60 protein-coding genes (2 of these 60 running past the window's edge) are annotated in these 54,715 nt (G+C 62.8%); 34 read left to right on the top strand and 26 right to left on the bottom strand.

All coding sequences use genetic code 11. The features are described 5' to 3' along the window. From clpB to pyrE, 5 genes are all read left to right on the top strand, one after another. A protein-coding gene (gene clpB, locus AC3WQS_RS26330; protein WP_020906630.1) for an ATP-dependent chaperone ClpB crosses the window boundary here: on the top strand, nt 1-168 show its final stretch. It extends 2,385 nt beyond the left edge of the window; the window shows 168 of its 2,553 coding nt (coding positions 2,386-2,553); its start codon lies off the left edge, out of view; its stop codon occupies nt 166-168. A gap of 158 nt (nt 169-326) precedes the next feature. Next, entirely contained in the window at nt 327-1,298 is a 972-nt protein-coding gene (locus AC3WQS_RS26335; RefSeq protein ID WP_029254744.1) for a hypothetical protein, read from the top strand. Between the two features lie 86 nt (nt 1,299-1,384). Continuing rightward, complete coding sequence (locus AC3WQS_RS26340) at nt 1,385-2,272, top strand: TtfA family protein (RefSeq protein WP_477994152.1); 888 nt, start codon at nt 1,385-1,387, stop codon at nt 2,270-2,272. A gap of 46 nt (nt 2,273-2,318) precedes the next feature. Beyond that, nucleotides 2,319-3,119 carry an SDR family NAD(P)-dependent oxidoreductase gene (locus AC3WQS_RS26345; protein ID WP_029254745.1) on the top strand — a complete coding sequence of 267 codons (801 nt, stop codon included), beginning with the start codon at nt 2,319-2,321 and terminating at the stop codon, nt 3,117-3,119. A 74-nt stretch (nt 3,120-3,193) separates the two neighbouring features. After that, nucleotides 3,194-3,727 (top strand): orotate phosphoribosyltransferase, encoded by a 534-nt coding sequence (pyrE, locus tag AC3WQS_RS26350; RefSeq protein ID WP_019749433.1) that lies wholly within the window; start codon nt 3,194-3,196, stop codon nt 3,725-3,727. Nucleotides 3,728-3,778: 51 nt separating this feature from the next. Here pyrE and AC3WQS_RS26355 read toward each other — a convergent pair whose 3' ends face one another. The 3 genes from AC3WQS_RS26355 to AC3WQS_RS26365 are packed head-to-tail and all read right to left on the bottom strand — an operon-like array spanning nt 3,779 to nt 6,099. Then, nucleotides 3,779-5,035 (bottom strand): MFS transporter, encoded by a 1,257-nt coding sequence (locus AC3WQS_RS26355; protein WP_020906634.1) that lies wholly within the window; start codon nt 5,033-5,035, stop codon nt 3,779-3,781. Between the two features lie 23 nt (nt 5,036-5,058). Beyond that, nucleotides 5,059-5,502 (bottom strand): MarR family winged helix-turn-helix transcriptional regulator, encoded by a 444-nt coding sequence (locus AC3WQS_RS26360; RefSeq protein ID WP_019749435.1) that lies wholly within the window; start codon nt 5,500-5,502, stop codon nt 5,059-5,061. A 33-nt stretch (nt 5,503-5,535) separates the two neighbouring features. Then, entirely contained in the window at nt 5,536-6,099 is a 564-nt protein-coding gene (locus tag AC3WQS_RS26365) for a TetR/AcrR family transcriptional regulator (protein WP_097387719.1), read from the bottom strand. A 63-nt stretch (nt 6,100-6,162) separates the two neighbouring features. Here AC3WQS_RS26365 and AC3WQS_RS26370 point away from each other — a divergent pair, with 63 nt between their 5' ends. Beyond that, a complete protein-coding gene (locus AC3WQS_RS26370; protein WP_492712895.1) occupies nt 6,163-6,843 on the top strand; it encodes a lysophospholipid acyltransferase family protein in 681 nt (226 codons plus the stop codon). A gap of 49 nt (nt 6,844-6,892) precedes the next feature. After that, nucleotides 6,893-7,606, top strand: a complete 714-nt coding sequence (locus AC3WQS_RS26375; protein ID WP_021343244.1) for a lysoplasmalogenase — start codon at nt 6,893-6,895, stop codon at nt 7,604-7,606. Nucleotides 7,607-7,610: 4 nt separating this feature from the next. Here AC3WQS_RS26375 and AC3WQS_RS26380 read toward each other — a convergent pair whose 3' ends face one another. Continuing rightward, complete coding sequence (locus AC3WQS_RS26380; protein ID WP_492712894.1) at nt 7,611-8,054, bottom strand: hypothetical protein; 444 nt, start codon at nt 8,052-8,054, stop codon at nt 7,611-7,613. Between the two features lie 34 nt (nt 8,055-8,088). On the opposite strand from AC3WQS_RS26380, the gene AC3WQS_RS26385 reads away from it, so the two are divergent. The 5 genes from AC3WQS_RS26385 (at nt 8,089) to AC3WQS_RS26405 (ending at nt 12,128) form a co-directional block, all read left to right on the top strand. Beyond that, on the top strand, nt 8,089-8,871 hold the full coding sequence (locus AC3WQS_RS26385) for an SDR family oxidoreductase (RefSeq protein WP_492712893.1): 783 nt from the start codon (nt 8,089-8,091) through the stop codon (nt 8,869-8,871). 67 nt (nt 8,872-8,938) lie between these two features. Continuing rightward, nucleotides 8,939-9,538, top strand: a complete 600-nt coding sequence (locus AC3WQS_RS26390; RefSeq protein ID WP_020968805.1) for a DUF6636 domain-containing protein — start codon at nt 8,939-8,941, stop codon at nt 9,536-9,538. Beyond that, nucleotides 9,538-10,230, top strand: a complete 693-nt coding sequence (locus AC3WQS_RS26395) for a TrmH family RNA methyltransferase (protein WP_019749442.1) — start codon at nt 9,538-9,540, stop codon at nt 10,228-10,230. Before AC3WQS_RS26390 ends, AC3WQS_RS26395 begins: the two co-directional genes overlap by 1 nt. Nucleotides 10,231-10,287: 57 nt before the next feature. Beyond that, nucleotides 10,288-11,409, top strand: a complete 1,122-nt coding sequence (locus AC3WQS_RS26400; protein WP_019749443.1) for a glycoside hydrolase family 76 protein — start codon at nt 10,288-10,290, stop codon at nt 11,407-11,409. An 11-nt stretch (nt 11,410-11,420) separates the two neighbouring features. Then, complete coding sequence (locus AC3WQS_RS26405) at nt 11,421-12,128, top strand: alpha/beta fold hydrolase (RefSeq protein WP_020968806.1); 708 nt, start codon at nt 11,421-11,423, stop codon at nt 12,126-12,128. Here the strand turns inward: AC3WQS_RS26405 and AC3WQS_RS26410 are convergent. Next, nucleotides 12,091-13,089: a GNAT family N-acetyltransferase gene (locus tag AC3WQS_RS26410; protein ID WP_492712892.1), complete on the bottom strand. Its 999-nt coding sequence runs from the start codon at nt 13,087-13,089 to the stop codon at nt 12,091-12,093. The genes AC3WQS_RS26405 and AC3WQS_RS26410 overlap by 38 nt on opposite strands. A 91-nt stretch (nt 13,090-13,180) precedes the next feature. On the opposite strand from AC3WQS_RS26410, the gene AC3WQS_RS26415 reads away from it, so the two are divergent. Then, on the top strand, nt 13,181-14,533 hold the full coding sequence (locus AC3WQS_RS26415) for an LLM class flavin-dependent oxidoreductase (RefSeq protein ID WP_007726771.1): 1,353 nt from the start codon (nt 13,181-13,183) through the stop codon (nt 14,531-14,533). A 44-nt stretch (nt 14,534-14,577) separates the two neighbouring features. Beyond that, nucleotides 14,578-15,705 carry a GTP-binding protein gene (locus tag AC3WQS_RS26420; RefSeq protein ID WP_029254750.1) on the top strand — a complete coding sequence of 376 codons (1,128 nt, stop codon included), beginning with the start codon at nt 14,578-14,580 and terminating at the stop codon, nt 15,703-15,705. A gap of 11 nt (nt 15,706-15,716) precedes the next feature. Here AC3WQS_RS26420 and AC3WQS_RS26425 read toward each other — a convergent pair whose 3' ends face one another. Next, a complete protein-coding gene (locus AC3WQS_RS26425; protein ID WP_019749448.1) occupies nt 15,717-16,379 on the bottom strand; it encodes a DedA family protein in 663 nt (220 codons plus the stop codon). 29 nt (nt 16,380-16,408) lie between these two features. After that, a complete protein-coding gene (locus tag AC3WQS_RS26430) occupies nt 16,409-17,146 on the bottom strand; it encodes a VTT domain-containing protein (RefSeq protein WP_029254751.1) in 738 nt (245 codons plus the stop codon). 180 nt (nt 17,147-17,326) lie between these two features. Here AC3WQS_RS26430 and fbaA point away from each other — a divergent pair, with 180 nt between their 5' ends. Beyond that, entirely contained in the window at nt 17,327-18,364 is a 1,038-nt protein-coding gene (fbaA, locus tag AC3WQS_RS26435; RefSeq protein ID WP_019749450.1) for a class II fructose-bisphosphate aldolase, read from the top strand. Nucleotides 18,365-18,443: 79 nt separating this feature from the next. On the opposite strand, the gene AC3WQS_RS26440 is transcribed toward fbaA, so the two are convergent. Further along, nucleotides 18,444-19,367: an Rv0361 family membrane protein gene (locus tag AC3WQS_RS26440; protein ID WP_492712891.1), complete on the bottom strand. Its 924-nt coding sequence runs from the start codon at nt 19,365-19,367 to the stop codon at nt 18,444-18,446. Between the two features lie 125 nt (nt 19,368-19,492). Between AC3WQS_RS26440 and AC3WQS_RS26445 the strand changes: the two genes are divergently transcribed. From AC3WQS_RS26445 to AC3WQS_RS26455, 3 genes are all read left to right on the top strand, one after another. Beyond that, nucleotides 19,493-19,909, top strand: a complete 417-nt coding sequence (locus AC3WQS_RS26445) for a DUF3151 domain-containing protein (protein WP_003944361.1) — start codon at nt 19,493-19,495, stop codon at nt 19,907-19,909. Further along, on the top strand, nt 19,896-21,041 hold the full coding sequence (locus AC3WQS_RS26450; RefSeq protein ID WP_019749453.1) for an FUSC family protein: 1,146 nt from the start codon (nt 19,896-19,898) through the stop codon (nt 21,039-21,041). Before AC3WQS_RS26445 ends, AC3WQS_RS26450 begins: the two co-directional genes overlap by 14 nt. A 91-nt stretch (nt 21,042-21,132) precedes the next feature. Continuing rightward, nucleotides 21,133-22,062: a cation diffusion facilitator family transporter gene (locus tag AC3WQS_RS26455; protein ID WP_019749454.1), complete on the top strand. Its 930-nt coding sequence runs from the start codon at nt 21,133-21,135 to the stop codon at nt 22,060-22,062. On the opposite strand, the gene AC3WQS_RS26460 is transcribed toward AC3WQS_RS26455, so the two are convergent. Then, nucleotides 22,052-22,516, bottom strand: a complete 465-nt coding sequence (locus AC3WQS_RS26460) for a pyridoxamine 5'-phosphate oxidase family protein (RefSeq protein ID WP_492712890.1) — start codon at nt 22,514-22,516, stop codon at nt 22,052-22,054. The two genes, AC3WQS_RS26455 and AC3WQS_RS26460, sit on opposite strands and share 11 nt — an antisense overlap. A gap of 64 nt (nt 22,517-22,580) precedes the next feature. Here AC3WQS_RS26460 and AC3WQS_RS26465 point away from each other — a divergent pair, with 64 nt between their 5' ends. After that, nucleotides 22,581-23,531 (top strand): helix-turn-helix transcriptional regulator, encoded by a 951-nt coding sequence (locus AC3WQS_RS26465; RefSeq protein ID WP_197940711.1) that lies wholly within the window; start codon nt 22,581-22,583, stop codon nt 23,529-23,531. Here the strand turns inward: AC3WQS_RS26465 and AC3WQS_RS26470 are convergent, their stop codons facing one another. Further along, entirely contained in the window at nt 23,532-24,473 is a 942-nt protein-coding gene (locus AC3WQS_RS26470; RefSeq protein WP_020968812.1) for a DUF808 domain-containing protein, read from the bottom strand. It abuts the gene before it with no gap. Nucleotides 24,474-24,713: 240 nt separating this feature from the next. Here AC3WQS_RS26470 and AC3WQS_RS26475 point away from each other — a divergent pair, with 240 nt between their 5' ends. Then, nucleotides 24,714-25,370, top strand: coding sequence for a class I SAM-dependent methyltransferase (locus tag AC3WQS_RS26475; protein ID WP_003944335.1), 657 nt, complete (start codon nt 24,714-24,716; stop codon nt 25,368-25,370). Between the two features lie 28 nt (nt 25,371-25,398). Here AC3WQS_RS26475 and AC3WQS_RS26480 read toward each other — a convergent pair whose 3' ends face one another. Both AC3WQS_RS26480 and AC3WQS_RS26485 read right to left on the bottom strand, forming a co-directional pair. Beyond that, entirely contained in the window at nt 25,399-26,568 is a 1,170-nt protein-coding gene (locus AC3WQS_RS26480) for a thiolase family protein (protein WP_492712889.1), read from the bottom strand. Then, nucleotides 26,565-27,980 carry an MFS transporter gene (locus AC3WQS_RS26485; RefSeq protein WP_113682307.1) on the bottom strand — a complete coding sequence of 472 codons (1,416 nt, stop codon included), beginning with the start codon at nt 27,978-27,980 and terminating at the stop codon, nt 26,565-26,567. Before AC3WQS_RS26485 ends, AC3WQS_RS26480 begins: the two co-directional genes overlap by 4 nt. A gap of 58 nt (nt 27,981-28,038) precedes the next feature. On the opposite strand from AC3WQS_RS26485, the gene AC3WQS_RS26490 reads away from it, so the two are divergent. Beyond that, nucleotides 28,039-28,536, top strand: coding sequence for a winged helix-turn-helix transcriptional regulator (locus tag AC3WQS_RS26490; protein ID WP_003944415.1), 498 nt, complete (start codon nt 28,039-28,041; stop codon nt 28,534-28,536). A 92-nt stretch (nt 28,537-28,628) separates the two neighbouring features. After that, the gene (locus tag AC3WQS_RS26495; protein WP_492712888.1) at nt 28,629-29,867 is read left to right on the top strand and encodes an HNH endonuclease signature motif containing protein; all 1,239 of its coding nucleotides are present in this window, start codon (nt 28,629-28,631) and stop codon (nt 29,865-29,867) included. 97 nt (nt 29,868-29,964) lie between these two features. Here AC3WQS_RS26495 and AC3WQS_RS26500 read toward each other — a convergent pair whose 3' ends face one another. The 3 genes from AC3WQS_RS26500 to AC3WQS_RS26510 form a co-directional block, all read right to left on the bottom strand. Next, nucleotides 29,965-30,453 carry a GNAT family N-acetyltransferase gene (locus AC3WQS_RS26500; RefSeq protein WP_007726792.1) on the bottom strand — a complete coding sequence of 163 codons (489 nt, stop codon included), beginning with the start codon at nt 30,451-30,453 and terminating at the stop codon, nt 29,965-29,967. Nucleotides 30,454-30,523: 70 nt separating this feature from the next. Next, nucleotides 30,524-31,294 carry a site-2 protease family protein gene (locus AC3WQS_RS26505; protein ID WP_019749468.1) on the bottom strand — a complete coding sequence of 257 codons (771 nt, stop codon included), beginning with the start codon at nt 31,292-31,294 and terminating at the stop codon, nt 30,524-30,526. Then, a complete protein-coding gene (locus AC3WQS_RS26510) occupies nt 31,291-31,965 on the bottom strand; it encodes a hypothetical protein (protein ID WP_020968818.1) in 675 nt (224 codons plus the stop codon). The genes AC3WQS_RS26505 and AC3WQS_RS26510 overlap by 4 nt, the downstream gene beginning before the upstream one ends. Nucleotides 31,966-32,248: 283 nt before the next feature. On the opposite strand from AC3WQS_RS26510, the gene AC3WQS_RS26515 reads away from it, so the two are divergent. Next, nucleotides 32,249-33,538: an adenylosuccinate synthase gene (locus AC3WQS_RS26515; protein WP_003944351.1), complete on the top strand. Its 1,290-nt coding sequence runs from the start codon at nt 32,249-32,251 to the stop codon at nt 33,536-33,538. Nucleotides 33,539-33,589: 51 nt separating this feature from the next. Here AC3WQS_RS26515 and AC3WQS_RS26520 read toward each other — a convergent pair whose 3' ends face one another. After that, on the bottom strand, nt 33,590-34,060 hold the full coding sequence (locus AC3WQS_RS26520; RefSeq protein ID WP_019749470.1) for a 5' nucleotidase, NT5C type: 471 nt from the start codon (nt 34,058-34,060) through the stop codon (nt 33,590-33,592). Between the two features lie 45 nt (nt 34,061-34,105). Next, on the bottom strand, nt 34,106-34,336 hold the full coding sequence (locus AC3WQS_RS26525) for a hypothetical protein (RefSeq protein ID WP_046378147.1): 231 nt from the start codon (nt 34,334-34,336) through the stop codon (nt 34,106-34,108). Nucleotides 34,337-34,397: 61 nt separating this feature from the next. Here AC3WQS_RS26525 and yczR point away from each other — a divergent pair, with 61 nt between their 5' ends. Together yczR and AC3WQS_RS26535 are read left to right on the top strand one after the other, a co-directional pair. Further along, a complete protein-coding gene (gene yczR, locus AC3WQS_RS26530; protein ID WP_019749471.1) occupies nt 34,398-35,873 on the top strand; it encodes a MocR-like transcription factor YczR in 1,476 nt (491 codons plus the stop codon). 47 nt (nt 35,874-35,920) lie between these two features. Continuing rightward, nucleotides 35,921-37,024, top strand: coding sequence for a class I SAM-dependent methyltransferase (locus tag AC3WQS_RS26535; RefSeq protein ID WP_020906655.1), 1,104 nt, complete (start codon nt 35,921-35,923; stop codon nt 37,022-37,024). Between the two features lie 59 nt (nt 37,025-37,083). On the opposite strand, the gene AC3WQS_RS26540 is transcribed toward AC3WQS_RS26535, so the two are convergent. The 3 genes from AC3WQS_RS26540 to AC3WQS_RS26550 all read right to left on the bottom strand — a co-directional run bounded on the left by AC3WQS_RS26540 (nt 37,084) and on the right by AC3WQS_RS26550 (nt 42,088). Beyond that, complete coding sequence (locus AC3WQS_RS26540) at nt 37,084-38,184, bottom strand: CaiB/BaiF CoA transferase family protein (RefSeq protein WP_211917962.1); 1,101 nt, start codon at nt 38,182-38,184, stop codon at nt 37,084-37,086. Nucleotides 38,185-38,291: 107 nt separating this feature from the next. Beyond that, nucleotides 38,292-40,358, bottom strand: coding sequence for an ABC transporter ATP-binding protein (locus AC3WQS_RS26545; protein ID WP_019749474.1), 2,067 nt, complete (start codon nt 40,356-40,358; stop codon nt 38,292-38,294). Continuing rightward, entirely contained in the window at nt 40,355-42,088 is a 1,734-nt protein-coding gene (locus AC3WQS_RS26550) for an ABC transporter ATP-binding protein (protein ID WP_019749475.1), read from the bottom strand. Before AC3WQS_RS26550 ends, AC3WQS_RS26545 begins: the two co-directional genes overlap by 4 nt. Nucleotides 42,089-42,408: 320 nt before the next feature. On the opposite strand from AC3WQS_RS26550, the gene AC3WQS_RS26555 reads away from it, so the two are divergent. The 6 genes from AC3WQS_RS26555 to AC3WQS_RS26580 all read left to right on the top strand — a co-directional run bounded on the left by AC3WQS_RS26555 (nt 42,409) and on the right by AC3WQS_RS26580 (nt 46,874). Next, nucleotides 42,409-42,531 (top strand): hypothetical protein, encoded by a 123-nt coding sequence (locus AC3WQS_RS26555; protein ID WP_003944443.1) that lies wholly within the window; start codon nt 42,409-42,411, stop codon nt 42,529-42,531. 210 nt (nt 42,532-42,741) lie between these two features. Beyond that, nucleotides 42,742-42,864 carry a hypothetical protein gene (locus tag AC3WQS_RS26560; protein WP_019749478.1) on the top strand — a complete coding sequence of 41 codons (123 nt, stop codon included), beginning with the start codon at nt 42,742-42,744 and terminating at the stop codon, nt 42,862-42,864. Between the two features lie 362 nt (nt 42,865-43,226). Further along, complete coding sequence (locus AC3WQS_RS26565) at nt 43,227-43,373, top strand: hypothetical protein (protein ID WP_003944356.1); 147 nt, start codon at nt 43,227-43,229, stop codon at nt 43,371-43,373. Between the two features lie 240 nt (nt 43,374-43,613). Further along, on the top strand, nt 43,614-45,119 hold the full coding sequence (locus AC3WQS_RS26570; protein WP_020906657.1) for a GGDEF domain-containing protein: 1,506 nt from the start codon (nt 43,614-43,616) through the stop codon (nt 45,117-45,119). Between the two features lie 40 nt (nt 45,120-45,159). Beyond that, a complete protein-coding gene (purT, locus tag AC3WQS_RS26575) occupies nt 45,160-46,395 on the top strand; it encodes a formate-dependent phosphoribosylglycinamide formyltransferase (RefSeq protein ID WP_492712887.1) in 1,236 nt (411 codons plus the stop codon). Beyond that, entirely contained in the window at nt 46,392-46,874 is a 483-nt protein-coding gene (locus tag AC3WQS_RS26580) for a DUF456 domain-containing protein (protein WP_019749482.1), read from the top strand. Before purT ends, AC3WQS_RS26580 begins: the two co-directional genes overlap by 4 nt. Here the strand turns inward: AC3WQS_RS26580 and AC3WQS_RS26585 are convergent. Together AC3WQS_RS26585 and AC3WQS_RS26590 are read right to left on the bottom strand one after the other, a co-directional pair. Next, nucleotides 46,778-47,617 (bottom strand): amidohydrolase family protein, encoded by an 840-nt coding sequence (locus AC3WQS_RS26585; RefSeq protein WP_024487914.1) that lies wholly within the window; start codon nt 47,615-47,617, stop codon nt 46,778-46,780. The genes AC3WQS_RS26580 and AC3WQS_RS26585 overlap by 97 nt on opposite strands. A 109-nt stretch (nt 47,618-47,726) precedes the next feature. After that, on the bottom strand, nt 47,727-49,124 hold the full coding sequence (locus AC3WQS_RS26590) for an FAD-dependent oxidoreductase (protein ID WP_019749484.1): 1,398 nt from the start codon (nt 49,122-49,124) through the stop codon (nt 47,727-47,729). Nucleotides 49,125-49,354: 230 nt separating this feature from the next. Here AC3WQS_RS26590 and AC3WQS_RS26595 point away from each other — a divergent pair, with 230 nt between their 5' ends. The 3 genes from AC3WQS_RS26595 to AC3WQS_RS26605 are packed head-to-tail and all read left to right on the top strand — an operon-like array spanning nt 49,355 to nt 51,475. After that, nucleotides 49,355-49,780: an Rv0361 family membrane protein gene (locus AC3WQS_RS26595; protein ID WP_019749485.1), complete on the top strand. Its 426-nt coding sequence runs from the start codon at nt 49,355-49,357 to the stop codon at nt 49,778-49,780. 46 nt (nt 49,781-49,826) lie between these two features. Further along, entirely contained in the window at nt 49,827-50,255 is a 429-nt protein-coding gene (locus AC3WQS_RS26600) for a rhodanese-like domain-containing protein (protein WP_007726822.1), read from the top strand. After that, nucleotides 50,252-51,475 carry an O-succinylhomoserine sulfhydrylase gene (locus AC3WQS_RS26605; protein WP_020968824.1) on the top strand — a complete coding sequence of 408 codons (1,224 nt, stop codon included), beginning with the start codon at nt 50,252-50,254 and terminating at the stop codon, nt 51,473-51,475. The genes AC3WQS_RS26600 and AC3WQS_RS26605 overlap by 4 nt, the downstream gene beginning before the upstream one ends. Nucleotides 51,476-51,519: 44 nt before the next feature. Here AC3WQS_RS26605 and AC3WQS_RS26610 read toward each other — a convergent pair whose 3' ends face one another. The 4 genes in view from AC3WQS_RS26610 to AC3WQS_RS26625 are tightly spaced (at most 5 nt apart) and all read right to left on the bottom strand, a layout consistent with a single transcriptional unit that may run on beyond the window. Continuing rightward, on the bottom strand, nt 51,520-52,116 hold the full coding sequence (locus tag AC3WQS_RS26610) for an alternate-type signal peptide domain-containing protein (protein ID WP_046378152.1): 597 nt from the start codon (nt 52,114-52,116) through the stop codon (nt 51,520-51,522). Next, nucleotides 52,116-53,702, bottom strand: a complete 1,587-nt coding sequence (locus AC3WQS_RS26615; protein WP_492712886.1) for a signal peptidase I — start codon at nt 53,700-53,702, stop codon at nt 52,116-52,118. The genes AC3WQS_RS26610 and AC3WQS_RS26615 overlap by 1 nt, the downstream gene beginning before the upstream one ends. Nucleotides 53,703-53,707: 5 nt before the next feature. Beyond that, a complete protein-coding gene (locus AC3WQS_RS26620; RefSeq protein ID WP_133728344.1) occupies nt 53,708-54,310 on the bottom strand; it encodes a SipW-dependent-type signal peptide-containing protein in 603 nt (200 codons plus the stop codon). After that, nucleotides 54,294-54,715, bottom strand: the 3' portion of a protein-coding gene (locus AC3WQS_RS26625) for a signal peptidase I (RefSeq protein WP_492712885.1). Its footprint extends 223 nt past the window's final position; 422 of the gene's 645 nt are visible here — the last part of the coding sequence; its start codon lies beyond the right edge, outside the window — the gene reads right to left on this strand; the stop codon is at nt 54,294-54,296. The genes AC3WQS_RS26620 and AC3WQS_RS26625 overlap by 17 nt, the downstream gene beginning before the upstream one ends.

Here is a 54,715-nt window from a genome sequence, read left to right on the forward strand (position 1 = left end):
GCGGTGCGCGGCTACGACCCGCTGTACGGCGCTCGGCCATTGCGTCGACTCGTTCAGCAGTCGATCGGCGACCAGCTCGCCAAGCTGCTCCTGGCCGGCAAGGTCCAGGACGGCGACACCGTGCACGTCGGTGTCAGTGAGGACGCGGATCAGTTGGTTCTGTCCTGATTCGGTAAGTGGAATGCCCCGTCGATCCAAGTGGATCGGCGGGGCATTCGCATTTTGTTCTACCCTGGATGGCTGGATGCTCGAACTGGGGATGTCTGCACCCGCGCCTCTCCGAACGACTTCGACGCTCTTTCGTCCCAACCGAAGGTGAGCCAGGCATGACCGATCAGAACGATCCGCGTAACTCGGGTGGGCCGCGCCGTGAGGATCCCGAGGCCACCGAGGTGTGGGGGCGTACGCCCGACCAGCCGACAGAGCAGTACGGGACGGTGTCCGGCCAGAATCCGAACCAGCCGACGGAGTACTTCGGTCAGCAGCCGGGGGCGGGGCAGTTTCCGGGAGCGCAGCAGTATCCCTACGGTGGCCCGGATCAGAACACGGAGTACTTGGGGCAGCAGGGGCAGCAGCCGAATCCCACGCAGGCCTTCCCCGCCTACAACCCGCAGTTCGATCCGCAGGCCCCGCCGCCGGGTGCGACGCAGGCATATCCGCCGTACACGGCCCAGCAGTACGGGAACCCGGATCAGTACGGGAATACACAGCAGTACGGAAACACACAGCAGTATCCGGTTGCAGGTGGTGGCGGGGGAGTTCCGCCGGAACAGCCGTTCATCGAAGACGGGTCGTCGGGCGGCGGCAAGAAGCGCAAGCTCGCGACGTGGGTGGCTGCCGGCGTGGTCGGGATCCTGGTCGCCGTGATCGCGATCGTCGCGTTCTCGGCGTTCGGTTCGAACGACAAGGGAACCCAGACCGCTTTCGTTCCGCCGACCACTACGACGCAGGCGCCGACCACCACACCGCCGAAGGCGAGCACCACGGCGCCGACTCCGACGACGGATTCCCCGCTCAGCCAGCTCCCGGGCGGGCTCGGCGAAGTCATCGGCGACGCCGGGGGAGCCGTCGGCACCGTCAAGTCGAACGACGGCGGCACGTTGGTCATCGATTCGATCGGTGGATCGCAGGTGACGGTTCTGACCACAGCCGACACCACCCTCATCGCGCTCAACCGCGCCACGATTGCCGATCTGCAACCGGGAGACAACATCGTCGTCGACGGAACTCCGGTGGAGAACGGCACGATGACCGCCAACACGATTCTGAGTACGTCGTTGCCGAAGTTCGGCAACTGAGTCGTTCACGACACATCAGGCGAGTCCACCAGGGTGTCGCGGGAGGTTGAGGCCGCGAGTCGCTACCCTGGAGGGTGATGACTGGAATGTGGTTCGGACTGGCAGCAATTGCACTCGCAGGCGCGGGTGCGCTCCTGTACGTCGACAGGACGAGGCGAGATCAATCCGGGCGAGTGCGTCAGATCTGGGCCAAGGCGCAGGGATACACGTACACGGCCACTGACGATCAGCTCGCAGGCGAATGGCATCGCGCGGTCATGGCGAAGCAGGACTACCTCACTGCCACCGACGTCGTCCGAGGCCGTCGTCGCGGAGAGCAGTTCGTGCTGTTCGACCTGGAAGAGACCGCAACCATCGTCGCCGTTCGCCGCGAGATCGGGTCGGACGTCGACATCGATCTTCGGTTGAAATCGACGGCTCCGCCCAAAGACGGCGACCTGAACCTGCTGGGTGCGATCGGTTCACGAGTCGTCTTCGCGACCGATCTCGAGATCGCACGTCGTGTCTGTGATCAGCGCATGGTGGCGTTCACCGAATCGGTTCCGCCGTCGATCAGCATGCTGTGGAGCGAAGGGCAGTGGACGCTCGGTTCGCTTCCGGTGACCAGTAACGGCCGGGATTGGGACGCTGCAATCGAGTCGGTTGCGCGCCTGTCCGGCATTCTGCATGTCCTGCCTCCCGTCACCGATCCCAACGAACTCGAGGTCGATCACGATCCGAGCCGCCCGCGGCCGGGCGCCGAGAAGTCTCGCCCAACTCCGGATCCGGTAGAACAGCCCCGTTCGCGTCAAGAGCAGCCGCCCCGTGAAGCTCCGCCGCGTGAATTTGCCCCGCGTGAGCCTGCACCGCGTGAGCCTGCACCGCGGGAATCTGCGCCACGTCAGGACCAATCGCTGCGCAAGCCCGAGGCGGCTGACAAGCCGGCTCAGCGTCCGGCGTCGCAGCGCTCGGGCACAATTCGCCCGGTCGACTGACCTTTAAGGTTCCCGTCCAGCCGCGATAACCACTAGCGTGGCCGGTATGTCGACTTCCCACTCGGATCGCCCTGTGCGTCCCGTTGCCCTGGTGACCGGACCTACCTCTGGTCTCGGCGCCGGTTTCGCCAAGAAATACGCCTCCCTCGGATACGACCTGGTTCTCGTCGCACGTGACGAGGTCAGATTGCACGACCTCGCGTCCGAGTTGAAGACGATGTTCGGCACCGAGTCGGAGATTCTGGTTGCCGATCTCGCATCGGAGGCTGGACGCGACACCGTCGCGCTTCGTCTGGAGAAGGGCGTCGAGGTGTTGGTGAACAACGCCGGATTCGGTACCTCCGGCGAGTTCTGGACTGCAGATCCGGCGCTTCTTCAGTCTCAACTCGACGTCAACGTCACCGCCGTGATGCGGCTGACCCGTGCGGCGCTGCCCAGCATGATCGCGTCGGCGCACGGAACGATTGTCAATGTGGCGAGCGTCGCGGGCCTGCTGTCCGGCCGGGGTTCGACGTATTCGGCAAGCAAGGCCTATGTCATCTCGTTCACCGAAGGGCTTTCCGGCGGGTTGGCCGGGACGGGAGTGCGCGTTCAGGCGCTGTGCCCGGGCTTCATCCGCACCGAGTTCCACGAGCGTGCGGGCATCGAGATGTCCACGATCCCCAAGCCGATGTGGTTGAGCGTCGACCAGGTGGTTGCGGCGTCGATGAAGGATCTCGGTGACGACAAGGTCATCAGCATTCCGGGAATTCAGTACAAGGTCCTCACGACGGCTGGGCGTCTGGTTCCCAAGGGGCTGGTTCGCCGGTTGACCAACATCGTCGGACGAGGCCGCGGGCGCACGTAGCCCAGAGGCAGCAGGCGCACGTAGCCCAGAGGCAGAAGCCGAACACAAGGCGGTGGTCGGTAGGCTGAGCACTCATGAGCGATCGTGAGGATTTGGCTGCGCTGGTGCGCGAATTGGCTGTTGTACACGGAAAGGTGACGCTGTCTTCGGGCAAGGAAGCCGACTACTACGTCGACCTTCGCCGCGCGACACTTCACCACAAGGCGGCGCCACTGATCGGCTCGCTGCTGCGTGAACTGGTCGCGGACTGGGATTTCGACGCCGTCGGAGGTTTGACGATGGGCGCCGATCCGGTTGCGATGGCGGTGATGCACGCTCCCGGACGCCCGATCGACGCGTTTGTCGTTCGCAAGGCTGCGAAGGCTCATGGGATGCAGCGTCAGATCGAGGGCCCGGACATCGTGGGCAAGCGTGTCCTGGTTGTCGAGGACACGACCACGACGGGCAATTCTCCGTTGACAGCAGTGAAGGCTCTGCGCGAGGCCGGGGCCACAGTGGTCGGAGTCGCTACCGTCGTCGATCGCGCGACGGGTGCGGACGCGATTATCGGTGCCGAGGGCGTCGAGTACCGATCGCTGCTGGGCCTGGAAGATCTGAACCTGAGCTGACGCCCCGTGAGTGGTTAAGGGGTCCCTGCACTCCTCAACCACTCACAGGGGTCAGTCGCCTACGGTGACGGCGAGTGCTTCGTCGACGCTGTGCGGCGCGGGATCGTGGTCGTCGACGTGTGCGAGGACCTTGCGTCCGCTCGACAGGACGAACACGGCGGCGAGGGTGAGCACCGCGCCGACCCAGAACGGCATGTGGACGTTGGACTCGCCGAGCTTGCCGGCTACCCACGGAGCTGCGGCGCCGCCGACGAATCGAACGAAGCTGTAAGCAGCCGAGGCGGTCGACCGTTCCACGGGAGCCGAGATCATGACGGTTTCGGTGATGAGTGTGTTGTTCACACCGAGGAACAACCCGGCGAGGACGACACCCACGATCAAGACGATCTTGTTCTCGGTGAAGAGCGCCATCATGCCGAGGTCGAGTGCGAACAGTGTCAGCGCCAGCATCATCATCGGTAGTGTGCCGAAGCGTCGTTGCAGGCGAGGAGCGAGGAAAACCGACGAGATCGCCAGCATCAGGCCCCAGCCGAAGAAGATGAATCCGATCGGGTACGCCCCCATGTCGAGGGGGAACGGTGTGTACGCGAGCAGCGTGAAGAATCCGTAGTTGTAGAGCAGCGCGGTGATGGCAACGGTGAGTAGCCCGCGGTGCCGCAGCGCCTGGAACGGTGCAGCGATGGATGTGTGGTGTTCGGGCTTGGGTGCGCTCGGAAGCATCACGACGATGAGAATGAAAGCAACCGCCATCAGGGCTGCGACGCCGAAGAACGGTGCGCGCCAGCTGATGTCACCGAGAACGCCGCCGACCAGCGGTCCAACCGCGATACCGATGCCCAGTGCAGCCTCGTACAGGATGATCGCCCGTGCGACGCCGCCGCTGGCCGCGCCGACGATGGCCGCCAGTGCCGTTGCGATGAAGAGTGCATTGCCCAGTCCCCAGCCGGCACGGAATCCGACGATCTGGCCGATGGTGCTGGAAGCGCCTGCCAGAGAGGCGAACACGATGATGATGGCAAGGCCTACAAGAAGCGTTTTCTTGGCGCCGATGCGGCTGGACACCACACCGGTGATGAGCATGGCCACGCCGGTGACGAGCATGTAGCTGGTGAACAGGAGCGAAACCTGCGACGGTGTGGCGTCGAGTTGTTCGCCGATCGGCTTGAGGATCGGATCGACCAATCCGATGCCCATGAAGGCGATGACGCTGGCAAAGGCTACCGCCCACACCGCTTTCGGTTGTTTCAGGAGGCTCGGCGGAGCCTCGTTCTGGTGCGTTGATGTCGCGGTCGTGTTGCTCACGGCCACCTCCTTTTTCAGTGGTGGGTATTTCAGCTGGGGTCGGAAGTCTTGATGATGGACCGCAATTCGGCCAATCCGTCGGCCAGTTTCTTGATCTGCTCGGGCCCGAGTTCGACGAAGTGGGGGACTAGAGCGTCGGCGATCTCGTTTCGGCCGTCGTTCAGGATCTTTCGACCCTTCTCGGTCATGGCGACGCGCACTGCGCGGGCGTCCTCCGGGTCGGCGCGGCGTTCGACGTAACCGTTCTCGCCGAGTTTGCGCAGTAGGGCAGTGGCAGAGGGCTGCGAGCTTCTGTCGAGTCGAGCGAAATCGCTGATCCGCATTTCGCCGTATTCCTCGAGGAGTGAGAGCGCGCGCAGCCAGGCGCGTGGGTACTGATCGGACGCGAAAGAACCTGCCAGCTTCGCGAAGCGGTGCGTGTTGCTCACGAGGTTGACGAGTAGTTCGTGCAGTTGCTGCTCTTCATCTGTCACGAAAAATATTATTGCATAGGGTAACTATGTAAATCAACGAGTCCGTAGAAGGTGGTCCGTCACACTCGTGGTGACCAGTGCCGCGATGTCGAGGCCGGGTGCAACGAGCGCGAGGCTTCGATTTGCCGCCAGCACTGCGATGCCGTGGGTTCCGGACCAGATGGTCACTGCAGAAGTGGTGGGATCGGACGCGTCGGCCTCTTCGGTCAAGGCTTGCAGGGCGGCGAAGAGCGGGAGTGAAGACTCTCGGAGGTTGCTGCCGGCGGCTTCGAGGAGGTCGTGGCGAAACATCAACTCGAACATCGCCGGCCGCTCCTGGGCGAATGACACGTATTCGATTGCTGCCGAGATCAATCGGCTACGAGCGGGTTGTTTGCCGACAAGTGTCGGTTGGAGTCTTTCGGTGAGATCGCGCAGGCCGTGTGAGGCAATTGCGGCAAGCAGGCTGTTGTGGGTCGGAAAGTATCTCCGCGGGGCGCCGTGCGACACGCCCGCGCGCCGCGCGATCTCCCGTAGCGTCAGTTCTGTGGCGCCGTCGGCATCGAGAATCTCGACGCCGGTGGCGACGAGTGTTTCGCGAAGGCTGCTGACAGTCATGGAAGACAGTGTCTATTATTCTGGGCGTAGACACTGTCTACTAGACGGAAAAGGTGATGCCCTGTGCTCTATTGGCTGTTCAAATACGTTCTGATCGGCCCGGTCCTCTGGCTGTTCGGGCGGCCGACGATCGAGGGGCAGCACCACATCCCCAAGAAAGGGCCGGTGATTCTCGCCGGAAACCATCGGGCAGTCGTCGACTCGTTCTTCCTGGTCCTCATGGTGCGCCGACGCATCACCTTCGTCGCGAAGAGTGAATATTTCACCGGGACCGGTGTGAAGGGCGCGATGCAGCGCTGGTTCTTCGGTGGGGCGGGTCAGGTGCCGATCGACCGTAGCGGCGCCGATGCCTCCCGTGCGGCATTGGACACGGCCATCGGAATTCTCGACACAGGCGGCGTCTGGGGGATCTATCCCGAGGGAACGCGATCGCCCGACGGATGCCTGTACAAGGGAAAGACCGGAGCGATTCGTGTCGCCTTGGAAACCGGGGCGCCGGTCATTCCCGTCGTCGTGCACGGCGGCGACGCAGTCAACCCGCCGGGTACGCGGATGTGGCGCTTCAGCAAGGTCCGGATCACGGTAGGGGAGCCGATCGACTTCTCTCGGTACCGCGAACTTCGTGGCTACCAGGCCGTCGTGCGCGCGGCGACGGACGAATTGATGGCGGTGCTCTGTGACCAGTCGGGGCAGGAATACGTCGATGTCTACGGCGCGGACGTCAAATCCGGCGACGCTGCCTGAGTGACCCAGTACGGTCGCTGTTGGACGTGTAACCAACAGGAGGATTGTGATGGCGGGCAAGTGGGGCATCGAGCACGCAGTTTTTGCGGCGGCGACGGCAGCGACGGTGGTCGGGGCAGTGGTCGGTAACGAGCGGGTTCAGCAGATCGCGAAGCCGTTGATCGCACCCGCCCTGGCCGCCCGAGTGCTGCGCAAGCGCTCGGAGACGGAAACAGCCGATACCGCACTGCTTCTCGCCGGCCTCGCCGCTGCGACCGTCGGTGACGTGTTCATGATCGACCCGGACAACGATGCTCGTCTGATCAAGGGCGCGTCGTCGTTCGCGGTGATGCAGGCCAGTTACTCGGCTCTTCTCCTGCGCCGCGGGGCACGGCCGACCCGTGCTGCCCTCAAACCCCGCATCAGCGGTTGGTCGACGGCGTCCGGTCTGCTCCGTGCCAAGGCACCGAGCGTGTCGACGCCGCTCACCGGATACGGATTGATGTTGGGAACCACCTCGACGTTGTCGGCGGACCCCGCTCTGGCACCGCAGTCCAAGGCCGTGCTCGACGTTGTCGTCCCGAACAAGGATCGACGCTCCTGGCTCGGATTGGGCGGAGTGCTCTTCACCGCGTCCGACGGGCTGATCGTGGTGCGTCGACTGTTCATCCGTGGGACCGCCGGCCGCGCCGCTGCCGAGGGTGTGATCCTGGCGTCGTACGCGGGAGCGCAACTGATGCTGGTGGAGGGCATGTTGGCGCTGGGACGCAAGAAGAGCGTCTAGTTTTTCACGGGCACAGCATGATTCGGTCTCGGTTCTTCGGGTCCACCATGACGGTGACCGTGGATCCGGGAGTGATCTTGTCTTTGAACTCGGGTCGGATCTCGTACTCGATCCGGCCCGAGTACGAATCGGAACCTGGAACCGTGAGGAGGAGTGCGAGCTTGGCCAACTCGCCGTCGACGGTTCGGCGCAGGGGTGTGACCTTGTCGATTCGTGCCCACCCTTCGAGGCCGTGCTTTTCGAGCTTGCGCTCGGCGCGGGTCGGTCGATTGGCCCAGGCCATTCCGAATCCGAGTACCGAGCCGAAAGCGGCGAGTAGCCCGCCGATCTGATAGGGCAGAGTGCCAGGTGGGGTGTGCTCGACCAGCCATCCGAGCCACACCGCGAGCACGATCAGATATCCCACCGCGATGAAACATACGGTGTGTGCGACGCGACGGTGATTCATCAGATTTCCTCCAAATCCAGGATAGCCTGACCGGATGAGCGAACCGAACGTCTTCATCACCGGTGCTGCGGCTGGAATCGGGCGGGAGACGTCGCTGTTGTTCGCGCGCAACGGATACCGCGTCGGCGCGTTCGACATCGACGACGCCGGCCTTGCCTCCTTGAAGGCCGCGATCGACGGTTTCGGTGGGAGCGTCGTGACGGGTGTCCTGGATGTCACCGATCCTGCCGGATGGGCGCAGTGTCTGGCCGATTTTGCCGGGGAGTCCGGGCGTCTGGACATCCTGATCAACAATGCGGGCGTGCTCTCCTCGGGACGGTTCGAGGATATTTCTCTTGCGGCGCATCGCCGAATGGTCGACATCAACATCACCGGCACCCTCAACGGCGCGCACACGGCTTTCCCGTACCTCCGCGATACCGTCGGCGCTCAGGTGGTCAATCTGTGCTCCGCTTCGGCGATCTACGGCCAGCCCGAACTGGCGACGTACGGTGCAACCAAGTTCGCGATCCGCGGCCTGACCGAGGCGCTCGATCTGGAATGGGCACAGCACGACATCCGTGTTCTCGCGCTCTGGCCGTTGTTCGTCCAGACCGCGATGGTCACCGGAATGGACACCGGAGCCACCAGATCGTTGGGTATCAAGCTGACTGCCACCGACGTCGCGAAGGAGCTGTGGGCGGCCACACGCGGCGCCGGACGCGTACACAAGGTTCACTACCCGGTCGGAACGCAGGCGAAGCTCTTTCTCAGTGCGTCGCGGTTCTCGCCCGCGTGGCTCTCACGGCTGATGAACAAGCGCGTCACCAGCACTTAGTCGACCACACGATAGAGTGCACTGTCGGCTGTTGCTGGGCCAAGATGACGTGTGTGGAGGTAGTCGGGTGGTTCGTGTTCGGGTGGGGTTCGTCTTGTTGGGCGTCGGGTCGGCGCTCGTGCTCGCAGGGTGCGGCGGGGAGGCGGATTCAGCGCCGACCGTAGCGGCGCAGCCAAGTTCGACCACCACTACCGCAGTGCCGACGACAACCACCACCGTCGCGCCCGTCGTCCCCACGACCACCGAACCACCGACCACGACGCTGCCACCGACGACGACGCTCACGGACGTGCAGTTCGAGCGCAACGAGTCGTACTACTTCACCACTCCCGACGGGAACTTCCAGTGCGGCATCATCAAGTTGCCCACCAGAATCGAAGCCGGGTGCGAGGGAACGACCACTCCGGTTCCGCCGCGGCCGGAGAGCTGCATGGTCAACTGGGGCAACGGTATTCGCGTCACCGACGAGGGCGAGGGTGCTTTCATGTGTTCGGGCGGAGAGGTGTACACCTCGGGCGGTCCCGACGCCGATCCGGTGTTGGCGGCCGGTCAACCGCTGAGCAAACTGGGTTTCACCTGTACGACCACCGCGACAGACGTCTCGTGTGTCAACGATCAGACCACGCACGGCTTCACGGTGGCTGCAGATTCCAACGAGGTGTACTGATGACCGAAGTCGCAGCCGACGACGTCTCCGGTGGGGCCGGTGAACCGGGACCCACCGAGTGGGGCGAGAACCCCAACGGCGTCGGGCCGTGGGCCGAGGAGCACGACACGGAACCGCCGACAGACGAGCGCTACGACCCCGTACTTCTGGCCGAGGGTGATCGTCGAAACGTCTTGGACGAGTACCGGTACTGGACGCGGGAAGCGATAGTCGAGGACATCGACTCGCGCCGTCACACGATGCATGTCGCCATCGAGAACTTCGCGCACGACGCCAATATCGGCACGGTGGTTCGCACGGCAAACGCGTTTGCTGCGGCCGCGGTCCACATCGTGGGGCGTCGGCGCTGGAATCGGCGGGGCGCCATGGTGACCGATCGATACCAACACATCGTTCACCACGCCGACATCAGCGAGCTCGTCGAGTACGCCCGTGAGAATTCACTCACGATCGTTGCCGTCGACAACACCCCGGGGTCGGTGCCGCTGGAAACGGCAAGCCTGCCGCGAGAGTGCATCCTGCTGTTCGGTCAAGAAGGGCCCGGAGTGACCGATCATGCGAAAGAGGTTGCGTCCATGACGGTCTCGATCGCGCAATTCGGGTCGACTCGCAGCATCAACGCCGGTGTCGCGGCCGGGATTGCGATGCACGCGTGGGTACGTGAGCATGCCGATCTCGCCGATTCCCGCTGATCTCGCTCGCGAATTCCGGCTAGCGCGTAGCGCCTCGACCAGACAGGATAGGTAGTTATGCAGGAAGTGTGGGCAGAGCGAGCCGATGCGGCTGAGGGCGCGATAGTCAGTCGTCACCTTCGGCGCCTGTGGGGACTGCCCCGGACAGCACTCGGCGTGGTTGCCTGGCCTGCTGTTCGGCGCGAGCGGATGTTCAAGCCGTGGCACTACTGGTGGCAAGCACACCTGCTTGACACTGCAATCGACGCGCTCGAACGTGACCCGACGCCCAAGCGTCGTCGCCGGGTGGCGAAGGTTGCCCGCAGTGTGCGGGTCCGCAACGTCTCGGCGTGGACCAACAACTATTACGACGACATGGCGTGGCTGGGCCTCTCGCTCGAACGTGCTCAACGTATGTTCTCGGTCGATCACCGGACCGCGGTCCAGGCGCTCGAATCGCAACTCTTCGATTCGTGGTCCCCGGCCGACGGCGGCGGTATTCCGTGGTGCAAAGGTTCCGATTTCTACAACACCCCGGCAAACGGACCCGCCGGAATCATGCTGGCGCGCACCGGAAAACTCTGGCGCGCGCAGGCAACGGCCGACTGGATCGACGAGACGCTGCGGGATCCGGACTCCGGACTGATCTTCGACGGCATCCGCCGCGATGGCACCCTCGAGCGCGCGATCTATTCGTACTGTCAGGGCGTCACGCTGGGGTTGGAAACCGAGTTGTCGACGCGATTGGGCGAGCCGCGTCACCGCGAGCGAGTCCACAAACTCGTCGACGCGGTGTACGACGGAATGACCGAGTACGGAGTCATCACGGGCGGTGGCGGAGGCGACGGCGGGCTGTTCAACGCAATCCTGGCTCGCTACCTGGCGTTCGTGGTGGTGAACCTGTCCTGGGAGACTCACGAGGACCTGCGAGCGCGCGAACTCGCAGCGCAGATCGTTCTGTCCTCCGCGGAAGCGGCCTGGAACAACAGACTGCAGATCGAAGGTCTGCCGCTGTTCGGGCACGACTGGACCAAGGATGCTCAGTTGCCGAGTCTGTCCGGCGACATCGCCACCTTCGCCGCCGGAACGGTGCGCTCGTCGAGCGTGCCCGAGCGAGACCTCTCGGTGCAGGTGGGTGGGTGGATGCTCATGGAGGCGGCCTTTGTCGTCTCGGCGGCTGGATACCCGCGTAAGCGTTAGGCTTTTCCCTCATGGAATCCCGGCACGTGGTCGACACGGACGGCGTACGTCTTCACATCGATGTCGGTGGGGCAGGCGCGGACGTTCTGGTTCTCTCCGGCGGCCCGGGATGCGTTCACTATCTTGCTCACGACGAGCTGGTTCCGGAAGGAATGCGCGCGTGGTGCCCTGAGCCACGCGGAGTCGGCCGGTCCGGTGGCGGCGCTCATACGATGGCGCAGGCGGTTGCGGACCTCGAACTCGTCCGACGCACGTTCGAGATCGACAGCTGGGTCGTGTTGGGGCACTCGTGGGGATCCGACTTGGCGGTGCGGTACGCACTCGACTGTCCGGAATCGGTGTCCGGCGTCGTCGGCATCGCGGGGCACGGCCTCCACAAGGACCGGACCTGGTCGAAGCAGTACGAAGCGGGAATCGAGCCGGACCCGCAGATACCTTGGGAACCTGTTGTCTGGCAATCGCTTCAAGAATCGTTCATCGAATGGATCCATGAACCACAGCTGTTTCGGCAGTTGGCCGACTCACCCGTGCCCATGACATTTCTCGCGGCGGCCGACGATATTCGCCCGTCGTGGCCGTTGCAGCAACTGGCCGAGCTCGTGCCTAACGGTAGTTTCGAGGTCGTCGACGGTGTCGCGCACAACTTCTGGCAGTCTCACCCGCTCCTGTGGAGGAAGATCGTCACCGAGGCTTGTGCAACGCACTCTCGACTCTCCTGATCTCCACCAGGATCCGCTCCGCAACGGTCTGGTATCCCAGGCTCCGATTGACGGTCAGCATCGGGTGGTTTTCCGCGTTCACCGTTGTGTAAATCTTTTGCAGCGAGGGAAATTCAGCTGCCAACACAGACGCTTGTTGCTCCTTGACCCACCGAGCGAGACTGTGTCCGCGGTGCTGGGGAAGTACCACGGTGTCGTGCTGTGATGCGTGGGTGCTGTCATGTTTGTCCACCGTCACCACTGTCGCTGCGGCTACTTCGCCGACGCTGTCGTCGACCGCGCAGCACACCAGGAGTACTTGAGAGCCACCCGTCATCTTCTGTTCCCACGATCTGACCTCGTCGGCTCCCCAATTACGTTCGGGCATCTGCAGTTCGGCGCCCGGCGCGTCGAGGAGTCGGTTCAATGCCTCCGAGAAGGAGTGGACCAGCTCGTCCGGGGTTCGGTTGCGCCAACTGACGATTCGATAGCCGGGGCGGGCACTGTGTGCGGTGGGAGGGCTGAGGTGCTGAACCTGGTTGGCCAACCGAAGCAACACACGGTGGCCGTCGAACGATCCCAGGAAATGCTCGGCTGAGCTTCCGACGAGCGCCGTCACTCTGATTCTTCGCACGCCGAACCCGGCGATGTCGACTTCGGCGAGTTCGGCAAGCGCTCGTCCTACCCCTCGTCGCTGCGCGTGGGGTGTCACGTACATCCGAAACTCTGCGAGATCAGGTTCCGCCGAGTTGCGTCGCGCCTGGGCGATGCCGAGGACTTCGTCCGTTCCGCCGTCGCGTGCGATCCAACGCCACACATCGACTGAACCGTCCTCGGCCTCGATCATTTCCATCAGGGCCGTCGCTGTCGGCGCAGTTCCGGACAGGTGACGCTGGCCTTCGGCGAAGACCTCACACCACTGGTGAAGAACCGATGCTGTCGATCCGGACGGTACGAACTCGGCTACGACTACGCGGCTCACCCATGTGACGATACCGAGCTGCCAACCCCGAGTTGGAATCACGCGAACCCTAACCCTGTCGGACTGCGGCGGCAGTTGCCAGCATTCAGGCATGTCTGATTCTCCGCGCCAACTGAGCCTCAACGCGTTCATCCACCCCGCCGGCCATCACGAAGCGGCATGGCGTCATCCGTGGACAACCCCGGAACGACTGTTCGACGTCACGTATTTCCAGGAGATCGCTCGCACCGCTGAGGCGGCGAAGTTCGACGGAATCTTCTTCGCCGACGGTCCCGCGTTGCGCAGCGACGTCGAGCACGGTCCCGCAGGAACGTTGGAGCCGATCACCTTGTTGACGGCCATTGCAGTGGCAACCGAGCGGATCGGATTGATCGCGACGGCGTCGACCACGTACTACGAGCCGTACAACCTGGCTCGGCTGTTCGCCTCGCTCGACCACATCTCGAACGGACGCGCTGGGTGGAACATCGTCACCACGGGTACGGATCTGGCTGCCGCCAACTTCGGGCTGGCCAAGCATCCTGACCACGGCGACCGGTATTCGCGTGCAAGGGAATTCGTCGACGCGGTCGTGCGGTTGTGGGACAGCTGGGAGGACGACGCGATCAGTCTGGACCGGGAGAACGGAATCTACGCGGACAGAAACAAGATTCACGAGATCAACTACGTCGGCCGGCATCTTCGGGTGCGGGGACCGTTCAACGCACCGCGAACGCCGCAGGGATACCCGGTGCTGGTGCAGGCCGGGGCGTCCAACGACGGTCGCGCGTTTGCCGGTCAGTATGCGGAGGCGATTTTCACAGCGCACCAGAGGCTTTCCGATGCGCAGGCGTTCTACACCGACATCAAGTCGAGGGCTGCTCAGTTCGGGCGGAACCCCGATCATGTCAAGATCCTGCCCGGAATCAGCCCGTTCATCGGTGACACCGAGGAGCAGGCCAAGGCGCTGGAGCGAGAATTCAACGAGTTGACTTCGCCGGAGTACGGGCTCGCGCAACTCGGTGCACTCACCGGGACCGATGTTCGGAATCTGGAACTGGATGCACCGGTTCCTGTCGAATTGTTCGCGGCGGCAGGTGATGTCACCGACAACAAGCAAAGCAGATTGCAGGTGATCGCCGGCATAGTCGAGCGTGAGCGTCCGACGGTTCGGGGCCTGCTTCATCGTTTGGCGGGTGCGCGCGGACACCGGGTGTTTGCCGGAACCGCCGAGCAGGTGGCCGACACGATCGAGGAATGGTTCACCAGCGGTGCTGCTGACGGATTCAATGTCATGCCGCCGTACTACCCGGGTGGACTCGAAATCTTCACCGAGCGTGTGGTCCCGATCCTGCAGGATCGCGGTCTGTTCCGGACCGAATACACGGGTACGACGCTTCGTGATCATTTCGGGTTGCCGAGGCCCGAGAGCCAGTTCTCGGGTAGTGCGTCTGCAGTGCAGTAGGCCCGCCTCCCGTTGTCGATAATGACAATGGTTACCATTAAGGAATGAAGCAGCTACCGGTAACCGTGCTGTCCGGATTTCTGGGCGCAGGCAAGACCACACTCCTCAACCACATCCTCGCCAATCGAGACGGCCGTCGGGTCGCCGTCATCGTCAACGACATGAGCGAGATCAACATCGACGCGGCCCTCGTCGCGGGCCAGGGCCACCTCGATCGCACGGAGGAGAAGTTGGTCGAGCTGACCAACGGATGCATCTGCTGCACGCTGCGTGAGGATCTGATCGACGCCGTCGGCGCGCTGGCCCGAGAGGGGCGATTCGATCAGTTGGTGATCGAATCCACCGGCATCTCCGAACCGATGCCGGTGGCGGCCACCTTCGACTGGGAATTCGAGGACGGCTTCAGCCTCGGCTCGCTCGCGAAGCTCGACACGATGGTGACCGTGGTGGACGCGTCGACCTTCCTCGGCGAGCTGGCAAAAGGCGAGCGACTGGACGAGCGCAACCTCGAAGCCGGGGAGGGGGACGGACGCAGCATCTCCGATCTCCTGGTTGATCAGGTGGAGTTCGCCGACGTCATCTTGCTGAACAAAACCGACTTGGTGAGTCCGCGGGCGGCGGGAACCGTCGAGGCGACGCTTCGAAGGCTCAACCCCACTGCTCAGCTGATTCGGACCGACCACGGAAAAGTCACCCTCGATCGCGTCCTCGAAACCGGTCTCTACAACCCGGAACTGGCTGCGCAAGTACCCGGTTGGGACGAGGAGCTGGCCGGCGGGCACACCCCGGAAACCGAGGAGTACGGAATACGCAGCGTCACGTATCGAGCCTCGCGACCCTTTCATCCGGCGCGACTCGAGGCTGCGCTCGGTCAGTTCGCGGGACTCTTGCGAAGCAAAGGCTTCTGCTGGATCGCCAGTAGGCCCGAGTTCGCCGCTATCTGGTCGCAGGCAGGCCCCAACCTCGTCATCGAACCGGCGCAACTGTGGGCGTCGGCAGCGGAGGTGCCAGGGCAGGAGATCGTGTTCATCGGAGTGAAACTCGACCCGGCGACGCCGTCGCGAATCCTCGATCCGGCTCTGCTGACCGATGACGAACTACGCGAAGGACCGCGGGTCTGGATTCGCTACGACGACCCGCTTCCGGCGTGGGACCAGAGCCACCTGCACTGAGCAGACAGCTTCTAGTCGAGGACTTCTTCTACCTCGACGTCTTCGGCCGGTCGGGCCATTTCCTTGCGGTACTGCCAGATTCCCAAAGCGGTGCCGATGACCAAGCTGACCATCATCACGATCAGCACGGCGGGCAGCAACCACGGAACGCGATCGAGGAACGAGCCACCGTAGAAACCGAGCAGCAGGAGTACCGGTGCCCAGATGATCGCGCCGATGGTGCTCGCGATGGTGTAGCGCGTGTGGTTCATCTTGGCTGCGCCTGCGACCATCGGGCACAGGGTGCGAACCCACGGAACCCAGCGGGCGATCAGGACGGCCCAGAACCCGTGTCTCTCCAACAGGATGTTGACGCGGTGCAGATTCTTCTCGGTGAAGTACTTGCCGCCCTTACGGGCTTTGATGTGGTTGCCCGTCCGGTGGCCGATGACGTACCCGACCTGGTTGCCGGCAATGGCAGCGATCATCGCGCCCACCGACAGCGCCCACACGTGGCCTGCACCGGATTCGTGACCGGCAAGCACGATTCCGGCTGTGATCAGCAGCGAGTCACCAGGGAGAAACAACCCGAGGATGATCGCGCACTCGATGAAGACGAACGTGACGACGATAATCCAGACCAACAGGGGCCCGGCAGTCTCGAGTGGGGAGAAACTGCCGGATGCGAGCGTCATCGTGGTCAGTTCTTCGCCTCGTTCTGCAATCAGGGGGTGGGGTCTTCGGGGACTGTCACCGTCGAATTGTCCGTAGTGGAAGTATTCGCCGATTCACCACGTCTCGACGCCAGAATTCGCTTTCCGATTTCGAAAACGATCGGCAGAACCGACACCAGGACGATCAAGATGAAGATGTAGTCGACATTGTCGCGGATGAATTCGATCTGCCCCAGGAGGTAGCCGAGCAAAGTCACACCGGCACCCCACAGGATGCCGCCGACGATGTTGTAGGTCAGGAACAGTGAGTACTTCATCTTCGAGGCGCCCGCGACAACCGGTGCAAAAGTACGCACGATCGGCACGAACCTCGCCAGGATAATGGTGATCGGGCCGTGCTTTTCGAAGAAGGCATGCGACTCGTCGATGTACTTCTTCTTGAAGAACCGCGCGTCGTCCGTCTTGAACAGGGCAGTTCCGCCCTTGGCGCCGATGTAGAACCCGACTTGGTCACCCAGAATCGCGGCGATCGGAATCGTCACCAGGAGCACCCACAGCGGCGCGAACGGTTCGATCTCGGTGGACTTGGAAGCCGCGATCAGCCCTGCGGTGAAGAGCAGAGAATCGCCGGGCAAGAGCGGAAACAGCAGCCCTGATTCGATGAAGACCACCAGAAGCAGTCCCACCAGAACCCACGTTCCGAAGGAATTCAAGAGGTTCACGGGATCGAGGAAGCCAGGCAGCAAGGCCAGGTTCGTCACGGATTCAGTTGCTGCCTGCACATTCACGGGGGCCAGAGTACCGGCCGAATCTGAGTGTTTCCCACCACCGCAGGTCATCGCGTCGGTGGCGGCGGCCGAGACCGCAAAGAGACGTGACGAGTCGGACTTGCCATACTGCTAGGACCACACGAAGCGCTTTCACATCGCCGAGCGCTCCGAACGACACGTATATGGAGGACTCCCGCCGTGCCTATCGCAACTCCCGAGGTCTATGCCGAGATGCTTGGTCGGGCCAAGGAGCATTCCTTTGCCTTCCCCGCCATCAACTGTGTCGGCTCCGAATCCATCAACGCAGCCATCAAGGGCTTCGCGGACGCCGGCAGTGACGGCATCATCCAGTTCTCGACGGGCGGCGCCGAGTTCGGTTCCGGTTTGGGCGTCAAGGACATGGTCACCGGCGCTGTTGCGCTCGCCGAGTTCGCACACGTGATCGCGGCAAAGTACGACGTCACCATCGCGCTGCACACCGACCACTGCCCGAAGGACAAGCTGGACACCTACGTGCGTCCGCTGCTCGCGATCTCGCAGGAGCGCGTCGACGCCGGTCGTAACCCGCTGTTCCAGTCGCACATGTGGGACGGCTCGGCTATCCCGATCGACGAGAACCTGGCAATCGCCAAGGAACTGCTCGCCCTCTCCAAGGCTGCACGCATCATCCTCGAGGTCGAGATCGGTGTCGTCGGCGGCGAAGAAGACGGCGTCGAGGCCGAGATCAACGACAAGCTCTACACCTCGAGTGAAGACTTCGAGAAGACGGTCGATGCTCTGGGCATCGGCGAACAGGGCAAGTACCTGCTCGCAGCCACCTTCGGCAACGTCCACGGCGTCTACAAGCCGGGCAACGTCAAGCTCAAGCCCGAGGTTCTCGAAGAGGGCCAGAAGGTCGCCGCTGCCAAGCTCGGCCTGGCCGCAGGCTCGCAGCCCTTCGATTTCGTCTTCCACGGTGGATCGGGATCGCTGAAGTCCGAGATCGAGGATTCGCTGAACTTCGGCGTCGTCAAGATGAACGTCGACACCGACACCCAGTACGCGTTCTCCCGTCCGATCGCCGGACACTTCTTCTCCAACTACGACGGCGTCCTCAAGGTCGACGGCGAGGTCGGAAACAAGAAGGCATACGACCCGCGCAGCTACCTCAAGAAGGCCGAAGCAGGCATGACGGCTCGCGTCGTCGAGGCGTGCAACGACCTGAAGTCGGCCGGACGCTCGGTGTCCGCAGGCTGATCGGCTTCACAACTCAGCTTCACAGAACAAAATGCGCGCCGACGAATTTCTCGTCGGCGCGCATTTTCTGTTCAGGTGCTTATTTGCTGGGATCGCAGACCTTCCACGTGCCGTCCTGGCGCTCGAGGTCGAACGTGCGCCACGACTGTTCGCCGGTGCTCGGCAAACTTGCCTGGACCTGAGCGATCGCGGTGTCGTCGGTGATGCGCACCGCATCGACGGCTCCGACCTGCGGGATCGTCTTCTGAGCGACGGCATTGTCGTGGACCTGAGCGAACGCCGCGTCCGGAATAGTGCGGTAGTACTCGCCCAGCGCGCCACACGTCGACGTTCGCAGCGTTGCCAGATCGCCGGTCTGAAGAGCGTCGACGTACGTCGAGATGGCGGTCTGAACCTGGGCTTCAGGTGAGCTTTCGCCGCTACCGCTGTTGGACGAGACGAAGACTGCGATGCCGATTGCCGCGAGGACGGCGACGCCGGCCGCTGCTGCCGCGATGTACCAGCCCTTGCCGCTGCGCTTGGTTTTTTCCGGCGCGGCAGGCTCGATGCGAGTCGGCATCGGCTGTGCCGGCGGTGGGGGCGCTGCGACACCCACACGTTGAGGCGCGGCGCGCTGCTGCGGTTGAGGCGCGGAGCGCTGTGGCGGTTGAGGCGCGGCGCGCTGTGGCGGTGGCGGCGGGGTTGGAGCTTGCCGGGGTGGCGGTGTCGGCTGCGAGGCTTTCGGAATCGCGACGGTGGCGGGCTCCGGCTTGGGCTGGGGTGTCGGTGCTGCTGCCGGTGTTTCTGCTGGTGTTGCTGTGGGTGCCTGAGTTGCCTTGGGGATCGCGACGGTTGGCGCGCTGGCGGCTTTGGCGTCGCCGTCCGCCTTCGAGTTCTTGTCCGCCTTCGAGTTCTTGTCTGCCTTCTGGATCGCCACAGTCGCAGGTTCGGTCGGGGCCGACTTCTCGGGCGCACCGTTCGGGGCTGCGCTCTTTTTCGAGTTGTCGTCTTTCGAGTCCGGCACGGGTAACCCTTCGGTCTTATGCGGCAATGACCATGTCAGGGTAACGACCGGTATGTACCGGGCATAACTCCGACCGTCGGCGAGGCGGTCCTGTGGCAGAAAGGCGTAGCGGGCACAATGAGCGCATGACCCAATTCGGTGACCTGCTCGGACCCAAGCCCACTCTGCTTCCCGGCGACGACGAGGCGGAATCGGCACTGCTCAACCACGCTGACCCGGCCCAGGTCGCGGCCGACCATCCCACTGCCTCCATCGCGTGGGCCTACCTCGCCGAGGCTGCCCTGGACAAGGGCGAAACCATCACTGCCTACGCCTACGCGCGTACCGGCTACCACCGCGGACTCGACCAACTGCGTCGTAACGGTTGGAAGGGTTTCGGTCCTGTGCCCTACAGCCATGAACCGAACCGCGGATTCCTCCGTTGCGTCGCTGTCTTGGCCAAGGCCGCGAAGACGATCGGTGAGGCCGACGAGTACGCGCGTTGCCTAGATCTGCTCGAAGACTGCGATCCCAACGCCGCCGAAGCGCTTGGCCTCGGTTAGCAGTTTCCGTCCGAGCCGGGCCGGTATCAAGGACCGGGCTCGCAAATCGGTGCGTCGGCTTCAGACGTCGGCGCTACCGATCATTCAATGTGCCTTGGCGGCCGGATTGGCGTGGTGGGTTGCCACCACGGTGATCGGGCACCATGCGCCGTTCTTCGCGCCGATTGCCGCCGTGGTCTCGCTCGGTCTGTCGTTGGGCGCCCGACTACGACGTTCGTTCGAGTTGGTTGCGGGTGTCACGGTCGGTATCGGAATCGGTGACCTGATCATCTCCGGCATCGGGAGCGGACCCTGGCAGATCAGTTTGGTTGTCGTGCTGGCGATGTCCGTCGCGGTGCTACTGAACAGTGGGCCGATCTTCTCCATGCAGGCCGGAAACTCGGCCGTGCTGGTGGCGACGCTGATCCCACCGGGCGGCAGTGGCGGGCCCGATCGCATGATCGACGCCCTTGTCGGTGGTTTGGTGGGCATCGCGGTGGTCGCGATCATCCCCACGCACCCGGTACGACGCGCACGCAAGGACGCTGCATCGATTCTCGGAACAGCGTCAGAGGTACTGCAATTGGTGGCAGACGGCCTCGTCGCGAACGACCCGGACCCGATCGTGAAGGCGCTGCAGAAGGCGCGCGCAACTCAGGGTGCCATCGACGGATTGCGCAGCAACCTCCTCGGCGGGCGCGAGATCAGCCGAATCTCCCCGCTGTACTGGAACAGTCGACCGCGCCTCGAAAGGCTCATGGCGACAGCCGATCCCATCGACAACGCGATGCGCAACATTCGAGTGCTCGCGCGTCGTTCGTTGACGTTGGTCAGGGACGACGAGATCCTCGATCCTCGTCTGGTGGCTCAGGTCGAGCGCTTGTCGAAAGCCGTCGAAGTTCTCAAGGACATGATCCTGGCGGAGCCGGGGGAGCAGCCTGATCAGGCCGAGGCAGCGCGCGTCCTGCGCTCGGTGGCGAAGGAACTGAAACCGGCGATAGTCGAGAACGCAGGCCTGTCCTCGACGGTGGTGTTTGCCCAGATTCGATCGCTGGTCGTCGACCTCTTGCAGGTAGCAGGCATGAAGCGCATCTCGTCGATCGCCACTCTGCCGCCCACTGTGCCGCACCCGGCGTACGAGCCGGATCACTGACCTCTGCCTTTTCCCGCTCACTGAGCAACTCATTGTATGTATGCGAATGTATGCATATGCTCTGAGAAGGACTTGGGAGGGAACAGGACAAATGGGAGCAGGGCACGGCCATTCACACGGCCACTCGGCAGCAGATTCGGTCGGAGTAGGGCCGTCACCGCAACGCATCAAGAAAATGGCGATCGCGCTTGCGATCCTCGTTGCATTTCTCGTACTCGAAGCTACGGTCGGCATTCTGATCAACTCGCTGGCGCTGCTTGCCGACGCCGGCCACATGCTCACCGACGTGGTGGGCATGGCCATGGGATTGACGGCTTTGCTGCTCGCGAAGAAGGGCAGCACCACCGCGGCCAGGACCTTCGGTTGGCACCGCGCCGAAGTGTTGACCGCCATGGCGAATGCTGTGATGCTGCTGGCCGTCGCCGCCTGGGTCTTCTACGAGGCAATCGGCCGCATCGGTAACGAACCCGAGATCCCGGGCGGCGCCCTGATCATCACTGCGGCCGCCGGTCTGGCCGCGAACATTGTCGTGATGCTGATGCTGCGCGGCGATTCAAAGGACAGCCTGGCCGTGCGTGGCGCCTACCTCGAAGTGCTTGCAGACGCCGTCGGTAGCGTCGGAGTTCTGATCGCCGGTGGCCTTGTCCTGCTGTTCAACTGGACGTGGGCGGACGTCGTCGTCGGTGTTCTCATCTCGCTGTGGGTGGTGCCGCGTGCGATCAAACTGGCCGCAGCATCGCTGCGCATTCTGACGCAGGCGTCGCCGGCCGACGTCGACGTCGAAGCGGTCGAGGCCGACCTGGCGGCGCTGCCGAGCGTGATGGGTGTTCACGACCTACACGTCTGGACGCTCACCACCGGCATGGATGTCGCGACGGTCCACCTGACCAGTGACGCGAATTCGTCGAACGTTCTGGAATCCGCGCGCACCGTCCTCGAGAGTCACGGTCTTTCCCACGCCACCGTTCAGGTGGAATCGTGTGCCAACGGCGAGCATTGCGAGAAGAACGTCACTTGGTGAAGCGGGTGATCTCCTTGCTCGGCTTCCAGAGATCGACGTACATGTGCTCGTCGTCGACCGTCGTGTGCACCACCTCGTCGATGTCGAGGACAAAGAGGTGCAGGGGTTTCGGAACCTCGTAGGTGTAGCTTGCGAGCACGGCTTCGAACTCGTCGCCGGTCACCTCGCGTGCGATTCCGGCGATCTTCGCATCGCCGCCCTCCATGGTGTGCTCACCGGGATTGCTGTGTAGGGCGTAGCGCCCGTCACGGATGAGATCCTTCGCCTTGAGTGCGCCGAACATCGAACCGAGGACCAGACGCCCGTCGAGGATTTCGACTTCGGTGCCGCTCACGCGCGGTGAACCGTCCTTGCGCAGCGTTGCGAGGACGTGATGCTTGTGGGCTTTGAATCGTGCTTGGACCGCGTCGGCAAGAGCGGGTACTTCTTCGGAGAACTGCTTCCAAGTGACCATGACGGTCATTGTGCACCCCTATTCCTGACAACTTCTGTCAGTAATTCTCGGTAATGTTCGGTCCATGAGATCCGCGCGGTTGCTCCAACTCATGCTGCGTTTGCAGGGGAGTCGCGGCGTTATCGCCGATCAGTTGGCCGAAGAGTTCGGCGTTTCGGTGCGGACGATCTACCGCGACGTGGCCTCGTTGTCGGCTGCCGGCGTGCCGATCTGGACCGAGAGCGGCCCCGGTGGTGGCATCCGTCTGCTCGACGGTTGGCAGTCCAAGCTGTCCGGCATGACGGACGACGAGACGTCCGCACTCATGCTGTTGGGCGTGCCGTCCATCGCTGCAGATCTCGGGCGATCTGACGCCGTCGGTTCGGCGGGGGCCAAACTGCTCCGCTCCCTGCCCGGTCCCCTGCGCGAGAGTGCACGACTGTGGCAGGACCGCATTCTCGTGGACGTTCCGGGTTGGTTCGGCGGCGTCGACGACATCTCTGCGCTTCCGATCGTCACATCCGCTGTGCTGGACTCGCGTCGACTGCGCTTCGTCTATCGCGATCGCGATCGGACGGTCGATCCGCTGGGTCTGGTCATCAAAGCCGGTGTTTGGTATCTGGTGGCGGGGATGAACGGTCGAACGCTGTCGTTTCGAGTCGGGCGCATCAAAAATGCCGTGGTAGAAGATGATTCGTTCACTCGGCCGGTGGATTTCGATCTGCCGTCGTGGTGGGCGGCGTCGATGGCCGAGTTCGACCGTTCGCTGCTTCGCTTCGAGTGTCGCGTGCGGTTGTCACCAGAGGGCAGGCGCCGGCTCCCCGATGTGGTGGGCGAGCTTGCCGCTGCCGTCGAAGTGGGGCCAGAGGACAACGACGGATGGGTGAATGCCGAGCTGAAACTCGAGAGCGAAGCTGTTGCGCTCTCGCAGTTGATCGGTTTGGGAGCGGACGTCGAAGCGCTCGAGCCACGGTCGTTGCGTGAAGGACTGCGCGCCGTGGCGGAGCAGATGGTGCTCCGCCACAACTCGCAGTGACTAGGCCGTTGCAGAACGCTTTGCGAGCAGGCGGGTGATACCCAGTTGAGCTGCGACGATGATGGCGCCGACCACCAGACCCAGTGCCGCCGACGCAAGTGTGTTGACGATCCACGCCAGTACCCCGCCGACTCCGGCGATGTCACTGACTGCTTCTTCGCCGTGATGAACAGCGTCGTAGAGCGGGTGGAAGCCCAGTTCGTCGATGCCGACCAACAAGATGTGGCCACCGACCCACAGCATCGCGGCGGTACCCACGACCGAGAGCACTGACATCACGTGAGGCATGCCGCGAACGAGGCCTCGGCCGACCTTGTGGGTGAAGCCAGACGACGTCTCGGCGATCTTCAATCCGATGTCGTCCATCTTCACGATCAGTCCGACGACGCCGTAGACGACTACGGTGATGACGACCGCCACGACGGCAAGGATCACCAACCGGCTCCAGAAACCTTCGCCCGCGATGGTGTTGAGGGCGATCACCATGATCTCGGCCGACAGGATCAGGTCGGTGCGGACGGCACCCGAAACCACTGCTTCTTCGTCGCGAGGATGCTCGTCGGCGGCCTCGTGGTGGTCACCGTGGCCGAAAATTGCACCCCAGATCTTGTGAACCGCTTCGTAGCTGAGGTAACAGCCGCCGACCATCAACAGTGGCGTCAGCAGCCAGGGGAGGAACTGACTCAGCAGCAGAGCGATCGGAAGAATGATCAGCAGCTTGTTGCGCAGCGATCCGATGGCGATGCGCTTGATGATGGGCAACTCGCGTTCGGCGGCGAGCCCACGGACGTACTGCGGCGTGACGGCTGCGTCGTCGATGACGACGCCTGCAGCTTTGGCGGTCGCCTTACCGGTTGCGGCGGCAACGTCGTCGATCGAGGCGGCAGCCATACGAGCCAGGGCTGCGACGTCGTCGAGCAGGGCGAAGAGTCCTCCGGCCATCACAGACCTCCAGTGGAATCAGTGGAAAAAGGTGGCCGGACCGATCCGGTGACGCAGTTACTTGATCGCACGAGGTCTCTATCCATGATGGTCGTTGGTGAGGTCAGGTCACCTGGAACGATACCGGGGTCATCCGTCAGGGACTGCGTCGCGCGGCCGGTCGCTCTTCGTCACGAAAGGTCTTCCCGACCCGGTGCTCGCGTGTAAGACTGCACAGAAGATCGATCGAAACGGGGCACTATGCGTGAACCAGACACTGCACAGGTCGCCAAGACTTTCGACGCAATGGCGGCGCACTACGACCGACAGATCGGGCGCTTCGAGCGCTTTGTGCTCGGTGACGCCCGGAAATGGGCTGTAGATCAGGCGCATGGGCGCGTGGTCGAAATTGCCGTGGGCACCGGGCTGAACCTGCCGCTCTACGGGGACGACGTCGACTACGTCATCGGCGTGGACATCTCGACTGCGATGCTCGATCAGGCCAGGGTCAAGGTCTCCGAGGGAGTGAAGACCGAAGTCGACCTACGACTCGGAGACGTGCAAGCACTCGATGTTCCTGACGAATGCGTGGACACATTGGTCTCCACCTACGCGTTCTGCACGATCCCCGATCCGGACCGAGTTGCCAGCGAAGCATTTCGAGTGCTGGTGCCTGGTGGTCGATTCGTGCTCGCTGAGCACGGGCCGAGCACCAACACGGTTGTACGGGCGCTGATGAAGGCCGTCGAACCGCTTTCTGTACGGTTCGGTGCCGATCACCTCACCCGCGAACCGGTCGGATACCTCGAAAACGCAGGCTTCCTGATCGACGAGGTGCAGCGCAGTGGACGGGGTGGAATCGTGTTCCGGGTCGTTGCGCGCAAGCCGGATCCCGAATGGACGGCACTCGGTCACTAGTGTCCGAGTGCCGTCCAGCGGTGATTGCTCAGCCCAAGCGCTCCAGGATGGTTGCGTTGGCCAGCCCACCTGCCTCACACATGGTTTGGAGTCCGTAGCGCGCGCCGCGCTGCTCCATCGCGTTGACCAGGGTGGTCATGATCCGCGTTCCGCTGCCACCTAGTGGGTGGCCGAGCGCGATGGCGCCGCCGTGGACGTTCACCTTGGACAGGTCGACGCCGGTGTCCGCTGCCCACGAGAGGACGACGGGGGCAAAGGCCTCGTTGACCTCGAACAGATCGATGTCCGAGATCGTCAAACCCGCACGGGCCAAGACCTTCTCGGTGGCCGGGATGACCGCCGTGAGCATGTACAGCGGATCGTCGCCGGCGACAGCGAAGCTGTGCAGCCGTGCCTTCGGGGTGAGGCCGAGTTTCGCGGCGATCTCACTGGTCGTGATCATCACCGCCGAACTGCCGTCCGAAAGCGGGCTGCTGTTGCCCGCGGTGATGGACCAGTCGATCTGTGGGAATCGCTGGGCGTAGTAGTCGGATTCGAAGGCGGTCCGTAGGCCGGCAAGGGTCTCGACCGTGGTACCGGGGCGGATGGCCTCGTCGACCGACAGCTGCGGGAGCGTGGCGAGTTCCTTGGTGAAGTAACCACTCTCGGTTGCCAGCGCGGCTTTCCGATGACTCGACGCCGAGAATTCGTCGAGTTGGGTGCGGCTCAGTCCCCACTTGGCAGCGATCAATTCGGCGCTGATGCCCTGCGGTACCAGACCGTCCGGATAGCGCTCTTCGAAACCTACACCGAGTGACTCGCGCCCGACGCTGCTCGAGCCCATCGGCACTCGGCTCATCGACTCGACTCCGGCAGCAACAACGATGTCGTACGCACCGGCAATAACGCCCTGAGCAGCAAAATGAACTGCTTGTTGGCTACTTCCACACTGGCGATCGACGGTGGTTCCCGGTACCGACTCGGGGTAGCCGCCGGCGAGAAGGGCTGTGCGAGTGACATTCTGGCTCTGTTCACCGACTTGACTGACCGCGCCGCCGATGACGTCGTCGATCAGCGCGGCATCGATCCCGGTGCGCTCGACTACCACTTTGAGGCTGTGGGCGAGGAGGTCGACGGCGTTGATGCCGTGCAGGGCGCCGTTCGCCTTTCCCTTGCCGATCGGAGTGCGAACGGCTTCGACGATAACTGCGTCTCTCATGACAAATTCCTTTCAGGGATGGCGGATTCAGCAGGGACAACTGGGGTGGGTGTGGTTGAAGGCGTCATTCCCAGCGATGCCAGGGCAGACACAAGCGCGACGGCAAAGATCACCCACCAGGCCTGGCGGAAGGTGTCGGGGTCGACGGAGGAGCCGAGAACCGCGATCAGAACACTCACGCCGAGAACGGTTCCGATCTGTCGGCTCATGCTGACGATTGCGCTACCGGTGGCCGATCTGGCAGGTGCAAGATCCGCCGTGGCCTGCGACAGAATGGTCGGCAGGGCAAGGCCGACACCGATTCCGGCGATGATCCAGCCCGGCAGGAGTCCGGTCGCGTAGTTGGGCGTCGAATCAACCGAGACGAGTACCAATACCGTTCCGACGGCCCACAGAAGGCTGCCGAGTGCGGCGACGCGTCCCGCCGAGTACTTGCGCGAAAGCGATCCACCGGCGATCGCGAACAGCGGAACCAGAAGCGGACCCGGCGAGACGGCGAAGCCGGTGCGCAATGCCGAGTATCCCCAAACTTCTTGCAGCCAGAGGATGTTCGAGAGCAGTCCGGCAGCAAATGCCGCGCTGAACAGGATGGCGGTGACGTTGGACCAGGCAAAGGAGCGGATCTTCAGAAGGTCGGGAGCAATCAACGGAGTGCGATGGCGAGAGTTGCTCCACCAGAACGAAAGTAGGGTCGCGACGGCGACGGCGAAGGCGATCAGAACGCGGTTGTCGGTCCATCCCCAATCAGGTCCCTGGACGAGTGCCAGCGCGAGAGAGCCGATTCCGACTGTGAGGAGGGCGGCGCCGACGAAGTCGATCCCGGCATCGGAGTCCTTGTGTGTTGTATCCGGGACGAGTCGGACTGCGAAGTAGAGCAATACGATCCCGACTGGAACATTGATCAGGAAGACCCAGCGCCACGACGCCTCGACGAGAATGCCGCCCACGACGGGGCCGAATGCCGCAGCGGCCGCGCCGGCTGCCGCCCAGATGCGTACGCCGGATTGACGTTTCGCAGCCGGGAGTGCGCTGATCAGGAGGCCGAGGCTGGCCGGGGTGAGCGCTGCGGCGCCGACTGCCTGAACGATGCGGAATGCCACCAGTGCCCACAATGACGGACTGAAAGCGCAGGCGGCGCTGGCGAGGGTGAATAGTGCGAGGCCGGCGATGAAGGCGCGCTTGTGCCCGATCCGGTCCGCCCAGCGTCCGAGGGGGATCAAAAGTGCGGCGTAGACGATCGCGTAGCTGTTGAGGATCCAACTGAACTCGCCTAGTGAGTGGCCCGGGTAGCTCTTGGCGATGTCGCCGAAGGCCACGTTGACCACAAAAAGATCGAGGCTGGCGACAAACGGCGCTCCCGACAGAATTGCGAGGAGCGGCCCAGTCCGCACGGGCTGGCTATGAAGTTCCATAGTCAGCAATCTAGACTCTGGCTATGGCTATGGCAAGCCAGGGGGTATGGTGAATTGCATGGACGCTGTACGACTGACCGGAGTGCTCGAAGATCGCGACGCCTGGCGGGCCACGCACTGTTCGATCGGGCGGGCGATGGAAGTGGTCGGCACCCGGTCCGCGATGCTCATTCTGCGAGAGGCCTATTACGGCACAACGCGTTTCGACGACTTCGCGTCGCGAGTCGGCATCACCGAGGCGGTTGCGTCGGCAAGGCTGAAAGAGCTCACTGAGGCGGGACTGTTCGAGCGTGTGCCGTACAAGGAGCCTGGAAAGCGGACGCGGCACGAGTACGTGCTCACCGAGAAGGGTCGTGACCTGCTGCCGGCGGTTCTTGCGCTGATGCAGTGGGGAGACAAGTATCTGCACGGCGGAAAAGGCGGACCGTTGGAGGTGGCTGACGACGCTACTGGTGAGCGTGTTCGTGTCGAGGTGCGCAGTGAGTCGGGCCGTGAAGTGCCTTTGGGGGAGTTGCGAGTCTCTGTCAATGAATCGCGTCGGCGGTTGCGCGAATAGCAATGCATCTCAACAGCTCTCGAGTGTAGGTCTTCTTGAAGTTGTCCGCTTTGCCTCTGGCTCTCGAAAGTATGTTCGATTAAACTTTCTGCATGGACAGTCGGGAAGCATGGCAACTGGATGGTGAGGACCTCAAGGGTGAGGTTCTCGATCTGGTGCGTGTCCGGCACGAGTTGCAATCGCGGATGGTGTTGCTGATCGTGGAGATGTTTGGCCGTGAGGTTCTCGGGGGGAAGGGTTTTCGGTCGATCGCGCAGTGGTTGCACGGGTCGACGAATCTGGAGATCGGTGAGTGTAGCCTGCTGGTCGGGTTGGCGCGGTTGTTGATGCTCGAACCCGTTGTCGCGGATGCGTTTCACCGGGGTGACGTGGATGGGTTGAAAGCGCGTCAGGTGGCGTCGTTTTGTCAGCATCCGCCGAAGAACATGACCCTGGCGGACGTGGACAAGGCCCGGGGGATTTTGTTGTCGTTGGCGTCGAAGAACATCGCGGACTGTGATGCGGTGCGGGCAGCGATCCGCCGAATCGAGAAGCAGTACGGCAAACGCGAGGACGGCGTCCCGGTCGGCGAGGATTCCGAACGTAACGAGTTCTACGCCTCGAAAGGCCTGTACGGCAGAGTGACGGTGAAGGGTGATCTGGATGCGGTCAACGGGGCCCGTCTGATCACGTTGTTGTCGAGTTTGTCGGCGCCGACGCCGGCGAAGGACGGTGTCAAGGACACGCGTACTCCGGCGCTACGGCGTGCGGACGGGTTTTGTGAATTGTTGCGCCGGTATGAGCGGGCGGGGTTGGGTCCGATCGAGGGCGGCGTGAAACCGCACATCACGGTGACCGCGTCCGCGAAAGACATGACGGACCTTAAAGTTCTGAAAGACCTCTTGCCGTCGACGGAGGAACTCGGGTTTGCGTGGACGGATTGGGTGGGCCCGATCAGCATCGACACCGCCCGGATGCTCGCCTGCGACTGCACCGTCACCCGGATCCTCCTGGATGAGAACGGTGTTCCGCTCGACTGCGGTAAGGAAGCGAGAACAGCAACGGTGCCGCAGCGGCGGGCTCTTGCGGTCCGGGATGGTGGGTGTGCGTTTCCGGGGTGCGGGACTCCGTCGGGGTGGTGCGATGCCCATCATATTGTTCACTGGAACGATGGTGGCCCAACAGATCTCGACAACCTGATCTTGTTGTGCGGTCATCACCACCGGACACTGCACCACACGGAGTGGCGGGTGGAGATCGGACCGGATCGAAAGACGATCTTCTATCCGCCGATGTCGATCGATCCGTATCAACAGCCGATCGGCGGGAACAGCCCACCGACAGCAGCCTGAAGTGAAACAACTCGAGACGCGAGCACCGGGGCACAACCATGCCCCGGTGCTCGAGCCCGCGTTTGGGAGTCTGGGTGGTTGGCTGGGTGGCTGTGTGTCAGCTCAGCGACTTCTTGAACCCGACGTGGGAGGCGACAAATCCGAGTCGCTCGTAGAAGTCGTGGGCTTCCTTGCGAGTTTGATCCGAGGTGAGCTGCGCCAGGAACGCGCCGCGCCGGGCACCTTCTTCGCAGGCCCAACGGATCATCGAACTGCCGATGCCCTTGCTCCGGTAATCCTCGTGGACGCGAACAGCTTCGATCTGCAGTCGTGTCGCCCCCATTCGGCTCATACCCGGAATGAAGGTCAATTGCATGGTGCCGATTACCGCGTCACCGACCAGAACGGTGACGAGGAGTTGCGCCGGATCCTCGTCGATTCGCTTGAATGCGTCCTCGTAGATCGTTCGGGCCTCGGGATTGGTCGTCTCCCGGGTGCTCCCGATCGGGTCGTCGGCGAGCAAGTCGATCAGTGCTTCCACGTGTCGAATCTCGGCCCGCGTGAGGGTGTACTCCACTCCGCCGGACTGAAATGACGTCGCAATCATCGATGCTCTCCTGAAGAAGAATGAATGTCTGAAATGTCAGACTCTCACGAGTCTCCTCCAGTGCACTCGATCACGTCCAAAAACGCATGAGGGCGTTACCGAGCATGGCGTAGTAGTCGGACACACCGCTCAGTTCGAAGATCCAGTAGATCGCATCGAAGAAGACGACATTGATCTGCGGGACGAACAGGAGCGCAACCAGCAGGAGCAGTCCGTACGGCTTGAACTGGTCGAGTTGGTGTCGTGTGTTGGGCGCGAGGTAGGGCTCCAGCGCGTTGTAACCGTCGAGACCGGGGACTGGAAGTAGGTTCAAAACTGTTGCCATGACCTGCAAGAAGGCCAGGAAACTGAGGCCGGCCCAGAACGTCAGATGCTCGGCCGATGAGCCGTACGTACGTATGACGACGAGGAGAATTACCGCGGCGACGGCGTTCGTGAACGGACCGGCGAGCGATATTCGCGCCTGCACCTTGGGCGGGAACATCCCGGTGCGCAGGTACACGGCGCCGCCGGGAAGCCCGATGCCGCCCAATGCGATGAACAGCACCGGCAGACCGATCGAGAGCATCGGATGGCTGTACTTGAGCGGGTTGAGCGTCAGATAACCACGAGCCTCGACGTCGGTGTCTCCGTGACGCCACGCCAGATATGCATGGGCGAACTCGTGCAAGCACAGCGTGACCACCCAGCCTGCGACCACGAGGACAAAAACACCCGCACGGCCCGCGATGGAACCCCACGTCGAGTTCCAGGCGACAACTCCGGCGATGACGGTGATCGCAACTACGCCCAGGAAGACAGGGCTCGGACGAACCGCCGACCGTGCTGCTCCGGTTCTCACCTGACCAACAACCAAGTCTTGTCGTGCCGGTAGAAGGTCGAACGCTTGAGATCGCGTGGGTTGGGCACGCCGTCGCGAACCAGACGCGCTGCCGGCGAGCCCAGCTGAATGGCTCGGCCTTCCAGCCAGCGTCGCCCGCCCCAGCGGCTCTTGCGGTCGACCGATGCCTTGATCCCGGGGAGCTTGGGGCTCGGCACTATCCGGATGCCGGGGACTGTGCCGGAGAACAGCTTGTTGTCGTCGACGTACGCCTCGCCGATCAGTTCGGCGGCATCGGCCGGACCCGTGACAGTTGCCGCACCGACCAGCGCGATTCCGGCGTCGTCGCGGATGAGCGGCACGGTGTGGACTGTGCCCTTCAACGCCGTGCGCGCAGCCCGGGCACCCGTTGCGAGTTTGTACGCGTCGGTTGCGTCGGACCTGTTCTCGGTGACGTAGGCGAGTTCGACGTTGAGTCGCTCCAGTCGCATCAACCGTGTCAATGCCGCGGCAAACGCGCCGTCGTTACCCACGACGATCAAGCGAGGCTCCGTGACGACCTGCAGTTGGGACAGGGCCTCGTCGAAGTCCTGCTTCTCCGGAAGTTCAGGGACAGTGAACGACGTGAGTTCACCAAGGGGGAGTGGAACCGGCGAATCGCCACATTTGAGCACCACAGGGGTCAAAGCCACTCCTAGCTCGATCAAGACTTCTTCTCGGGTAGTGGGACCTCGCCACCCTTCCCCGAAATGGCCGTCCGAATCACTGCCGACGATCTTAGTGCGAGTCTCTGTGTCGACTCGCAATCGTGATGGTCACCGGCCAAATTCTGGACCGTCAGGTCTGGTCTGGTGCTCTGGGCTAGACTGCTCCTTCGGTCACTGCAACAGTTCGGCGCTGCATCATGTGCGCGGAAGCCAGGCAGTACCAATGCGGCGGGACAACTGCTGCACGTCGACCGTAGGAGACAACGTCATGCCGGCAATCGTCCTGATCGGCGCCCAGTGGGGCGACGAAGGTAAGGGCAAAGCTACAGATCTACTGGGCGAGCAGCTTCAGTGGGTCGTGCGATACCAGGGCGGTAACAACGCCGGACACACCGTGGTTCTGCCGAACGGTGACAAGTTCGCACTGCACCTCATCCCGTCCGGAATCCTCACCCCCGCCGTCAACAACGTCATCGGTAACGGTGTCGTCGTCGACCCGGGTGTGTTGCTGACCGAATTGGCAGGCTTGGAAGAGCGCGGTGTGGACACGTCCCGCCTGCTGCTCTCTGCTGATGCGCACCTGATCATGCCGTACCACGTGGCCATCGACAAGGTCACCGAACGCTTCCTGGGAGCGAAGAAGATCGGCACGACCGGCCGCGGTATCGGCCCGTGCTACCAGGACAAGATCGCCCGTGTCGGTGTCCGTGCTGCGGACGTCCTGGACGAGAAGATCCTGACCCAGAAGGTCGAAGCGGCACTCGAATTCAAGAATCAGGTGCTGGTCAAGATCTACAACCGCAAGGCACTCGACCCGCAGCAAGTCGTCGAAGAGGTACTGACGCAGGCCGAGGGTTTCAAGCACCGCATCTCGGACACGCGCCTGGAGCTCAACCTCGCCCTCGAGCGCGGCGAGACCGTCTTGCTCGAAGGTTCGCAGGGCACTCTGCTGGACGTCGACCACGGCACGTACCCGTACGTGACCTCGTCCAACCCCACCTCGGGTGGTGCGGCGGTCGGTTCGGGCATCGGTCCCACCAAGATCACCACGGTGCTCGGAATCCTTAAGGCGTACACGACGCGTGTCGGTTCCGGTCCGTTCCCGACGGAGCTGTTCGACGATCACGGCGCATACCTGGCGAAGCAGGGCGGCGAGGTCGGTGTCACCACCGGACGCGCTCGTCGTACGGGATGGTTCGACGCTGTCATCGCGCGTTACGCGACGCGCGTCAACGGCATCACCGACTACTTCCTCACCAAGCTGGACGTGTTGAGCAGCCTCGACACCGTGCCGATCTGTGTCGCGTACGAGGTGGACGGTGTCCGCCACGACGAAATGCCGATGTCGCAGAGCGACATTCACCACGCCAAGCCCATCTACGAAGAGATGCCTGGCTGGTGGGAGGACATCTCGGAGGCTCGCACCTTCGAGGAACTGCCGCAGAATGCGCAGAACTACGTGCTTCGGCTCGAAGAGCTCTCGGGTGCGTTCATCTCCTGCATCGGTGTCGGTCCCGGCCGCGACGAGACGATCGTCCGGCGCGAGATCGTCCGCTAGTTCGTTCCTTCGAAATCCCCGCTCCTGCAAGCAGGAGCGGGGATTCGTGTTTCAAGCCAGCTTCGACAAGTGCGCGGTGACGGTCTTCCAGTCGGGAAACTCGGTGCTGCCGAACTTGATCCACTCGCCCTCGAAACGATCTGCGCCGTTTGCTCCGCGGTCGTCGACAAGGTAATCGCCTCGATTGAGGTGCTTGTGGTGCGAGAGGATCAGACGTTTGTACGCGACGCTGCCCTCCTCCATGCCGAGGTGCTCTTGGACCCACAGAACCTTGTCGTGCCAGGCTGTGGCGTTCTTCCACGGCGCTGTCGAGAGGATGTAGGTGTCGAACTGCTGCGCCAGTTGGTGGTAGGCGTCGATAGCACCGTCGAGAGGATCCATGCGAGAGAAGATGTGTGGCGCTTCGTCGAGGTCGTTCTTGTATTTCTCCCGGACGCCGTCGGTCAGGCGATCGATGCCCGACTGGAAGTTGACCAAGGTGTTGTCGAGATCGATGTAGAGGATCTTTTTGGAAGCCGGCATGCAATCCCTCTCTGGAGACTTTCTGAGTGCGAAAAGAGTCCAGTTTTACGCAACTGGACTGAGATCAGTGAATTCTTCCCCCTGATCACAATCGCACGGGGGTCTGACAGCGTCGTTTTCGCGGTCTGAAGTCTTGTCGTGGAAGATGCCGCCGAGGGGTGCTGCCAGGCGAAACTGCTCCAAACGAATGTATGTACCTTCACCTTCAGCGGGCGCGAAGAAGTAGATGAGTGCCACGAAGAGTCCGATGCCGATCAGGGTTGCGAAGGTAGTCATGGACATATGATCAACTCGACTGGTATTGAGTTACATAGCCAAGTTGTCGATACTGGACTGCATGATGACTCGAGTTCTCGGTGCCCGTTCGCTCGCGCGCGATCTGGGGTCCTGGCAGGAAGAGTCTGGGCGCAGGCCCGCGTACCGTGCGCTTGCCGACGGTATCCGCCTGCTCGTGCACGACGGTCGCGTTCCGCTGGGGGTCGCACTGCCGAGTGAGCGTGAACTCGCGGCGGTGCTCGAACTCAGTCGGACCACGATCACGTCGTCGTACTCGGTGCTGCGAGACGAGGGGTATCTGATCAGCCGGCAGGGTTCGCGAAGCACCGTGGCTTTGCCCGCCGGCGCGCGGCCGAACGGGTTGATGTTCCGCTCCCATCAACCGGGGCCGAGTGGGCCCGTCGTCGACCTCAGTTACGCGGCGATGGCAGCTCCCGCCGCCCAGGTCGAACTGGCGTATGCGTCTGCGCTGCAGGAACTTCCGAACTTCCTGCCCACGCACGGGATGGAACCGGTCGGGATCGCCGACTTGCGTGACGTGATCGCGCAGCGCTACACGGCGCGGGGTCTACCCACCACCGCCGAACAGATCATGGTGACCTCGGGTGCGCAGCACGCGCTTCGATTGTTGCTGTCGGTGCTCACCTCACCCGGCGAGCGAGTGCTGGTCGATCATCCGACGTACCCCAATGCGCTGGAAGCGATTCGGCGAAACGGTGCTCGGCCCGTGCCGGTTCCGGTCCGACCGGAGTTCGCGGCGGCCGGAGCCTGGGATCTCGACGGGATTCGAAGTGCAGCAAGGCAAACCGCTGCCAGAATGGCATACCTGATTCCCGACTTTCACAACCCGACCGGCCTCTGCATGGACTCTTCCGGCCGCGCCGAGCTTGCGAAGATTGCGCACGAAACGCGAATGACTCTGGTCGTCGACGAGACGATGGTGGACCTGTGGCTCGACGCACCGCCGCCGGCGCCGGTCGCCTCACATGGGCGAGGCGCGGCGAAAACCGAAGTGGTGACGCTCGGTTCGACCGCGAAGTCGCTGTGGGGCGGGCTACGTGTCGGTTGGATTCGCGCCGATGCCGCGCTCATCACCCAGTTGGTGGGGGCGCGTGCCGCGGTCGACCTCGGTACTCCCGTCATGGATCAGTTGGCAGCCGCTTACTTGCTCGCCGACGACCGCTCGTTGCTCGAACAGCGTCGCGAAGTGCTGCGAGAACAGCGTGCGGTACTCCTCGGTGCAGTGGCAGAGCATCTGCCCGACTGGCGTCCCACCATCGGCTCCGGTGGAATGTCGGTCTGGATGCGAATGTCCGCGCCAGTCTCGACGGCGTTGGCGGCGGTGGCACCCAACTTCGGTGTACTCCTTGCCGCCGGCCCCCGTTTCGGCGTCGAAGGTGCGTTCGAACGATTCATCCGCGTGCCGTACGCACGTTCTCCCGAGGACCTCATTCGCGGCGTCGCGTCCATCGCCGCTGCGTACGACACCCTCGCGACGGATCGCGACACGGCAGACCAACGAATGGTCGTCGTCTGAGAACTGGGTACACACCCTGAAAGTGGTGTGAAACCAGGAGGTAGGGCATGACGGCGGTAGACGGTACAGGCGCAGCGGGAACAAGTGCGGCGGACGCGCTCGCAGAACGATTGTTCGCGGCCACGCTCGGGGCGTCGGAGCTGCAGGCTGTGTATCTGGGCGACCGGCTGGGCTGGTACCGCGCGCTGAGCGATCACGGCCCGCTCACGTCGACGGAGCTGGCGGACCGGACAGGGACCGTCGAAAGGTATGCGCGGGAGTGGCTCGAGCAGCAGGCCGTCGCCGGTTATGTGGAGGTCAATTCGGATGCCGATCGCCGGTACAGCCTGCCGCAGGCCCACGCCGATGTTCTGGTCGACGACGAGAACCTGCTTTTCCTGGCGCCGTTGGCGAGGCTGTTCGTCGCGACAACGTCGTCGATGCCGCGTCTACTCGACGCTTATCGTCACGGCGGGGGAGTCACGTGGGAATCGATGGGCCCCGATGCTCGCGAGGGCCAGGCGCTGCTGAACCGGCCGATGTATCTCCAGCAGCTCTGTCAGCAGTTCCTGCCGGTAGTCACCGACCTGCACGCCATTCTTGTCGGCGGCGGGCAGGTCGCTGATCTCGGGATGGGGGAGGGCTGGTCGTCGATCGCGCTCGCCCTCGGATACCCGAAGATCGAAGTGCACGGCTTCGACGTCGACGCGGCATCGGTGAACGCTGCCCGTCGTAACGCCCACGATCGTGGGGTGGACGACCGAGTACATTTCTCGTTGGTCGACGTCGCCGGACAGGCTCCTGAGGCCGGGCGAGTCGATGCCGGGACCTACGATGCCGTCTTCGCTTTCGAGTGCCTTCACGACGTTCCGGATCCGGTGGGATTTCTGTCCACGGCTCGGGCGATTGCCCAGCCGGGCGCCCCGGTGATCGTCATGGACGAACGAACGGCAGATGTGTTCGATCCCGAGGCGGGTCCGATCGAGCAATTGCTGTACGGATTTTCGCTGACCTGCTGCTTACCGGACAGCCTGTCGCATCCGGGGAGCGTTGCCACCGGGACGGTGATGAGGCACTCGACACTCGAAAGCTATGCCAAGGCGGCCGGTTTCGAGCGGGTGGACGTGCTGCCGATCGAGCACGAGATGTTCAGGTTCTACAGGTTGGGCTGACGCCCCGTGCGTGGTTAGAGAGTCCTGAGGCTCCTTAACCGCGCACGGGGCCGAAGGCCCTAGGTCCAGACCGTGTCGATATCCGTCGCCTCACGCGCCGGCGCAGCGGGCGTCGCGGTGGGCGTGCGCGAGAAGCGCGGTGCGGGAGCATGCTGAGTGACGCCGTCGAGTTCGATGAGCGAACCGCGGGCCGCGATGTGTTCGTTGGACGGAGCCTCGGCGAAAGTCAGGACAGGGGAGACGCAGGCGTCGGTGCCGAGGAAGATCTTGGCCCACTCGTCGCGAGTCTTGGACAAGAACTTTTCGGTGAAGAGCGTCTTCATGTCGTCCCACTTGGACGTGTCCATCTGGTGAGGGAGCGTCGCGGGATCGAGTTCGAGGCCCTCGAGCAACAATGCGTAGAACTGCGGTTCGATGGATCCGACGGCCATGTACTTGCCGTCGGAGGTCTCGTAGGTGTCGTAGAACGGAGCGCCGGTGTCGAGGAGGTTGACGCCGCGCTCGTCGGACCAGACGCCGCGCCCGCGGAATGCCCACATCATGTGCGAGAGCGCGAGGGTTCCGTCGACCATCGCCGCGTCGACGACCTGGCCCTTACCGGACGTCGAGCGCTCGACGAGAGCCGACAGAATGCCGAAGATCAGGAACATGGAACCGCCGCCGAAATCGCCGACCATGTTGAGCGGCGGGACGGGGCGTTCACCCTTGCGTCCGATGGCGTTGAGGACACCGGTCAGTGAGATGTAGTTGATGTCGTGACCGGCGGCGTTGGCGAGCGGTCCTTCCTGTCCCCAGCCCGTCATACGGGCGTAAACGAGGCGCGGATTGCGCTCCGACACCACGTCGGGTCCGAGTCCCATGCGTTCCATGACGCCGGGGCGGAAGCCCTCGATGAGGACGTCGGCGCGGCCCAGGAGATCGAGAACCTTGGCGACGTCGACCGGATCCTTCAGGTTGGCCTCGACGATGCGGCGGCCGCGCTTGATCTGGTCGGTTGCGTTCGAGTCCTGCGGAATCTGCCCTGCGCGCTGCACGATGACGATGTCGGCGCCCATGTCCGCCAAAAGCGTCGCGGCGTGCGGGCCCGGTCCCAATCCAGCGAATTCCACGATCCGAATGCCCGCGAGCGGGCCCTTCTTCTCCACAGCTTCTGCAGACACACGCACTCCCAATTCAGACGGTGACAACACTCCTGACTCGACGGTAACGTGTCGAATCGGTCAGGTGTGCTCCGGGGCACTGTGTCCGCCGAGGGAGGCGCCGATCACTAGACGGCGGCACCCTCGAACTGAGCGTTGTAGAGACGGAAGTACGCGCCCGCCGCTGCGATGAGTTCGTCGTGTGTGCCCTGCTCGACGATCTTGCCCGCCTCCATCACGACGATCAGATCGGCGTTACGGATGGTGGAGAGCCGGTGCGCGATGATGAAGCTGGTGCGCCCGACGCGCAACGCGGACATTGCTTGCTGCACAAGCTGTTCCGTACGTGTGTCGACCGAGCTGGTCGCCTCGTCGAGAATCAGCAGCGACGGCTCCGACAGGAATGCTCGGGCAATCGTGATGAGCTGCTTCTCGCCGGAGCTGATGTTCGATGCCTCCTCGTCCAGCACGGTGTCGTACCCGTCCGGGAGCGTGTGGATGAAGCGGTCGACGAAGGCAGCGCGTGCGGCTTCGTGGATCTCGTATTCACTGGCGTCGAGCCGGCCGTACGCGATGTTGTCGCGGATCGTTCCGCCGAAGAGCCAGGTGTCCTGCAGGACCATGCCGACGTGCTTGCGCAAGTCGGAGCGGCGCATCTGCGAGATGTCGACGTCGTCGAGAGTGATTCGGCCCGAGTCGACTTCGTAGAAGCGCATGAGCAGGTTGACCAAGGTGGTCTTGCCGGCACCGGTGGGTCCGACGATGGCGACCATCTGCCCGGGCCGAGCCGTCAGGTACACGTTCTCGATCAACGGCTTGTCCGGCTCGTAGCGGAACGAGACGTTCTCGAACTCGATGTGTCCGACGTTGCGATGGCGTCCGGCAGGCTCGGGCATTAGTGGCACGTCGATGTCGGGCGACTGCTCAGGTTCGTCGAGAAGCTCGAAGACCCGCTCAGCCGACGCGGCTCCGGACTGCAGGCTCGTCGACATGGACGCGATCTGCGTGAGTGGTTGGCTGAACTGGCGCGAATAGACGATGAACGCCTGAACGTCACCGAGTGACATGTTGCCGCTGGCGACCTTGAGTGCGCCGACCACAGCGAGCAGCACGTAGGTGATGTTTCCGACGAAGTTCATGACCGGCATGATCAGGCTGGAGAGGAACTGTGCGCCGAAGGACGCGTCGAGGAGTTTCTTGTTCTGCTCGGCGAATTCACGCTCGGCTTCGGCCTGATGCCCGTACACGCGTACCAGGTCGCGACCGCTGTAGTTCTCTTCGATCTGTGCGTTGATCTTGCCCGTCTCGGTCCACTGAGCCTTGTACAACACCTGTGCACGCTTGGCGACCCTGGCAACGAGGAGCACCGATACCGGCACCGCGATCAGTGCGATCAGGGCGAGCATCGGAGAGATGACGAACATCATCGTCAGGACGCCGAGGACGGTGAGCACCGACGTCAGGAGCGAGGTCAACGTCGACGACAACGTCGACGAGATGTTGTCGATGTCGTTGGTGACGCGGCTGAGGATCTCGCCGCGAGGTGTCTTGTCGAAGTATGGAAGGGGGAGACGGTGAAGCTTCGCCTCGACCGAGGCACGCAGGTTGTAGATGGTCTTCTGGACGATGATGTTGAGGAGGAATGCTTCCAACCAGGCAAGTAGCGACGAGAGCAAGTACACGACGATCGCGAGCATGACGACTTTGCCGATGGCGTCGAAGTTCAGACCTACACCGGGAACGACGTCGGTCGAGTTGGCGACGAGGTCGGCGAACGTCGAATTTCCTGATGCGCGGATCGCCTCTGCTGCCTGATCGCGGGTCAGTCCGGCGGGCAGGCTCTTGCCGATGAACCCGGCGAAGATGAGGTCTGTCGCGTGACCGAGGATCTTCGGCACCGCGACGGAGAGCGCGATGCTGGCGATCGTCGCAACGACGACACAGACGACCGCAAACTTGTGTGGCTGCAGGAGCGAGAGAAGCCGCTTCATCGTCGCCTTGAAGTGGCGAGGTTTGGTGTCCGTCGCGGTCAGCGCGGGCTTCGGCTCTTTGTCGGGGTTCTCGGGGTTACTCGACTTCGCATCCCCGTCCGCGGATTCAGGTTCGCTCGGGATCTTGGCGAACACCACCGTCGGGGCATCGTCGAAGTACTGGCTGTTGGGGCTGCCCCACGTCGGGTCCTGCGGGCTGGTCATGCGCTCATCTCCGCGGGAATCTGGGAAGCCACGATCTCTTGGTACGTCGGACAGTTGGCCAGAAGGAACTGATGGTCGCCGAGACCGACCGGAGCGCCGTCTTCGAGGACCATGATCTGGTCGGCATCGATGATGGACGCGACGCGCTGCGCGACGATGATGACCGTCGAATGAGTCGAGACCGTGCGGAGTTCGCGTCGGACTGCGGCGTCGGTGTGCATGTCGAGTGCGGAGAACGAATCGTCGAAGACGAAGATCCGGGGTCTGCGGACCACAGCTCTGGCGATGGCGAGACGTTGTTTCTGTCCGCCCGAGAGATTGCCGCCGCCCTGGGCGATCGGAGACTCGAGACCGTCGGACAGTTCCCGGACGAAGTCGTCTGCCTGGGCGATGGTGAGGGCTGCCCAGATGTCGTCGTCGGTGGCGGTCGGGTTTCCGTAGCGGATGTTGCTCGCGATCGTGCCGGCGAACAGGTACGCCTTCTGGGGCACGTATCCGAAGTTGGCGAAGAGTTCGTCCTGATCCCAGCCACGCACGTCCAAGCCGTCGACCAAGACGGCGCCGGCCGTGACGTCGAACAGTCGGGGGATGAGTGAGACGAGGGTCGATTTGCCACTACCGGTACTGCCAACGATCGCGGTGACCGTTCCTGGCATGCATCGCATCGAGACATTCGACAGGACCGGCGTTTCAGCTCCCGGATACGTGAATCCGGCTCCACCGAACTCGACAACGCCGTAGGGGCTGGTCGGGCGAAGGGGCTGGGCCGGTGCGGGCACGGTCGGCTCGGTGTCGAGTACCTCGGTGATGCGGTCGGCACACACGGCCGCGCGGGGGATCACGACGGCCAACATGGTCGCCATGACCACGGACATCAGGATCTGCATGACGTAGGCGAGGAAGGCGCTGATCTGGCCGATCTGCATGTCTCCGGTATCGACCAGATGCGCGCCGAACCACAGCACCGCGACGCTCGACAGGTTGGCGATCAACATGACGGTGGGCAGCAGAACCGCCTGGTAGCGACCGATGAGGAGCGAGGTGTCGGTCAGTTCCTTGTTGGCTTTGTCGAAGCGGATCGTCTCGTCGGGTTCTCGAACGAAGGCGCGGATGACACGCATACCGGTGAGCTGTTCGCGCAGTGATCGATTGATGTTGTCGATCCGCGTCTGCATCGTCCGGAAATGCGGGATCAGCTTGGCCACCACGACCGAGACGGTGATGCCGAGCAGTGGTACCGAAATCGTCAGGAGCCAGGACATCTGCAGGTTCTCGCGCAGCGCCATGATGATGCCGCCGATACACATCAGTGGGGCGCTGACGAGCATCGAGGACGTCAGCATGACCAGGGCCTGGATCTGCAGGACGTCGTTGGTGTTCCGTGTGATCAGCGTCGGCGCACCGAAACTGTTGAATTCGCGATCAGAGAAGCTGCCGACGGCCTTGTAAAAGGCGCCTCGAACGTCGTGGCCGAAGCCCATCGACGATTTTGCCGCCAGATAGGTCGACGCGACCGACGCGATGATCGACGCAAGCGAGACCAGCAGCATGATCCCGCCGGTGGACATGATGAATCCGGTGTCGCCTCGGGCGACACCGTCGTCGATGATCCGAGCGTTGAGCGTGGGGAGGACTAACGACGCGATGGCCCCGAAGAGTTGAAGTGCGAGGACCCCGGCAAGCAACCAGCGGTACGGCGGCAGGTACGCCTTGAGGAGTTTTGCTAGCACGACGGTTCCCGGTGAGTTGCTTCGGTTGCCGCTCGTTCGCGATTGATCACAAGCACACGGTATGACAGATCGTGGTCGAGGTTGGCACCGACTCTGACGATTGCATCCATTTGTCCAAATCGAATGTGATGTCCAACACACTTGAATTCGATATTGGTTTCAGGTCACAGGGCCTGAACTGCTGGTTTACACATTGCTCCAATATGTCACGGTCCTTCTTGGATAGAAACAAACTGGACGTACGTATTTAGCTTGGCTACAAAGAGGCGGAGCGAACAAAACGTGCGCCGCGTCATAGATATTCATGCAAGGAGTCACACATGGGATCCCTCGGAAACCTTCTCAAGGCCAACGGCATGGGCTGGGGCATTCTCCAGCTTCTTCCCCTGGTCAACATGCTCAAGACCCTTCAGGGGCTGGACACCGCGAGCTCGAACTCCTGACGTTCGACCACAACAATTCTTCCGAAACAACACAGGAGTAGTCGCATGACCTCAATTCAGAATCTCGACGCCTTCCTCAAGAGCGTTCTCGCATTCGTGACCAAGTTGAACGCGGGATCGGCGGACGGCTCGGGTTCGGCTGGTTCCACTGCCGAGTAATTCTCGGTCCCCACTTCATTTCAACTGCATCCCGACATAAGGAGGCCCGACATGGGTTCATTCGAAGACTTCAGCGGCGTCGTCAAGACGTTCATTCCGGTACTCAAGGACCTGTTCACGGCACTCGGTGGTGGCTCGCTCACCCCGGGCACAGGATCGGCGGCTGACAAGTAAGTCCCGTTTGTCCGAAAGTGTGGCTCGCGGTTGTCTGCGGGCCACACTTTTTGCCTTTCAATTGTGAGCTAAATCACATTATAGGATATTTCGAACCGTCTATTTGGCCTCTGAACTGCAATTATGTCAGAAGGTGTTACCGACAGTTCAAGTTGGTAGCTATTCGGTAGCTAGACAAGTGTGGGCAGTCAGTCTATAAATGCAGGCAGCGCCAAGTTAGTGCGCTACATCACAGCTCGGGATGTTGTTCGGGGGGCGGTTCAGCCATCCGCGCGGCAGAAGTTCCCGAACCATCTCGGCCACCGCCTGCGGCCGGAATGGCGCTGGAACATCACACCACCTCACAAACAGGAGAACCTCCTATGTTCGGATCACTCAGCACCCTCGGACCCCTGCTCACCGCGCTCGGAGCTTTCCTCAAGTCCGTTCCCACCGAATCGCTGTCCGGCGAGGGCGAGGGCTCGTCCACCGGTTCACTCTCGGGTCTGTCCAGCGGATCCGCCGAGTAGTCATCCCTTCCGGCAGGTCCATTCGGCTCTGCCAATCGGATTGCATGCAGGTGCCCTCTGTCCACTGTCGTGGCCGGAGGGCACCCGCGTTTGCGGAGATTTTCGTAGTTGCCGTTTTGGCGTGTGAACACAGAACTGTGAGTGGCAGCACCTGCGTACGATGGTTCGACGACATCGGCATACGGTCACCGCGACGTCCGGTGCTCCCGAATTCAGAGGTAGCCGACCGCGAGGTGACGCATGGTAGGGACGAGTCGCTTTCTGCGCCTTCTCCTAGTGCTGGCCGTTGTACTTGCGGCTTCGTTGATCGGCATCCTCACGCGCCCACCAGGTTTGCTCGCGACATTCTGGTGCGCCAACGCCATTCTGCTGGGAATGATGGTCAGATGGCCGGTCCTGATCGAGTGGCCGACGTGGATCGCTGCGGCTGTCGGATACGTCTGCGCTGACCTGATCACCGGCAACTCGCTCTCGCTTGCGGTGCAGTTGAACGGGGCGAACCTCGCCGGAGTCACAGTCGGTGTTCTTGTTCTGTACTACTTGAAGCGCACACCGTTCCGATTGGTCGATTCGCAGTCGCTGGTGTGGATGGTCTTCGTCTCGTTCGTCGCGGCGACTGGTACCGCGGCCACTGCCGGCGCCTTGGACCGGCTCTTACGCGGTCAGTCCTTTACCGACACGTTCTTCCACTGGGGTGCCACCGAGGTCATGGCGTACCTGCTGGTCCTTCCTCTCATTCTCACTCTCACCATCCCGTCGAGCCTTGCCGAGTTCCGCAGCAAACTGACTGCCAAAACCGTCGCCGCTATGAGCGTTCCGCTACTCGCCACTGCAGCCTGCGTGCCGATCGCCCTCAGCATCGAAGGGCCGATCGCGCTGGTCCTTCCGATTCCGGCTCTCCTGTGGTGCGCCACTCGCATCTCGGTTCCGAGCACTGCCTTCGTTTCAGTGGTCTGGTCGGTGTGGTCACTCATGATGGCGGGAAGCGGTCGACTCGATATCGGAGATCAAGCTGCCTCGACGTGGAACGAGGACGTCATCACGTCCATTGCCGTCACGCTGATCGCGTTGGGGCCGATCGCGGTTGCCTGTGCGACCGAGGAACGTCGCGCTGCCGAGCGTGAGCTCTTCCTTGCTGTCGAATTCGACCATCTGACCGGGGTCCTCTCGCGTGGTGCGTTTCTCGGGCATGCGGAATCGGAGCTTGCCGCCGCGGCCCGCACACAATCCCCGGTCGGCCTGCTGATGCTCGACCTGGACCACTTCAAGAGCATCAACGACACGCATGGACATATGACCGGTGACAGCGTTCTCGCGAACTTCGCCGAACGGGCCGCTGACCGATTGTCGGACGGCGATCTGATCGGAAGGCTCGGCGGCGAGGAGTTCGCCATTCTGCTTCCGGACTGCAGCTACGCGCGAGCAGTCGATGTGGCCGAGGCGGTCCGCGGCGCGCAAGTCGAGTACTCGGCCGAATCAGAAGTGACGAGCACCGTCAGTGTCGGCGTCGCGTGGGTCGATCATGCGACGCCGACGTTGACCACCCTCATGAGCGTCGCGGACGAGGCTCTGTACGAAGCCAAGCGCGCCGGGCGCAACCTCGTGAAAGTGCGCCGGCTCGGCAACGATGCATTGCCGCAACGGAATTCCGAGCCGGATATGGCCACCCGCACCTATCGCAAACCTGACATACCACGAACGATCAGGCGGGGATTTGGCCGCGAAGGTGTGGTGGACGGCCGATAACCGCGCTGACCTGCATCGGGATTGGCATATAGTCGCACCCATGCAGCTTGATTCGACGCCTTCGCCCCTGCCGACGCTTCCGCTCCGATTCGGAACTCCCCTGACCGAGAACGCCATCCGCGTGATGATGTTGGGATCAGGCGAGTTGGGTAAGGAAGTTGTCATCGCGTTGCAGCGTCTGGGCGTCGAAGTGATTGCGGTGGATCGGTATCCCGATGCCCCTGGGCATCAGGTGGCTCATCGTGCGCATACCGTCGACATGACCGATCCGGAAGCGCTGCTTGCCGTCATCGAGTTGGAAAAGCCTCACTTCGTGGTTCCCGAGATCGAGGCCATTGCGACGGATGCGCTTGCACTCGTTGAAGAACGCGGGGCCGCGGTGGTCATCCCGACCGCCCGCGCCACCCAGCTCACGATGAACCGTGAGGGGATCCGTCGGCTCGCGGCCGAGGAGTTGGGCCTGCCCACTTCGCCGTACGCTTTCGCGGACTCGCTTGCCGAAGTGCAGGCAGCGACAGACCGAATCGGTTTCCCGTGCGTCATCAAGCCCGTCATGTCCTCGTCGGGGAAGGGACAGTCGACGGTTCGATCCGCCGAAGATCTCGACGCCGCATGGGATTACGCGATGGCCGGAGGTCGTGTGAATCACGGCCGGGTGATCGTCGAGGGTTTTGTCGATTTCGATTACGAGATAACACAATTGACGGTTCGCGCCGTCGGTGAGAGCGGTCAGGTCGAGACGTCGTTCTGCGAGCCGATCGGGCACCTGCAGGAAGCCGGTGACTACATCGAATCGTGGCAGCCGCAGCAGATGTCCGCAGTTGCCCTCGCCTCGGCCCGAGACGTCGCCGAGAAGGTGACCACGGCTCTGGGCGGGCGAGGCATCTTCGGCGTCGAGCTATTCGTGAAGGGTGACGACGTCTTCTTCTCCGAAGTGAGCCCACGGCCGCACGACACCGGATTGGTGACTCTGCGGACGCAGCGACTTTCGGAGTTCGAGCTGCATGCCCGCGCGATCCTGGGATTACCGGTCGACACGACGCTCACGGTTCCGGGAGCATCGGCGGTGATCTACGGCGGAATGGAGGCCAAGGGGATCGGATTCGACGGCGTCGCCGAGGCACTCTCGGTTCCCGAGACGGACCTGCGGCTCTTCGGCAAGCCCGAGAGCTTCACGCGTCGTCGCATGGGTGTTGCAGTGTCGACGGCCGCCGATGTGCCGACTGCACGCGCCCGTGCTCGCGAGGCCGCGTCGAAGGTGCGTCCCGTCGGATGAGTCCTGTGGCCGAGGTCCTCGTCGGGCTGGTCATCCTGGTCGGTCTGATCGGTGTCGTCGTTCCGATTCTTCCGGGGACACTTCTCGTTTTCGGTGCAATTCTGGTGTGGGCGATCATGACCGGTGGCGCGACGGCGTGGACGGTGTTCGCGCTGTCCACGCTGGCACTGGTGGTCACCGGGATCGTGAAGTACACCTGGCCAGGCAAGCGGATGAAGTCCGGGGGAGTGCCCAACCTGTCGGTGGTGGTCGGCGGCGTCGTCGGCATCATCGGGTTCTTCGTGATTCCGGTCGTGGGCTTGTTCCTCGGATTCATCGTCGGAACGTATTTCGCCGAACTAGCGCGACTGCGCCGTTACGACATCGCCTGGTCGTCGACGCTTCACGCGGTGAAGGCAGTCGGATTGTCCATGCTGGTGGAACTGTTCGGAGCGCTGATCGCGGCGGGGCTGTGGCTGGGAGCCGTCGCGTTCACTTGAGCGCAGCGGTACCAGGAGCGGGCGTTGTCGCACATGACCGCGGACAGGTCGTCGCCGACAGCTTCGGCGATCACGTCCAGGTCGTGGACCTCGAACGCTCGACGTGCCCGTGTGCCGGGTAGATCGGTGCCGAACATCAGCGCAGCGGGATTGACCGCGTGGATCTGGCGAAGCACGTCGCCGACGTCGGAGATGGTGGTGCGTCCGAACCCGGTGGCTTTGACGCGTACCCCGCGGTCTACGAGGTTGAGGAGATACGGCAGTCCGCGGGTGGACATTCCCAAGTGGTCGATGCTCACCGCCGGCAATTTGGCGAAGACGGGTTCCAGCGACAGCAACAGCGTGGCATCGACGTAGAACTCGGCGTGCCAGCCGACCAGATCGAATGCGCGGTTGGCGAGATCGGCGAGTAGACGCAGGTCGGTGGCGCCTCGGCGCAGATTGAATCGGACGGCGCGCACTCCCAGCGCGTCCAGCGCAACGATGTCTTCATCCGTCGCATCGAGCGGCAAAGCAGTGACGCCCACCCAGCCTTCGCCGAGCTCGGACAAGGCAGCTTTCAGGTATTCCTGGTCATTGCCCTGGTACGACGCGGTCACCACCGCGCCGCCGTCAACACTCAGGCCCTTCAGTGAGGCAAGCCGGGCCCGGTAATCGGCCACGGTGAAGGGCTCAGGCAGGTACCCGTGATTCTCGACCAGCGGGAAGCGCGGGTCGATGATATGCACGTGGGCGTCAAACACGGGGTCTATTTTGCCCTGTTGCCCTGGGTCCCCGCACACACCACCGGCCCGATGTGACCTGGGTCGCGTCGGGCCGGTGGAGGGCTTCTGTTCAGTTACTTCTGCGCACTCAGTTCGCGCGGTCGGGCTCGGATGCCTTCAGCATGTCGTGACGCTCGACGACCTTGATGCGCTCACGGCCTTCGGGCTCGCCCAGGCTGCGCTCGTGCGCGTCGAGGCGGTACCAGCCCTGCCAGGTCGTGTACGGCACCTGCTTGCCTTCGAGGAACTCGATGACGGCGTTCTCGTCGGGGTTCGCGGCGCCGGCGAAGCCGACGGAATCCTCGAGAAGATTCGCGACGGTTTCGTTGGCGTCACCCTTCGTGTGGCCGATGAGGCCGACGGGGCCGCGCTTGATCCAGCCGGTGACGTAGGTGGCCGGCATGAACCGGGCTGCGCCCTCGGCGTTGTCGTCGGCGACGACGCGTCCGGCGTCGTTGGGGACGGTGCCCGCCTGGTCGTCGAACGGCAGCTGCGTGACGTTCTGCGAGAGGTAACCGACGGCGCGGTACACGGCCTGGACATCCCAGTCCTTGTACGTGCCGGTGCCCTTGACGTTGCCGGTGCCGTCGAGCTGAGTGCGCTCGGTGCGCAGGCCGACGACCTTGCCGTCTTCACCGAGGATCTCCGTGGGAGATTCGAAGAAGTGCAGGAACAGCTTGTGGGGGCGGGCTCCGACGTCGCGGATTGCCCAGTCCTGCAGCGTGTTCGCGACCATGTCGACCTGCTTGGAGTTGCGGCGAGCCTGCTCGGAGCCCTCGTCGTAGTCGATGTCCTCGGGGTCGACGATGACCTCGATGGTCGGGGAATGGTCGAGCTCACGCAGTTCGAGAGGCGTGAACTTGGCCTGGGCCGGGCCACGGCGTCCGAAGACGTGAACCTCGACGGCCTTGTTGTTCTTGAGGCCCTCGTAGACGTTGGCGGGGATCTCGGTCGGCAGCAGTTCGTCGCCGGTCTTGGCTAGGACGCGGGCGATGTCGAGCGCAACATTGCCCACGCCGAGGACAGCGACCTTCTCGGCTTCGAGCGGCCACGTACGCGGTACGTCGGGGTGGCCGTCGTACCAGGAGACGAAGTCGGCCGCGCCATAGCTGCCGTCGAGTTCGATACCCGGGATGCCGAGCGCGCGGTCGGCGTTGGCGCCGGTCGAGAAGATGACCGCGTCGTAGAACGACTGCAGGTCGTCGAGGGTGATGTCGGTGCCGTAGTCGATGTTGCCCAGCAGGCGGACCTGAGGCTTGTCGAGCACCTTGTGCAGAGCGGTGATGATGCCCTTGATGCGCGGATGATCAGGCGCGACGCCGTAACGAATCAGGCCGAAGGGCGCGGGCATGCGCTCGAAGAGGTCGATGCTGACGCCGCGGCCGGAGACTGCGGTGTCGGATTTCATGAGGGCGTCGGCGGCGTAGATGCCGGCGGGGCCGGCGCCGACGATCGCGACCCGGAGTGGGCGGTTGGAGTCAGTCATCGTGAGGACAGCTACCTTCTTCGAAGTTCGGACAACATATCGACAAGTATCCAATTTAGCCGAACCTAAGCACAGTGCCTCGGTTGCGGCCGAACGGATCCACACTCTCACTCGATCGGTTGTGGGTAAACCTATTCTTTCTTCCCATTCTCCCGTTGTCTCGGGTATTCGGGGTAGGGGCCTGGTCCTTGACGGGCCACAATTTCAAGTTGTGGGGGAGTATTGGCGTTATGAGTGACGAGCTTCGCGAATCCGACAACATCGATGGCAAGAAGGCGTCTGCGGGGCCGTTCCTCTTGGCTGTTGCCATCGTCGCCTTGATTCTGGGTGGAATCTTCGTCGCGTCGTGGATCTCGCCGGCCGAGGAGAACGTCACCGAGTCGGACCGCGTGAGCCGCTCCGTCACCGACTACGTCGATGCCGAGAATCGAAATGACGCGGAGACGGTCAAGACCCTGACCTGCGCGAGCTTCAATTCGAGCACTGGTCCGATGGCCGGAGTCGACGGGACGGTCGAACTGAAGGGTGTGGACGGGGTCGTGGTCAACGGGGATCGCGCCAGGGCCGACGTGACGATCACCGGCGGCGGAGCGGGCGAGCGGGTCTCGACCTGGGCCCTGACCCGTGATGGCAACCGTTGGGTCGTCTGTAACTGACGGCCCGCTCAGGCGCTCACGGCAGTCTTGTGAAAACATGGACTACGTGAGTTACGCAGGCGATCTGACGCCGGAGCAAGCCTGGGAGCTGCTCCGCGAAAACCCCGACGCCGTGCTGGTCGACGTGCGGACCGATGCGGAGTGGAAGTACGTCGGTGTCCCCGATGTTTCCTCCCTCGGCAAGCAGGCCGCACTGATCGAATGGGTGAGCCACCCGACCGGCGCGCGCAATGACAACTTCGTCGACCAGTTGAAGGAAGCCGGCATCACCGCCGATTCCTCCGGGTCGGAGCGTCCGGTGATCTTCCTGTGTCGATCCGGACAACGTTCCATCGGTGCGGCGGAAGCTGCGACTGCGGCGGGCATCGGCCCGTCGTACAACGTGCTCGACGGGTTCGAAGGCGCATTGGGTGCCGACGGACATCGCGGACTTGTAGGTTGGCGGGCCATCGGCTTGCCATGGAGGCAGCAGTGAGCGGAATTCCCCAGGGTGGCGCATTTCAACGAGCGCTGCCGGACGACGTCGGTCTCGGCACTCTCGGTGTTCGCGGTGGACTGATGCGTACCGGGTTCGAGGAGACTTCCGAAGCGCTGTTCCTCAACTCCGGATTCGTCTACGAGAGTGCAGAAGCCGCCGAACAAGCCTTCACCGGCGAGGTGGATCATTTTGTCTACTCCCGCTATGGCAATCCGACGGTCAAGATGTTCGAAGAGCGTTTGCGTCTCATCGAAGGCGCAGAAGCGTGCTTTGCGACGGCCAGCGGAATGTCGGCAGTCTTCACGGCGTTGGGCGCACTGTTGGCCAACGGCGACCGATTGGTTGCCGCGCGCAGCCTCTTCGGATCCTGCTTTGTCGTGTGCAACGAGATACTTCCGCGCTGGGGCGTCGAGGTTGTTTTCGTCGACGGTGAGGACAACGCGCAGTGGGAAGAGGCGCTGTCCGTGCCGACCACTGCCGTGTTCTTCGAGACGCCGTCCAACCCGATGCAGTCCCTCGTCGACGTTCGGCGGGTGTCGGAGCTTGCTCATGCTGCCGGTGCAAAGGTAGTGCTGGACAACGTCTTCGCGACGCCGCTTCTGCAGCGCAGCCTCGATCTGGGCGCCGACGTCGTGGTGTACTCCGGTACCAAGCACATCGACGGTCAAGGCCGCGTGCTCGGCGGCGCGATCCTCGGCACCGAGGAATACATCAGCGGTCCCGTCCGAGAACTGATGCGGCACACCGGTCCTGCGCTCAGCCCGTTCAATGCGTGGACTCTGCTCAAGGGTCTCGAGACCATGCCGGTCCGTATTCGGCATTCCGTGGCTTCGGCACTCGAGATCGCCGAATTCCTCGAAGGGCACTCCGGCGTCAAGTGGGTCAAGTATCCGTACCTGACTTCGCACCCGCAGCACGAGCTCGCGAAGTCTCAAATGAGCGGCGGCGGAACTGTAGTCACGTTCGAGCTCAATGCGCCTGACGGCGAGGGCAAGAAGCGGGCGTTCGAGGTTCTCAACGGCCTGCGCGTCATCGACATCTCCAACAACTTGGGTGATTCCAAGTCGTTGATCACCCACCCCGCAACCACAACGCACCGGGCCATGGGTCCGGAAGGCCGTGCAGCAGTGGGTCTTACAGACGGCGTTGTGCGTTTGTCGGTGGGGCTGGAAGATACCGCCGATCTCTTGGCTGATCTGAAGCGAGCCCTCGGCTGATCCGGTAGAACGCCTTGCCCTCGAACTTCGTTTGGCGAGGCGTTCTACGGCGAAGGTGTCAGACCCAGTTGTTTGACGTCGATCGTCAACGCCGTCGTATTCAGTGTGAGACCTGAGCTTGTCGTGTCGGCGGGGTAGATCGTGAACAGCACCTGCGCGGTCAGGTTGGTGTTGTTCAACGCCGATGTGACCGGAATGAGGTTCGGCGTCGGTGCCGTGCTGTCGTACAGAAGATTGTTGCTCTGATCCGTGACGTACGTGCGGAGATCGACACTGGCGGTCGCGAGCCCGCCACTCAACTTGGTCTTGTCGACCGTCACGTTCGCTTTCAGACGTGGGCCGGTGGCCATCACCTTCGAATCGCAGAAATACGTGTAGTTGAATCCGGGCTTGAGTCGGTAGGTAGTGATGTCCGGGATATATACGAGTGGATTCGGATTGGTGGGCGCGTTGACGTAGACCTGCGAATACCACCCCCCGCCGCTCGTGGTCACGCATGCTCCCAGATCCAGGGTCCCGGACTGGACAGCGGCGCTCGTCAGGGTCGTACTGTCCGTCCATTTCGCCAATGTGCCCGAGCCGCCGAGCAATACAGCTCCGGCCGCGGCGACTGCCATTGCAGCCTTCGTCGTCTTCTTCATCACGGCACCAGCGCCTTGACTTCGTCCGGAAGTTCGCTCGGGGCAGGAGATTCGGCCCAGACTCCCGTTGACGTGTCGATGGCGGTGACTCCGGACGTGGTGATCACGTACAACTGATCGGTACCGGTGAGCCAATGCAGTACAGCGTCATTGTCCACGGCACCCCGATACACCTCGGTGCCCGATGAATTCGACACGGATACAACGGTTCCACTGGCAGTCGAGAGCTTCTGTGCGCTGAAGCCAGTCGTGGCCGCCGGGGCGTCGATGGGAACCTCGCTCGGGGTGGGCGTAGTTGTTGTGGGTGTCGTTGTCATGGTCGTTGTTGTTGTCGTTGTGGACGGAGTAGTTGTAGCCGGTGACGAGGTGGTTGTCGAAGGTGTAGTTGTGCTGGTGGTTGTCGTGGCCTGCGAGGTTGTTGATGCGCTCGGAGTAGTCGTGGGTGAAGGTGTGGTCGAACTGACCGCTGCGGTGGAGGTGGTGGTCGTCGCACTCGGAGCTTGTGCAACCAGCGCCGAACGAGCGGCCGGAGCTGAGGCTGCCGTGGTTCCGCTCGTGGGTCCGGATACACACGCCATGTCATTGAGGATGATGAGCAGTGTCGAACTGCTGATGCGGTACCCGGTGTATTCCGGTGTCACGTAAGTTCCAACGAGTCCGTGTAATTCGACGTCGTAGTTTGTGTTCGACAGGAGAATCCCGCCGCTCGGCAGATCGGACAACGTCAGGGCCGTCGAGAGGCCGGTCACGTCTCTGATCAGCGGAGGTTGGGTGGTGTTGGTTGCGTTTCGGACGATGATTCGAAATGTATCCGTGGCAACGCCAGGCCAAGCGAGCACGACGGAAGTTCCCTTGTCCGAGCAGGTCATTGACGCGGGAGGTTTCGGAAAGCTTGCAGCAGTGGTGAACGAAATGCTTCCCGCTGTCGCCATGCCCGTGAAGGCGGCCTGTGTTCCGCCGACGTTCGCAATGCCCGCCACGCTGAGACCGACCGTTGCCAATGCGACGATTGCCTTGAAGGCGTGGGAATCGCCGTGCGCGTCCTGACGATCCAGCCTGGGTTCCCCTTCATCCGGTCTTTTCCGTGGGCGAAATGCGATGTACAGCAGTCCTCCGACGGCAATCGCACCAAGCACAAGCCCACTCGGTCCGGACAGCCAGACGGCCACGTAGCCGAGGCGGTTGATGCTGAAGAAAACTCGATCCGCTTCGGTGATGACGTAAGGATCTGGGTCTGTGACGGGATTCGCGTCGCCGCGCAGCTGTGCAATTGCAAGATTGTTGCCTTGCTGCTCGATCGTCTCGACACGATGGGTGATTCGAACGCCTTGGTTGTCGTAGACACTGACGATGTCACCGACCTGAACTTCCGAAGCAGGCACGGTGCGCGCGAATGCCAGAGCACCGGTCTCGATCGTGGGAGACATCGATCCGCTCTTGAAGATCAGCGGAGTGATACCGAAAGCGAAGCCGGCAATGAACAATCCGATGGATGCCAGACCGGCGAGGGCACCGAGGGTGAGCAGAAGTTCGTGAATCCGACGTGGCGTCGAGGCTTTCGGTGACATCTTCGTGTGTCGTGACACGGCGCTCACACCTTTGCCGAGAAGTTCAGGACGATGCTCGACGAGCTGCTCGTCGGTGGGGTCGGACTCGTCGGAAGCGTCACCGAGACACAAAGATTGTCGGTTGCCCCGATAGCCAGAGAACGGTCGGGCGCACCGACCGCCTGATTTGTGGTGAGTGTCAGCGGTAAGGACAACACCACATTGCTGCCATCTGTGCATTTGTTGGCCACAGTTCCGTTCAACGACACAGTCATCCGCAAGTAGGTCGTCAGCGCGCCGCCGCTGGTGGAAGTAATCGTGTATTTCAGAGGAAGATTCACGCCTGCCCCCACGTTGTTGACTTTGACGATGGCGGAGTTCGAGTCGCCGGGAATCATCCCGGTTTTGCCGAGTTGGCTGAAGTTCAGTGTCGTGGTCAGCGTGGGTTGGATTGTGGTATTCAACTGCAGATTGATCGACCCGGTCGTGATGTTTCCCGAAGTCGCAGTCGCGGAAGACGTCCAGGCCGCGAGCGTGGTCACACCGCCGACGCCAAGCACCATCCCCAGTGCGAGCAGCGCGCGAAAACGCGTGCTGGTCAACAGGTGACGAATCCGGTGGACCGGACGGTCAGGGCGCGAGGGCATCGTGCTGGCCTTTCTCGTTCTGGTCGGAGTTGGGGAGGTTGGAAGCTGAAGGGTCAGGAGCCAATCGTGCTCGAGCTCGCTCCTTCCGGCCGTCACGGATGCCGCTGATCATCATGTAGGCCGCGTACAGCAGTAGTGCTGTCACGACTATCACCACGATCACGGTGCGCTGCTCTCCGGTGAGCCAAGTGTTGACGTAGCCGAGATACGGAAGGCTGTACCAGACCTTTCCCCGGATCTGTACTGGCCGTACTTCTTTCTCGTCGCGTTCACCGTTCGCGTCGCCTTGGGTGATGAAAGTTCGTTCACCCTTCTGGTTTTCGCTCGTGGCAATGATCCGGTGTGTGACGACTGTCGGCTGACCGGATTCCAGCTGGTACGTAATAGGTGTACCGATCCCCAGTT

This window comes from Rhodococcus sp. FW305-130 (assembly GCF_058788335.1).

What these genes read in the sequence shown, in the direction of transcription:
- AC3WQS_RS26385 (WP_492712893.1), top strand. Translation starts at nt 8,089, where the DNA reads ATGAGCGAACCGAACGTCTTCATCACCGGTGCTGCGGCTGGAATCGGG.
- AC3WQS_RS26590 (WP_019749484.1), bottom strand. Translation starts at nt 49,124, where the DNA reads ATGACTGACTCCAACCGCCCACTCCGGGTCGCGATCGTCGGCGCCGGC.
- AC3WQS_RS26565 (WP_003944356.1), top strand. Translation starts at nt 43,227, where the DNA reads ATGTTCGGATCACTCAGCACCCTCGGACCCCTGCTCACCGCGCTCGGA.
- AC3WQS_RS26340 (WP_477994152.1), top strand. Translation starts at nt 1,385, where the DNA reads ATGTGGTTCGGACTGGCAGCAATTGCACTCGCAGGCGCGGGTGCGCTC.
- AC3WQS_RS26570 (WP_020906657.1), top strand. Translation starts at nt 43,614, where the DNA reads ATGGTAGGGACGAGTCGCTTTCTGCGCCTTCTCCTAGTGCTGGCCGTT.
- AC3WQS_RS26380 (WP_492712894.1), bottom strand. Translation starts at nt 8,054, where the DNA reads ATGAATCACCGTCGCGTCGCACACACCGTATGTTTCATCGCGGTGGGA.
- AC3WQS_RS26520 (WP_019749470.1), bottom strand. Translation starts at nt 34,060, where the DNA reads ATGCCGGCTTCCAAAAAGATCCTCTACATCGATCTCGACAACACCTTG.
- AC3WQS_RS26415 (WP_007726771.1), top strand. Translation starts at nt 13,181, where the DNA reads ATGTCTGATTCTCCGCGCCAACTGAGCCTCAACGCGTTCATCCACCCC.
- AC3WQS_RS26485 (WP_113682307.1), bottom strand. Translation starts at nt 27,980, where the DNA reads ATGGAACTTCATAGCCAGCCCGTGCGGACTGGGCCGCTCCTCGCAATT.
- AC3WQS_RS26610 (WP_046378152.1), bottom strand. Translation starts at nt 52,116, where the DNA reads ATGAAGAAGACGACGAAGGCTGCAATGGCAGTCGCCGCGGCCGGAGCT.
- AC3WQS_RS26535 (WP_020906655.1), top strand. Translation starts at nt 35,921, where the DNA reads ATGACGGCGGTAGACGGTACAGGCGCAGCGGGAACAAGTGCGGCGGAC.
- AC3WQS_RS26460 (WP_492712890.1), bottom strand. Translation starts at nt 22,516, where the DNA reads ATGGTCACTTGGAAGCAGTTCTCCGAAGAAGTACCCGCTCTTGCCGAC.
- AC3WQS_RS26420 (WP_029254750.1), top strand. Translation starts at nt 14,578, where the DNA reads ATGAAGCAGCTACCGGTAACCGTGCTGTCCGGATTTCTGGGCGCAGGC.
- purT (WP_492712887.1), top strand. Translation starts at nt 45,160, where the DNA reads ATGCAGCTTGATTCGACGCCTTCGCCCCTGCCGACGCTTCCGCTCCGA.
- AC3WQS_RS26400 (WP_019749443.1), top strand. Translation starts at nt 10,288, where the DNA reads ATGCAGGAAGTGTGGGCAGAGCGAGCCGATGCGGCTGAGGGCGCGATA.
- AC3WQS_RS26405 (WP_020968806.1), top strand. Translation starts at nt 11,421, where the DNA reads ATGGAATCCCGGCACGTGGTCGACACGGACGGCGTACGTCTTCACATC.
- AC3WQS_RS26445 (WP_003944361.1), top strand. Translation starts at nt 19,493, where the DNA reads ATGACCCAATTCGGTGACCTGCTCGGACCCAAGCCCACTCTGCTTCCC.
- AC3WQS_RS26465 (WP_197940711.1), top strand. Translation starts at nt 22,581, where the DNA reads ATGAGATCCGCGCGGTTGCTCCAACTCATGCTGCGTTTGCAGGGGAGT.
- AC3WQS_RS26335 (WP_029254744.1), top strand. Translation starts at nt 327, where the DNA reads ATGACCGATCAGAACGATCCGCGTAACTCGGGTGGGCCGCGCCGTGAG.
- AC3WQS_RS26545 (WP_019749474.1), bottom strand. Translation starts at nt 40,358, where the DNA reads ATGACCAGCCCGCAGGACCCGACGTGGGGCAGCCCCAACAGCCAGTAC.
- AC3WQS_RS26425 (WP_019749448.1), bottom strand. Translation starts at nt 16,379, where the DNA reads ATGACGCTCGCATCCGGCAGTTTCTCCCCACTCGAGACTGCCGGGCCC.
- AC3WQS_RS26345 (WP_029254745.1), top strand. Translation starts at nt 2,319, where the DNA reads ATGTCGACTTCCCACTCGGATCGCCCTGTGCGTCCCGTTGCCCTGGTG.
- AC3WQS_RS26595 (WP_019749485.1), top strand. Translation starts at nt 49,355, where the DNA reads ATGAGTGACGAGCTTCGCGAATCCGACAACATCGATGGCAAGAAGGCG.
- AC3WQS_RS26555 (WP_003944443.1), top strand. Translation starts at nt 42,409, where the DNA reads ATGGGATCCCTCGGAAACCTTCTCAAGGCCAACGGCATGGGCTGGGGC.
- AC3WQS_RS26620 (WP_133728344.1), bottom strand. Translation starts at nt 54,310, where the DNA reads ATGCCCTCGCGCCCTGACCGTCCGGTCCACCGGATTCGTCACCTGTTG.
- AC3WQS_RS26375 (WP_021343244.1), top strand. Translation starts at nt 6,893, where the DNA reads ATGGCGGGCAAGTGGGGCATCGAGCACGCAGTTTTTGCGGCGGCGACG.
- AC3WQS_RS26475 (WP_003944335.1), top strand. Translation starts at nt 24,714, where the DNA reads ATGCGTGAACCAGACACTGCACAGGTCGCCAAGACTTTCGACGCAATG.
- AC3WQS_RS26395 (WP_019749442.1), top strand. Translation starts at nt 9,538, where the DNA reads ATGACCGAAGTCGCAGCCGACGACGTCTCCGGTGGGGCCGGTGAACCG.
- yczR (WP_019749471.1), top strand. Translation starts at nt 34,398, where the DNA reads ATGATGACTCGAGTTCTCGGTGCCCGTTCGCTCGCGCGCGATCTGGGG.
- AC3WQS_RS26455 (WP_019749454.1), top strand. Translation starts at nt 21,133, where the DNA reads ATGGGAGCAGGGCACGGCCATTCACACGGCCACTCGGCAGCAGATTCG.
- AC3WQS_RS26500 (WP_007726792.1), bottom strand. Translation starts at nt 30,453, where the DNA reads ATGATTGCGACGTCATTTCAGTCCGGCGGAGTGGAGTACACCCTCACG.
- AC3WQS_RS26560 (WP_019749478.1), top strand. Translation starts at nt 42,742, where the DNA reads ATGGGTTCATTCGAAGACTTCAGCGGCGTCGTCAAGACGTTCATTCCG.
- AC3WQS_RS26470 (WP_020968812.1), bottom strand. Translation starts at nt 24,473, where the DNA reads ATGGCCGGAGGACTCTTCGCCCTGCTCGACGACGTCGCAGCCCTGGCT.
- AC3WQS_RS26495 (WP_492712888.1), top strand. Translation starts at nt 28,629, where the DNA reads ATGGACAGTCGGGAAGCATGGCAACTGGATGGTGAGGACCTCAAGGGT.
- AC3WQS_RS26365 (WP_097387719.1), bottom strand. Translation starts at nt 6,099, where the DNA reads ATGACTGTCAGCAGCCTTCGCGAAACACTCGTCGCCACCGGCGTCGAG.
- AC3WQS_RS26480 (WP_492712889.1), bottom strand. Translation starts at nt 26,568, where the DNA reads ATGAGAGACGCAGTTATCGTCGAAGCCGTTCGCACTCCGATCGGCAAG.
- AC3WQS_RS26525 (WP_046378147.1), bottom strand. Translation starts at nt 34,336, where the DNA reads ATGACTACCTTCGCAACCCTGATCGGCATCGGACTCTTCGTGGCACTC.
- AC3WQS_RS26490 (WP_003944415.1), top strand. Translation starts at nt 28,039, where the DNA reads ATGGACGCTGTACGACTGACCGGAGTGCTCGAAGATCGCGACGCCTGG.
- AC3WQS_RS26515 (WP_003944351.1), top strand. Translation starts at nt 32,249, where the DNA reads ATGCCGGCAATCGTCCTGATCGGCGCCCAGTGGGGCGACGAAGGTAAG.
- AC3WQS_RS26580 (WP_019749482.1), top strand. Translation starts at nt 46,392, where the DNA reads ATGAGTCCTGTGGCCGAGGTCCTCGTCGGGCTGGTCATCCTGGTCGGT.
- pyrE (WP_019749433.1), top strand. Translation starts at nt 3,194, where the DNA reads ATGAGCGATCGTGAGGATTTGGCTGCGCTGGTGCGCGAATTGGCTGTT.